The following is a 41,329-nucleotide window of genomic DNA, read 5'->3' as shown; positions in this document are numbered from 1 at the left end:
GTTTCTTCTCTTCTTAATGAACTCTGCCCCGAAGGCGTGATGCGTATTCTACTCATCCTAACTCCCTTGTCAAATACTTTTTTCCTTTTTTTCTCAATTATTTGCTAAAAGAAATTTAAACACCTCAAAATTAAGGTAATTATACGTTTGTCAATTCTTTTTATCTAAATTAAAGGATAAACCAATAGCAATGATAAAAATAACTTCAAGTAAGGTTAATGCCTGTGGGAAGCTATAGTTTAGTGCTAATAGTTTACCAATGACCGGTTGTAACACAGGTGCACTAGCCATAAGCAACATATTAGTTGCAGCTAATGCAGTTGCTCTTAAATTTAATTCAGTATGATCTTTTACAATTGCAAAAACTTGAATATAAATAGAAGAGAAAAAGCCAATTAAAAACAGTAATGCAAAACCGGTAATAATAGATAAGTTGGGTATATAAATTAAGACACCAAATAATATTGTTGTTAGTAAAGCAAATAATGTGGTTGAAAATTGTCGATTCAATAAGCGCCCATTTAACCAACGATCAACAAACCAGGCATTAAAAGGTCCACCAATGGCAGTTCCAATAAATACCATCGACATCATGGAGCTTGCTGTAGGTAAAGATAAATTATGATATTGGGTGAGAAATGGAATTCCCCACAAGCCAACAACTACATTAATAACAGCAAACGTTGCAAAGCCATATAAGCCCGCGAACCAAACTTGCTTATTTTTAATTGTTTTTACTAAAGCAACTTTTAAAGAGATGGTGTGTTTTGCTTTAGTGTGATTTGCTTTACGATCACGAACAAACACATAAATTAAGAAATTCACAAGAAACATAGCGCTACCAGCAATATATAGCATCACACGCCAACCATAGTGAAGGATTACCCAGCCCATAATAATTTCAGCGAGTGCCACACCAATCATAGCTAATGTTTCAGCCAAGCCAACTAATAGAGCAAAGTATCTACTCGAGAACCACGATGATGTGGTATATAACATGCCAACAAAGCCAAAAGAACTCCCAAAACCCATAAGGATTCTTGCTATAATAGCTTGCCCATAAGTATGACTTAAACTAAGTCCAAACGTGCCTAAACAAAGCAAAATAGAGGCTGTTAAAAGGATTTTACGCGCTCCAAAGCGGTCGTAAGCGAGTCCTACGGGAATTTGCATACCAACATAGGCAATGAAAAATACAGAGGAAAGAAATCCTAACTGTGTAGTATTTAAGTGAAAGTCCCTCTGCCATGATGCAGCCATCAATCCTGAAGCAGCTTGTAGAAAAAATTGTGATAGAACAAAACTTACTGCTATACCCCAATTAATCCAAGGCATTAACCTTTTTTTATTAAATGTCATAAAGTTAAATTGATAAAAACGGCTTAGGGAACCATTATTATTAAAAGCGGCAAATTTAGCTCTATTTTTAATCATTGGCAATAAAATTAATAGATGTTAGTGCTTTTCTGGTTAATTTGCATCAATTTAACTCAATAAGACGAGCTCAAGACCTGATGCTATATACCTTTAGAAAAACAATTAAGGCTGATTAGATTATATTTAAATAGTCTTAATTACTATATTATTTTAATAATAAATACCTTTATGTATGCATGCTTAATGTTTTAAAGTTAAAAGAACTTATTCTGAAAAAATTAATTATTTACTGGTAATCCACCTTTTTCTTTGTTAATCTTCATGACTCGATCATGGTGGCTCTATGGGTCCCCTCGCGACGCTAGATTGTGAACCCCGTCAGGCCTGGAAGGGAGCAGCGGTAACAATCGATGCGGGCGCCGAGGTGTGGCTCTTAGAGCTGCCGCCCTAACTGATGAATACCTATGAGCTATCTTGCGTTAGCACGTAAATGGCGACCGCGTACCTTCTTGCAATTGGTTGGCCAAGATCATATTAATAAAGCGTTAATTAATTCGCTTAATCAACAGCGCTTACATCATGCTTATCTTTTTACAGGTACTCGTGGGGTCGGCAAAACTAGTATAGCTCGTCTTATAGCAAAAGCACTTAATTGTGAAAAAGGAGTGAGTGCTGATCCCTGCTTAAAGTGTGAAGCTTGTATAGCCGTTGAACAAGGACGCTTTCTTGATCTAATAGAAATTGATGCTGCCTCTAAAACCCGTGTTGAAGATACACGTGAGTTACTTGAAAATGTTCAATATGCACCTACCATAGGGCGTTATAAGATATATCTTATTGATGAAGTTCATATGTTGTCTCAGCATAGCTTTAATGCGTTGCTTAAAACATTAGAAGAGCCACCAGAGCATGTTAAATTTTTACTAGCAACGACTGATCCACAAAAATTACCTATTACTGTTCTTTCCCGCTGCTTACAATTTAATCTTAAACATCTTTCACCAGAAACGATTGTTAACCAGCTTAAAGTAATTATGGAAGCAGAAAATCATACTTATGAAGAAGAAGCACTTTACCTCTTAGCAAAGTCAGCACAGGGAAGTATGCGAGATGCTTTAAGCTTACTTGATCAAGCTCTAGCAAGTTCTGCTTCTACATTAACTGCTGAAGAAGTTAGAAGTATTTTAGGCTATACTCAACAAGATTACGCATTACAAATTTTACAAGCCTTAACAAAATTAGATGCTTGTCAATTGATTCAAATTAGCCGACAAATAGGTAAAGAAGGTGGCCAGTTCAGTTTTGTTCTCGATGAACTTCTATCTTATTTACATAATATAACGCTTATTCAACATTTACCCGCGAATAATCCCTCAAGTAATTATTCACCTGAACTTAAAGCGCTAGCAGAGCAATTTAACCCAGAAGATATTCAACTTTTCTATCAAATTGGTATTAAAAGTACAGAAGAAATTCATCTAGCACCTACCTTAACTATTGGCTTTGAAATGGCTATTTTACGTATGTGTACTTTTAAACCTGTAGATACCATACCTATACCAACATTAGCTCACGAACTGAGCTATAACAATAAGCAAGATATATCTTCTCCTACAATTAATAAACAAGTATCTGAAGAAGATAATAGGTTAGACCCCATTTCAAAAGAAGATATACCATTTAGTACTAAACCTATAGAAACACCTAAAAAAGTAGTGGCTTCTGACAACACTACTAAACCTGCAGAAATGCCTATAAAGGCAATACCTTCTGATGTAACCGAAGATTGGAGTACAATACTGCAGAAAATTCAATTAACAGGTTTAGCACAAACAGCGACTGAAAATGCTGAAATGGTTGGTAAATCTGCAGGTGAGGTTAAATTACGTGTCAATAAGGGACACCGTTCTCTTTTTACCCCAAATATTATTCAACGTATTGAGCAAGCATTATCGACATATTACCGGCAAACGATTAAACTTAGCTTTGATTTTAGCGAAGTGCAAGCGTCACCAGCGCTTCAAAAAAGCGCAGCTTATACCCAAAGTCTACAAGAAGCAGAGTTAAGTTTAGAACAAGATCCCTTTTTAAAGAGCTTAAAGCAAGAATTTTCAGCAGAATTGGTCAAAAATTCTATTGAACCACGTTAAGATCAATTATAATTATTAAATAACCATAACTGTGAGGTTTTTTACATGGATATGAATCAAAATTTAGCGAATTTAATGAAAGAAGCACAAAAAATGCAACAACGCATGCAAGAAGCTCAAGAGCAACTTACTAAACTACAAGTACGTGGTGAAGCTGGTAGCGGCATGGTCGTTGTGGAAATGAATGGGCGTCATGATGTGCTTAAAGTAACTATTAAACCTTCTTTAGCGGAAGAAGACATAGAGTTAATTGAAGATTTAGTTGCTGCAGCAGTTAATGATGCTGTTCGTAAAGTTGAAAAAGCATCTAAAGAAAAAATTAGTCAACTTACAGCTGGGCTAAACATTCCTACTGATTTTATGCAGGATGATAAGGAATAATTGGTAGAATGGATGCATTAAATCAGCTCATTACTGCTTTGCGCTGCTTACCCGGTATAGGCCCTCGCTCTGCCCAGCGGATGGCCTATCATTTATTACAACGCCAACGCCAACGCCAGCGAGGCTTACATCTTGCTGCTTGTTTGCAATATGCTATGGAAGCAATTAAACATTGCCAGCGTTGTAATAATTATACAGAAGATGAGTTATGTCTTTTATGTCAGGATAAGGAGCGTGATTTATCTGTTCTTTGTATTGTTGAAAATCCGGCAGATGTCTTAGCAATTGAGCAAAGCGATGCATATAGAGGCGGTTATTTTGTATTGATGGGAAAAATATCCCCTTTAGATGGGATTGGCCCAGATGAAATTGGCTTACCACGTTTAGAAAATTTGATTTTGTCTGAAGGAATTAAAGAAGTTATCTTAGCTTTAAGCCCTTCTATTGAAGGTCAAACAACAACTCATTTTATTTCTGAGCTGCTACGTCCCCATTCTATAAAAGTAAGTCAACTAGCGCATGGAATTCCTTCTGGCGGCGAACTAGAATTCATGGATGGAATAACTATTAGTAGTGCCCTTCGAAATCGTGCTGAATTAAATGATTAGACTTCTTTCTTATCGAATCATCACTGTCATGCTATCTTTGCTATTTGTAGCAAATATCACTTTTGCTGCAACTACTAAAAACTTATGGAGTATTTGGCAGGTTTTTAACCCCTTATCAACAGCAACAATTGCACATAATGATTGGCAGACTTTTCTTAATAAAAGAGTCATGACTAATGAAGAAGGGATTAATTTAGTAGACTATCCACATATAACAGATACAGATTTAAATTTACTTAAGCATTACATTAGTGAATTAAGCCATATTGATATCAGTACTTATAATCGCAATGAACAGCTGGCTTATTGGCTTAATCTCTATAATGCACTTATTGTCCAAACAGTTGCAAGCTATTATCCGGTAACTAGTATTGAGGAAATTAATATTTCGCCTGGCTTGTTTAGTATAGGACCCTGGGGAGCAAAATTAATAACTGTTAACAATATACCTTTATCACTCGATGATATTCAAAATCGCATCATACGTCCTATATGGAATGATCCTCGAATTTTATACGCACTGAATAATGGCTCAATTGGCGCAGCAAATTTAAGCAAAAATGCCTATGAAGGTTCATTAATAGATAATCAACTTAATCTAGCCGCCTCTAATTATATTAATTCATTACGTGGTGTGCAGGTTATTGAAGGCGCATTAATTGTATCTAAAATCTATGAATGGTTTGCAGAAGATTTTGGTGGCACTACCCAAGATATACTTAAACATTTAAAGCAGTTTGCTAAAGAGCCTTTATGTAATCAGCTAAAACACATTAATAGCATTGATGGTTACGTTTATAACTGGCATTTAAACACCACAATCACAAATACTCGTGAATAAACCATTTCAATTTAAAAAGCATGTAAGTAATTTTTTTGTTTATAATCTGGTTTTTATTTTTCTACAATTTCTTTTCATTTTTAAAAAGAGCAGTAGTTTTACTCAAGCAGTTATCTACCCTCTTGAAGTTTATATAGAATTATTAGCGGTTATATTTATTCAATTACTTCTTTATATCTTTTTATCATTTCTTCAAACAAGCTTATTGTGGGGCGTTGCGCGATTTGCCTCTAGGAAAAAAATAATTGAAAACTGGGAAATCGTTATTTATACGCTAACCCTTACTGCTTTAATTACCCTTAATTGTTATTTTTTCCCTTTAAGCAAATTTAGTCGTATCTTTTTACCAGAATTTTCAACTATTTTTTTAAATACCTTAATGGTTGGTAGCTTAATTAGTCTTACTATTCTTAGTCTTATCGCTTTAGTTCAGTTTCTCTATAAATATCCTTGGTGGGGAACTCTATTAGCAATCATTGTTTTCTTGCTTGGCATTTCCCAAGTTTCACGAAATAAAACGAATTTAACTCACATAGAACCTAACCTTATTATTATTGGTATAGACTCATTAAATCCAGCTCAAGTTAATAGGCAATCTACGCCAAATTTATATAAATTTTTGCATGAAAGTGTGTATTTTTCTAAAACGATAAGTCCACTAGGTCGTACTTATGCAGCCTGGACTACTATACTAACTGGCCTGTATCCTTTGCATCATCATGCCCGCGAGAACTTATATCCTATCGATGGTATTAAGTATATGGCTAGCTTTGCCTGGAATTTAAAGCAAGCAGGGTATCAAACTCTATTTGCTACCGATGATAGACGATTTAATAATTTAGGAAAAGAGTTTGGCTTTGACAAAATTATTGGCCCCCGTATTGGCGTTAATGAAACCCTAATAGGTTCATTTTATGATATGCCTTTAAGCAATTTATTAATTAACTTTCGTTTAACTAAATGGTTGTTTCCCTATAACTATGCAAATCGCGCTGGTCACTTTTCTTATTATCCTAGAACCTTTAGCTTAGAGCTAGAGCACATTTTAGCTACTAAAAATAATAGTAAGCCAATGTTTTTAGCTGTTCATTTTACGCTACCACATTGGCCATATGCTTGGGCAATTTCGTCACCCAAGATTGTGCAAGATGAGTTTGATATTAATCATCGTGAAGTTTTATATAAAGCAGCTGTAAGCCAAGTTGATCAACAAGTAGGAAGATTACTTAAATTTCTTGCGCAAAATGGGGCTTTAACTAATAGTTTTATCATTTTATTAAGTGATCATGGTGAAGTTTTATATAACCAGGGCTCGCGGGAAACAGACCCACAACGGTATCAGGGCCAAAATGCCAGTCAATTTATTCATTATATTAATAAAAAAACGGATACAGAGTTACAGAAAAGTTCTGGACATGGAACTGATTTATTAAGTCCAGGGCAACATCTATGTATACTGGGGTTTAAAATTTTTGCGAATAATAAGTTAATCACTATTCCTAAAATAATTCCTATACAAGTAGCATTGATTGATATTGCGCCTACTATTGCTAAGTTCTTTAATCTTAATTTAAAGGAAAAAGCAGATGGTATTTCTTTATTAGATACTATTTTAGGTAAGACACTGCCCCCGCCCCACCGAGCTATTATGCTAGAAAGCGGTATGCTACCTAATCTAGCTCCCACACCAGATAAAATAATTAAGTATGTACGCGAGCTTTATCAAGTTAATCCAATGACAACTTATTTAGAAATTCGTAAAGATAAATTTGCTACTATAAATGCCATGAAACAGTATGGAATCATTAAAGATGATTGGCTTTTGGCCCTATATCCAAATGATAATTACTATATACCTGTTATTTTACAGTTAAAAACTGGTTATTGGACAGATGATTTAAATAGTAATTTTGCTAAGCGATCTCCTGCCGCAGTAATGCTAAATGAATTGCGGCAATTTTATCAAATGGATTTAAGTCGTTATCCTTATGTAGCTCATTAATAAAAAAATTTGCTAACTAAAGCAGTAATGTTAAAAAACCACATAGATTGCCAAAAAAATTACCAAACCTCCCTCATGCTATAATTAATTATATAACCTCAGATGGAATGGGGGGCATTATGTATAAATTTAATAGCCAAAATGGATTAATTACTGTTTACGAAACAGCCGCACGTGACCTCACAGTAATACAAGGAAATTCAAGCGTAGTCTATCCATTTTATAAATCTTCAGGTAAAAATAGTGGTATAGAAGGGATTTGGGCACCGTGGATGGGGTATTTTAAAAAACATCCTGAGCATGATAATCAAGTATATATGACAAAACCCGGTGTTTCTAGTTTATCGCCGGCTGTAACCGAAGTGATTAAAAGAAATTGCACAGAAAAGGAAGCAGCAAGCCTTATAGCCCGTATGGGTAATGACGAAGCATTGGCAATCTCATGTTCTATGGGCGGGGGCATATGGGCAGAGCGCCCTGCATTTCGTGCAGAACTGCAAAGTGTGGATTGTCTAAAACCTTATCTGCAAGCAATCGAAATTGGTAATACTAAGAAAGTTCCACTTGTTATAGGTGCAGAAGAAGAAAGGCAATTAGTTGATTTCAAAGGGAAAAGATATAAAGGCAAGGTATTAGGAAACCAAGCTATAATGGCAAAAACGATGGAAGAAATCACCGCACATGAATCAGCTCGCTTTTGTTTATCAAGAACATCAACTTATTTAGTGCAAGATAATAGATCATTTCCTAAAACAGAGCAGCTTGCCCGAATAAATACTCGCTCTAGAGAAGCTTACAAAATAGTCAGTGTCTTAGAAAGTGGTGATCCTGCTGCCAGAATCAGAGTAGATTATTATCATAAGCTTGGTCTATTTGAAAAAGAAAAGAGTATGAGCGACAAGGAAAAAGGAAAATCGCAAGACATTGCTGCACCTAGCAATAAATTCCAAGGATAATTATTAGACTTCTTCGGAAACTCTACTATAGCGGCTCATTGCTTTGTCGATACAGTGCTTGAATCCTTATGTACTCATGTGTACATTCCAGTTCTGAGCCTCGTGTCTTCTCGCACTGCACTCTCTGTAGCGAGTTTCCAAAGAAGTCTATTTACTTACCAATTAATAAAACTAGTAACCTTAAAATAAATAACATGAGTTTGACATAAAAGAGATAAAATCTCCTTGTGTCGCTTAACGAACGTTATCCCGTGAAATGCGAAGCATTTATACAGGATCCAGATTAAATATAACTAAAGAGGCCATTAATTTTCTAATATTGCAAATAGTTCTTCCAAAGCTTCTGAGCTTGCTAATGGTTGTTCACAATAAATCTCAAGTATACGTTGTAGCGCCTGTAAATTACGTCTTCCTGGAGTTAATATTTTATTGTCAATATTGTGTTCATAGGCGGCTGTAACAATATGCCTATTCTTAAGTTCTTCTCGTAGGGTATCCATCACTATATATATGATTGTATAAACGTTAAATACAGCTTCCTTTTCAAAAGTAGATAAAGGCCTAGATAAAAGATTGTGTCCTTTATAAGATGCAAGCAATGTACGCATTAAATAATTAGTATCTTTATTAGAAAAATAACCATACAAATCTAAACATTCTGTAGTAGTCAACTGATGATAGAATAAATTTAATTGTTTCAGAAATAGATTTTTTCCTTCTATATTCGTTTTATTACTAGTAACTTTTGCATAAAAACTCATTATTGAATCAATAAGACTAACTGGATTAAACCAAAATTTATAAGCACGAAATATCTCTCCCAACTGACTTTCAGAGGTATCCATACGTAAGTTTGCGTAATTTAATCGCCAGGATTTAAGTGCTTTTACAATTAAGTCTCGGTCTTTATTATTCACATCTATATTAATACCAGGCGGAATTTCATCACCATGAAATAAATAATCATATTCAGCTTGCAAACCACGTTGTTTTAATAATTGACTAGAAAAAAATTGCAGCAGCTCAATCAAATTATATAAAAATTTTAACCTGGCCTTTATAGAAATTAATTTTTCTGGGTGAATAGCCTCTGTATATAAATAACCAGGATTAATTTTAAAAAAGAAAATACTGTTATTTAAAGCAATAAATTCTTGCTTCATTAATTTTTGATCAAGTATCAATAACTCATCTTTAGTCAAGTTAGCTAGCTGATTTTGGAAACTTATAATGTCTCCTCTTATCTCATTAGCAAATTCAACTAAAGCTAACAACCAATCTTCCGTCGCAGTGGCCTGAATTAATTTTTTTAAATAAATACTTTTAGGTAGATAAGTATCGTTTCCAATTTCTAAGTGTTCTATTAATAATGACTTTAAATTCTTATAAAAAAAGAGTAATTCATTAATAAGGACAGCTTCTTCTTGTAAAGATAAAATTCCTTCAAATAATTTCTGCCTTAATTGCTGAATCCTTAAATAACAATTCAGAGGCTCATTTTCGTAAGTATAAGATGGCGGCGTTACTTCAATTGCTGTATTCGCTTTGAAAATTGCTAATAATTCTGTGTATAGCTTAATTAATGCGATACAGAACTCTAAAGCTGATTGCTTTTGCACAGGTGTATTTTGCCAGTCCTGCATAATTTCTTTTTGAAAGCGGATTTCTGTTTGTTTAATATCATATTTAAGAGAGGCTTTAGCCTGATAAACTTCATCAAACAACCAAGAGAATAATGCTTGTTTATCATTTTTCATCCTTTATCCTCCAAGCATTTATTATGGAAGTCGGACTAGCTATGCAATTTAATAACTACCTAAAATGAGCATACTCTAAGATGATAATAAAGTAACTACAGTCATCTGCGACTAAGTGCTTCTATTACTTTGTAATCATTTACCTAATTATAGTCGTTAATCATACTTTAAATTTGATATATTCCTGTTTATAATCAATATATAAGCAAGGAGATTAATTAATGACCAAACCTTCACCTCAACCTTTTAAAAATTTTTTAACCTCTTTAGTAGCGAAAAAAAAATTATCCATTGAACTATTAACAGAAATTTTAGGTAAAAAAACAGCTAATCGTATCCTTGACAATGCTGATAATGAAATAGGCGCGCCCGTTTTAGGAACGGGTAATATTCCTGTTTTACAGGGGCAGTTACATGAGACATTGGGAGCTATTCCCGATCTGAAAGCACAAATTGCTGAAGATGAAGAAGAAAAAATAACAATGCAAAGAAACTTAAATTTTAAATAAGCAAGATTTTTATTTATTACCTTTAAAACGTATTTATTTGCAAAGATCATTTATTTTAGTATAATTTTTACACTAAAATTGCAATTTTTTACCAAATGTTTGTAGCAAAAGTTATTTAATGGTAATTTAGCTCAAAAATTCTTTTGATAAGCAAAAAATTATAGCGTTTTCCACTAAATTTCAGACAAGAGACAAGAGAGTGAGGCAAAAGATTGTATACAGGAGTACAAGACTGAGCTGAGCGCACTTGTAACGCAGTATGAAGCTTAGTGGAGAACGCTATACTACAATAAAAATGTATTTTTAGTTTATTTTGATTAATGGAGAGGTTCATGTTATTGCATCGAAAATACATCATAATTATTGACGATGCCCCAAAAGATATTCAAGTTGAAGAATATTTTCATAAATATGATTATCAGATTTTGCACTATAATAGTGTGCCCGACTTAAATACTATTATGGAGAAACCTGCTGCTTTTTTAATCCATAGTAGTATGTTAGCGGAAATAAAATTATCAACTATTAATGATTTCTATCAATGGGCTGTTCCTCTTATTGTTTTAAATGATGAAAAAGATGAAACATTGTGTGTTCAAATGCTTGAAGAAGGTGCTGACGATTTCTTAATTAAACCTATACTTGCTCGTGAGCTTCATGCAAGAATTGGCGCAATTAACAGACGTGTACAGCGCTCCCTAACAGAAGATGATCAAGAAAGGGAGGTTTTAGCCTTTGAGAATTGGCGACTATATCCTGCTTCTCGACAGGTTTTTGGCACCAATCACCAGGAGCTACAATTAAGCGCCGGCGAATATGACTTGTTATTAGCTTTTGTTCGGCAACCACAACAAATCCTAGGCAGAGAATTTCTCTTGCAAGTGACTAAAAGTAGTGACTTAAATCCTTTTGATCGACGGATTGATGTGCAGATAAGTCGGTTAAGACAAAAGATTGAAACAGATACAAAAAAACCCGCATTAATTAAGACCATTCGTAATGGTGGATATCTTTTTACAGCACAGGTTTTCACAATGAAAGAAGGACCAAATTCTTATTTCAAAGGTGAGTAAAAATATGACCCTTAATAAAAAAAAGTGGCTAATCATTTTTATCCTCTTAATAGCAATTACAATGGTAATATCTATTTATTCTTACAAGAAAAAGGCAGCTAGTAATTCAGATCAGCCAAAACTCGTAGAAGTAAATCTTTTAGGAAAAGCAGAAATAGAAGAAACTGTACACCTTTTAGGTACTATTAATCCTAAGCATGCTACCCTCTTAATTGCCAAAAATCATGGCACTTTAGATGTACTTATTCCTACTGGCCAGAAAGTACGTAAAGGCGATTTAATTGCTCAAATTAATAATCCAGATATTGAAAATAATTTAGAGCTTACTCAAGGCTCGGTAACTATCGCTAAAAATCAATATGAGCGGCTTCTTGGCCTCTTAAAAACAGGATACGTGAGCTCTAAAGAAGTAGAAGAGAAAAAACAAACTTGGCTAGATGCACAAAAAGAATTATCTAAAGCAAAAATTGAGTTAGATACCTTACGTTTTTATGCACCATTTGATGGTATTGTTGGTGCTTATAAAAAGAAAGAAGGGACCCAAGTTAATACAGGTGATTCGATACTAACTATTTATGATCCCTCTACTCTAGTCGTAGATTTTGATATTCCATGTACAAATATATCTGCTTTTTATGAAGGGCAATTGGTGCGTATCTTTAACATGCCTTATAAGCTTTCACATTTACAAAAAATGATTGATGAAGATAGCCATATGTGCCCAGCTGATGTCACTATTTCGTGTAAAGATTGCCTAATTGGAGCAAGTGCCGAAGTTGAGTTAGTGCTTAAAGAGAAGAAAGATATTATTGTTATTCCTGAACAGGCCATTTTTTTACGTAATAGCAAACCTCATGTTTATATTGTCAAAGATAATGTCATCGAATTAGTTCCAGTAACAACGGGTATTAAAAATAAATCGCAAATTGAAGTCATGTCGGGTTTAAAATTTGGACAACAACTTGTTATTAAAGGGCTAGAACGATTATATCCAGGCTTGAAAGTTGCCATTTACCATGCTTGAGTAAGAATGAAAATAACCGATTATTTTATTAAACATCCTGTCACTACAATCATTTTTAATTGTTTAATTATTGTAGTCGGATTACTTTGCTTTCAGAATCTACCTGTTAGAGAATATCCTAATATTAGTTTTCCCACTATTACAGTAACAGCTACTTATCCTAATGCTAGTCCTAATTTAGTAGAGAATACCGTTACTAATATATTAGAAGACAGACTCGCCGGAATTGAGGGCTTAGAGACGATCACTTCCGAATCTAATGCTGGCTATGCCTATATTACACTAACTTTTCGTAATACTATCCCTATGGATAAAGCCTATAACAGTACCCAAGATGCTGTAAATTTGGCTAAAGCCTTGCTACCTTCTGAAGTTAAAACACCGCTAGTTGAAAGAAAAGTGAAAGCAAATGGTTTACCCTTTATTGGTATAGCACTTGATTCGACTTCCTTAGACTTTGGTCAACTTACTCATTTTGCGCACTTACGTTTAAAAAACGTATTCCGTAGTATTCCTGGTGTAGCTGCCGTTGAAGTATGGGGTCAACCTTATACTTATGAAGTAACGCTTGATCCTAAAAAACTATTTTTATTTGGTATTAATGTTGATGAAGTGCTTAACGCACTTAACAATAGTCAAGTCTCTCTACCCGCCGGAAATTTTCAAAATAGAGTGCCTAGCACCTTAAGTTCTGAATTAAAAACAATTAAAGATTATGAAAATTTATTAATCAAACCTCATAAACAACATCCTGTTTTGTTGAAATCAATTGCTAATGTAAAATTAGCAACTGATACGCATAAAATGCGTGTTCGTGTTAACGGACACAGTGGTTTAGTCCTTTCACTTACACGCGCAAATGACGCAAATCCTCTTGAAGTATCACGTCTAGTGCGCCAAGAATTAAAAGCTTTGCAAGCCAATTTACCTGCTGGCATGGAAGCCAAAATAATAATTGATCAATCGGATTTTATTAAAGCATCTTTACATAATATTAAATCGTCTATTGGTGAAGCGATTATTCTTGTTTTAATGATTGTTTTTCTTTTTTTACGTAATTTACGTGCAACAATTATTCCTTTAATTACTATTCCAATCTCCTTATTAGGCTCATTAATTTTCCTAAAGTTAGTTGGTTTTTCGATTAATTTGATGACCCTTTTAGCTATGGTATTAGCAATTGGTTTAGTTGTTGATGATGCCATTATTGCCTTAGAAAATATTTGGCGGCATATCGAAAATAAGCTAAGCCCACTAGAGGCTGCCTTAAAAGGTGCTAAAGAAATAGGTTTCGCTATTATTGCTATGACGTTTACATTAGCAAGTGTGTATATGCCTATTGCCTTTATTGATGGCTTGTTAGGCCAACTTTTTATAGAATTTGCCGTCGCTTTAGCGGGAAGTGTTGTTGTCTCGGGTATTGTTGCTCTTACCTTAACGCCATTAATGTGTGCAAAATTAATTAATAAAAATAATCAACCTTATTTACCCCAAATTGATATCTTTCTATCCCGCCTAAGTGAAAAATACACGAATCAATTAAGCTGGGTGTTACAGCGAAAATATCTTTCTTTTTTAGCTGCTTTTTTATTTATCAGTCTCTCGATTATATTTTATAATTTACTACCCAGTGAAACTGCCCCACGCGAAGATAGAGGACTAATAGGCGTCTATATTCCTCCAGTAGCAGGCGAAGCAATTGATGATTTAGACAAAAAAATTTCTAATATAGAAAACAAAACAAACTCACTTCCAGAAGCTAATAATAAACTTACCTTTATTGGTGACTGGGGAGCAAATGTTGTCATTCCCTTAAAGCCTCATGATGAACGGCATCGTTCTGCTGAACAAATTACAAGCGAATTAAAACCCAAATTTTCCCAATTTCCTTCTATTGATCCGTCGGTATGGAGCTGGGATACAGGCTTACCTGGTAATGATAATGCTGGCAGTGCTTCTGAGCTTACTTTAGTTATTTCAACAACAGATAGCTATCGCCAATTATTTAATCATTTAGAAAAATTAAAAAAATATTTAGATAGCAACAAAGATTTTGAATCTTCCTATTATGATTTACGACTTGATTCGCCAGGCTATCAAATTGATGTTGATAATAATGCTATTGCTAAGCTTGGCCTGTCTGCCGCACAAATTGCGAAAACAATTGAAGTTTTTTTTAGTGGCGATCAGTCAATTAAATTTCAAAAAGATAGTATTAGTTATAATCTCACTGTACAAGGGTCACAGTCACCATGGGCTTTAGACGAGCTCTACCTTACAACCTCTACAGGTAAGCGTATCTCTTTAGGCGCTATTACCAAAATGACCACTAAAGCACAACCTGCAACACTTGAACACTTTAAACAAATGCGCTCAACTACCTTGCATGTTAGTTTGCGACCAAGTCAATCTATTTCACAATCGATGACTAAACTTTGGGATATAGCTAAACATGAGCTGCCAGCGCAGTATAAATTAACTTGGACAGGTATAGCTAAAACCTATACAGAAACATCACACACAATGCTTTACTTATTACTACTAGCTTTAGTATTTATTTATGCAATTTTAGCAATTCAATTTGAGAATTTTATAGATCCTCTCATTATTTTATTTACAGTGCCTTTAGCTAGTTCGGGTGCCTTATTTTTTGCTTGGTTATTTGGGCAATCTCTTAATATCTATTCGCAAGTAGGATTAATAACGCTCATTGGTTTAATTAGTAAGCATGGTATCTTAATTGTTGAATTTGCTAATCAATTGTGTTTGCAAGGATTTGGTTTAACCGAGGCCATTCAAAAAGCATGTAAGCTGCGTTTTAGACCTATTTTAATGACCACAGGTGCGATGACCTTTGGCACTATTCCTTTAATCTTATCTCATGCTGCAGGCGCTGAATCACGACATGCGATTGGCATTATTTTAATTGGCGGCCTGTTATTCGGCACTTTTTTCACTTTATTTGTGCTACCAGGAATTTATTATTTTGTTAAGTTAAAAATAACTACTACACAAGCAAAAAATTTAAATCTTTTAGTTAAAGCTAATTCATAGTTCTCAATTATTTCTTTATCATCAGATTTAGTAACTTTTCGCTAGGTTTTAAGTAATAAAAGTATTTCTATAAACTTTACAAAGTGCTTTTTATTACTTGCAATAATAATATTTGGAAAAACATCCGAGATTTAGGATTTATCTTTAAATAGGTTTAAAGTTTCGGGCTTGAGACGACGAAAGAGTCATTTTGCTCTTTCCCATTTTTATAATGTGGAATACCTGCAAGGATACTATCTATTACCTGGGCAGAAGCTTCATTCGGAGATAAAATCATAATTCGGCCATGAAACTCACCACTCATATTTTTCCATCGGTCAATAAATATATCTTTTGGAATATGTTCAAATTCAAGAGCGCCTACAAGAGCCGTGCCAGGTTCGGCCAAAATAATATATTCTTCATTTGGGCTCGTTTCAATACCAATAACTACCTCATAATGACCACAACCACCCTTGTCTTGCATATTTAAAATAACAGGAATACCGAGTTTGAGAATTTGACGCATTTTGTCCCATAATAAGCATTTATGAGCGTTTAATATATCGTAATTGTGCTCTTTATCACTCAAACCATTATCATCAAATACAGTAATGCCCATTTGCATTAATCCAGTACGAATATCAGGGATATCCGAACCTTCTGCTTCTGTTGTACTTATCTGTTGTGCAAGTATCATTTCAGGAGCTTGTTTGATTGTCTGCCATACCTTTTGATTTGCTACAGGTGAGTTACAAAAATTTTGTGTTTGCATGGCAGAAAAATAATCTGCTACCATTTTTACCGTTGCCGGCCCGCAGGTGAAATCACTTTGCTGCTGCGCTTCTTGGCTAAAGAAATTTTTTAACACTATTTCCGCTGTGGTTTGTCCGTGTATAGTACCTATATTATTTTGATAAAAGAAAGTAGGAAGCTTTAACCTCGACATTAATAAACTCTTTTTAGATCCCTTTTCTCCAATAAGTGAATCATCTCTAAATGGTTTTAAAAAAATATCTTGATTACTATTTTGATAGGCTATAACACCTTTTAACATGGCAAGACGGGCTTTATCGTGTTTAGAAAGATATTGTTTATCCTGATCATCTATAACAATTTCAAAAGCTAATCGTTCATGGAATTGTTTAAAATGACGATTTTGAAAAGAGTGAATCAATCTGGTGGTAGCATCAGTATATTGCTTCCCTCCAAAAGAACAATTTTCAAATAAAATCTTACTTCTTGAAACAAAAAATATAGGTGTTTTTTCTATCTCTGAACAGATAGCTTGAAAATTTGGAGGTTGACTAAACCCTTCAATAATAATCTGATTATAGACATAATCGGATATATTACTTTTTGCAATTGTAGTATGTATGAGTTTTCTCATTTCCTGACAATATTGTTCATAAGTAAAATCTTCAGGCATTTTTGATTCATCTGATTTTTCATACTCTCTTGTATCGCCTAATTCAGCTTGAATAATCTTATAAGGGCTTTGAATAATAATGATTTTTTCATCTTCAGAAGTTTGAATATGTTTTCCAGGTGGCTCACAAAATATAATTTTAAGTTTCATATTTAATATAAAAAAAATTATTTCCTTAATTATAGTAAATGTGTTTAAAAATTAAATATTTTGTTTTCAGGTAAATCAATCTTACGGTTTTCACGACCAGCATGTGTCAGATCAGAGGCCCGACCTACTATACTTGTTAATAGATCTTTATTTCTATCCTATTATGGGATTTATAGTCTTTTATTAATAATTAGTTAACTTAACTTTGAGCTAAAATAATTAATTTAAAAATTATAGAGTACAAATAGAGGCCGACTGTTTTATAAACTAACCTTAAATGGATTAGATAAATGAAAATAATAGACGCGCATGTTCATTTTTATGATACACAAGTGAATCAACATGATTTTCTGAATTCACCAGATCCTACTTTTACAGAAATTGTCGGAGATTATTCAAAACTACCAAAAAGCTATTTACCACAAAACTATTTCCAAGATACTTCTTCTTACAACATAGAGGGTGTTGTTTGGCATGAGTATCTATCAACAGATCCTCTAAAAGAAGCACAGTGGGCAAACTCATTAGTCAATACAGAAAAATTTAAGCAAGCTATGGTCGTATTAGTAGACTTTTTGGATCTAAATCTAGAATCTAAGTTAGATTTTTATCAAAGCCTTCCGTATGTAGTAGCTGTACGTGAACATTTAGGTTGGGATAATAATAATTCACTTAGACGATTTTCAAAAAGGTCCGATCTGTTGACAGATCCAAAATGGAATAACAATCTTAATTTGCTAAGAAATTATTCGTTTAAGTGTGGCCTTGAAGTTTTTGCTCATCAATTGTCAGATTTAAATAAGGTAATCACACATTATCCTAATCTTGAATTTACAATTGCAGTGATGGGATGGCCTTTAAATATCGCGCCAGTAGGATTTCAACAGTGGAAGAAAGAATTAATCTCTATAGCAAAAAACGCTAATGTTTGTTTTGAAATATCGGCTATAGAGTGCATTTTTGGTATGAATTGGAAGGTTGAACAGATAAAACCTTGGATTTTAACTGCGATTGAAATTTTTGGAATAAATCGCTGCATGTTTGGTAGTCATATGCCCATTGCTAAGCTTTCTCGTAGTTTCGAACAACTTTACACTGCGTATGAAGATATCCTAGTTAATTTTACAATTCATGAAAAAAATGAAATTTTTTATAATGTGGCAGCAAAATGGTTTAAATTCTAAATTTTTGCAATTAATTTAAGCCATCATTAACTCTTGAACCTGAAAATGCTTTTTATTTTTCAGTAAGTATTTTTAGAATCCGCATAAATTGTACTCAATCCGTAGCTGTAAGATAGAGAAGAACCCACCATCATTCTGATCTACTAAAAAAGCAAGTTTTGGAACTAACTAAATGCTTATAGCTTTATTAAGTTAATTCATGTGTTTTTGGGCAAAAGCATTGAATTAGCTGTAATCAACTAATTTAGTTATCTTAAAATCTTTAAATGTAAAAATTAAAACTCCAGCTAGAACTAACTCCTGACCAGCTTTTAATTCAGAAGATAAATCCTGTTTTAAAATGGCACAATAATCAATTTCAACGGCGACCTGTTCGTCATTTTCAATCATATTACGAATATTTTGCGTTCTTTTTGCAAAAAGGTTTGCTGACTGTATAGCCAAATGATGAAATTCTTCTTTTGTCTGACAATAAGCTGTTTGTTTTCCTCCTGAATAATTAATAAAAATAATTTTCTCATCTACATAGCTCAACATGCCATCAATATCGAATTGATTATAAGCTGTTATGTAGCACTTAGTTAGTTTTTGCGCTTTTGACATAGCAGTAAAAAACTCATCTTATAATTGGATAAGTAACGTATACTTAATTATAAATTTAAGCAAGCTTAGATCAGGCCTTGGCCCGACTTTCTATCTAGTACTGACACGTCGGGCCGGAGGCCCGACCTACACGCTGGCTATCTAAAATTTAATTTAAAAATAGTTACATTTAGTCTTAAATAGATGTTTCTTGAAAGTGGATTAATTCATTTTGGGTCTTGCGTCTGATAACGCTCTGGTTGGGCCATCGCCGTACAAATAGGAGTTAAACAAAACTAAGGTGCTTTCAGTTAAAGCAAGTGCCATTCCAGCCATTCCCAAAACCTTCAATAAAGGACCGGCTTCGCCAGAATTGGTATAGGTTTCAAATGCCTCAATTGCCAACAATATAAATCCAGCTGTAAATTGCACTCCTCCTACTATTTGGCCCATATAAGTATAAGCTGAATCATCACCTTTATTTCTAAAATACCGGTTACCAAAAAATCCAAAAGCACCGATAACCATACCTCCAATACCAGTGACTATATTTCCTTTACCCAAAGGTTCACTTGCTTTGCTTAAAGCATAAAGCACGGCAGGTCCTCTAGTAGCAATTTGAGTATTTAGTTTCCTTGCATTTTCATAAACATCGGGACTTATCTTACTTGAATCAACTTGATTAACATCCAACTTTTCTTGCTCCATTGTCTCTTGTGGCATTACTTGCTCCTTGTTGACTTTTAGAAAGTATACAATAGTATTATTTTTGCAACAGCGTATTGAATCCGTCATTCCAAAATTTTAAATAAGTCTAATTCTAAAATTTATGAGACTTAATAATGTTAATTGATAAAACGCTTACTCTTTTGGTAAATACTCCTATGAATTAATCTTGGATATTCCTACAGCGAGTAATAGCCAGCCAATGATAAAGCAGGTTCCACCAAATGGAGTAATTATTCCAATTGCTTTTACTTGCATCACGCTCATTAAATACAAGCTACCTGAGAAGAGCAAGATACCAATAAAAAATAACCATCCGGATACTCGTAGAGTTTTTGTATCAAATTGCAAAAGAATCATCCCAACAAACAACAAGGAAAGACTATGGATAAATTGATATAAAATACCTGTTTGGAAAATCTGCATCTGGTAGTCGCTAAATTGTATTTTCAAGGTATGAGCTGCAAAAGCACCTAAAATTGTGGCAGTCATCGCTGAAAATGCACCTATTAACATAAAAATTTTAAATATTCTCAATTGAGAAGTAGTATGAAGCACTTGCTATCCTTGAAAAATTTTAAATGTAAAATATCAACTGATTAATATCTAAAGATCAAGCGCTATGTAAAGCTTTATTACAATAATTTATTGCATCATAACGCACTATTTTACTACTTAGCTTTGGCTGACGTAATTGATTTATAAGTGTTTCATTGTGGCGGAAACTATCTACCCATTTTCTAACCTTTTTTATACGCCATATATGTTTATAAATTTTCTCACTCTTTAGCTCTTTTATAACAATAAACTTAGGCAACTTAAAAGGAAGTGATTCTTCATTAACAACAAGTATTGCTAGTAGCCAACGTAGTGACAGAAATGAAGGATAAAAATCACCACTGCGATGACTGATGTTTTTTAAAATAGCTCCTTTTTTATTTTTAAATTTGATATTTCCAGCGGTCAAGCAACATGCAATCTCTAAAGGATCTCCAGTCATTTGAAAATGTTTCGGTGCTCTATTATAAGGACGAGTTTCATAAGAGAACCACAACTTACCTGTTCTATCTACTAAAAATCGAAAAACATCATCTTCCTCCTGCGCTAATAGTTCTTTTAAAGTAGATAAAGACTTTATAGAAAAAGAATCAGCCTCACGATTAACAGCTATCTTTCCTGCATAAAAAATAGTTTCTGGGTCTGGTGGACTTGAGAAAAACGTTTGAGCTAATCGAGCACGTCTTAAAAATGTCATTATGTATTTCATTAAAGTAATAGAGCTATAAACGCATAAATCTTAACACAAATAAAAATAACAAAGTTAAAAAATTCGGAGTAAAAAATATTAATACCCTGAATTTTATTAATAGTCTTTTTTCCTACGATTACTTCAACTACATTCAAATTTCAATAGAAATGGATAGCTATATGTATCAAAAACGATACACGGCTGCAACATTGCCCATTTGTGCTTGGAGAGTTTTGCCCCATTTACCAGTATTAGTTGTTGCCATATAACGATATGCTGCATTGATTGCAAACTTTTCTGTAAAACTATAACTCAACCCTCCCATGCCTTGATAAGCAAAAGAGTTTACGTTTGTGTTGAAATGAGGTAGTGCATAGCGGCTTGTGCTGTTTAATGTAGCATGCATAAAGGCATAACCAATACCTACCCCAAGAAAGGGATTAATTGAATTTAACATTTCAGGAAAATCATAATAAAGATTTGTCATCAAGACATTTGCTTTAGTACCGCCATCAATATTCAATTCTTTTTTATGATCTACGCTATAGCGATCATTATCCGCATTTAGGTAAGTATATTGAAATTCATAACGAAGAGGATTGCATTGATATCCAATGCTACCACCAACATCATAGCCATTAAGATAATGCACATCAGAGAACAAGTATCCATAATAGTGAGTTTTTATATTAGAAGGTAAGTAAGTGTAGCCGCCAAAGGCGCTAACATACCAGCTATCAACTACAGTTGAGGCAGAGGTGGCTCCAGTAATAAATAAAGCAGTAGTAAATAGCGCAATTTTTTTCATAACATTCCTTTGTTATTTATTTATAAGATCACGTTATCAATTTGTATTAATTTGCAATCAATAAATTTCAGTTCGAAATTATTGGTCCATAAGTAAATTTCGTTCCTCAATTTTCATAGCTTAGTTTTCTAATTAAAAAATTACGATTCATGCTCATTAAATATCGTAACCTTTTTTGCACTGTCCAGTTAAATTTTAATTAAAATTATCTTTATCAAAACCATAGTAAACATAATAAATCAAAATTAACAATAAAAAAATAAAAGCGCTATTCCTTTTGAAGTTCCTAAGTGTGATACGGTTAACAAAACTATACACAGTTTAAAGAGTAGAGACTCAGTCTCTACCCAAACCTTCATTAATCCTAACAACCAACTATAATCAACTTGTTCCGGTAACTCTTCTAGAAACCAGTCTTTGTCAAATATAAAATAACTATTTCGTAAGAAAGTAAATTAACAGATGATACGCCCAAACAGTTAAATATAGTCCTTACTTTCTTTTTGAATTAATCTTTCTCATTCGGACCGTTTTAATCATGTTATCACTAACTTTTAAAATCTCTATTTGATAGGTTTCTATTTGCAAACAGCAATCAGCCGGTGGAATATAACCTAAATATTCGATAATAAGTCCACTTAATGTGCGTGGGCCAAGCGCAGGTAGTTGCCAACCTAGTAAACGCTTTAATTGTCTAAGTGTAATACTTGCATCAACGATAACTGTGCCATCATCTTGGTCAATAATGTCTTTACCAAGGGTGGCGATATCGGTTGTAAATTCACCTACTACTTCTTCAAGTATGTCTTCTAAGGTAACTAATCCTTGTAAGTCGCCATATTCATCAACGACAAAAGAACTGCGTTTTTTTACCTTTTGAAAATTAAGTATCTGGGTACTTAGAGGCGTCTCTTCGGGAATAAAATATGGTACATCAGCAATTTTCACTAATGTCTCTTTATCTAAGCGCTCTTCCAAACTTAAATTAAGAATACTTCGTACATGAACAATTCCAATGAGCTGATCAATACTTTCTTTATAAAGGGGTAAACGAGTATGTTGCGCTGTTTCAAGCTGATCAAGTATTTCATGCCAAGATTTATTTAAATCAATACCTACAATATCTGCTTTGGGAATCATAATATCTTCTACAGTCGCTTTTTCTAAATCAAGCAAACCAATCAGCATACTTTTATGCTCTAGCGGCAATAAACCTTCGGCTTCATTAACAACAGAGCGTAATTCATCCGCCGTTAAAGCCTCACGTTGTGCCTGATCTAGAGAAAAACCAAATAACTTTAACATACTATTTGTAATCCAACTGACAACATGCACTAAAGGTGACATCAGTTTTTGCAAGTTTACTAGTAAAAAAGATGCAGCAAATGCGACCTGTTGGGGGTATAAAGCAGCAAGTGTTTTAGGGAGCATCTCTGAAATGACTAAAATAATTAACGTTAGTAAGATAGTAGCAATGGCAACACCTACATTGCCATATAACTGTTGTCCAATAAGGGTTGCTACCATGGAAGCAACAATGTTCGCTAAGGTGCTACCAATTAAAATAACACCAAGTAATTTTTCAGGACGTGATAATAACTTACTTACGCGGATTGCTTGCTTGTTCTTGCTTTTAGCTAGGTGACGCAGGCGATAACGATTTAAAGACATCATCCCTATTTCAGAGCCTGAAAAAAAAGCAGAAACACCAATTAAAATAATTAAAATCAAAAATAATATAATTAAGGAGAGATCCACTAACTTCCTTTAGATTAAATTTAATAATTGCATATTAGCTGGAGACCTTAGTCTAAGCCAGATTATTATCTAATTTTTTACTATTAATTATCTTATATATCACATTCTATAAAAATATTTGAAGTAAGTATGTAACTATTGTTTACACGCAATCGTTGCAGACACATTCTAGCGTGCTACAATTATTCTTTTTCGCCTGGATAACATCATGTTTGAAAATTTAACCGAGCGACTGACGCGTACTTTTAAATCACTTAGTGGCCAAAGTCGTTTTACTGATGAAAATACTCAACAAGCGTTACGTGAAATACGTTTATCATTACTTGAAGCTGACGTTGCTTTACCGGTTGTAAAACAATTTATTGAACAAGTAAAAGAGAAAGTACTTGGCCAAGAAGTTGATCTAAATTTAAAGCCTGAGCAAGCGCTGGTTAAAATAGTTAATGATGAGCTAATCCATTTCTTAGGCGATGAACGCGTTGATCTTAATTTTAAAACCCAACCACCAGCTGTATTTCTTATGGCCGGCTTACAAGGTTCCGGTAAAACGACTAGTGCCGCTAAATTAGCCAAATATTTAAAAGAGCAAGCCGATAAAAAAGTGATGCTAGTAAGTCTAGACGTTTATCGTCCAGCAGCCATTGAGCAATTACAATTGTTAGCAAATCAACTTGATGTACCTTTTCATCCTGCCGCTACCCATGAAAACCCGGTAGATATTGCTAAACAGGCTTTAGATAGCGCCAGAAAGCAATATATGGATGTGCTTATTGTAGATACAGCAGGCCGACTACATATTGATGCTGATATGATGAATGAAATTAAATCTATTCATCAAGCAGTTACACCGATTGAAACCTTGTTTGTCGTTGATAGCATGACTGGACAAGATGCAGCAACTACAGCCAAAGCATTTCATGAGGCCCTATCGCTAACAGGCGTCATTCTGACAAAAACAGATGGTGATGCACGTGGCGGCGCTGCCTTATCTGTCAAATCAATTACCGGCCAACCTATTAAATTCTTAGGTAGCGGTGAGAAAATAGATGCTTTGGAACCTTTTCATCCTGACCGTATTGCCTCTCGTATTCTTGGCATGGGTGATATTTTAACTTTAATTGAAGAAGTTGAGCGGAAAGCTGATAAAAAGACAAGCGAAAAATTAGCTAAAAAAATCAAAAAAGGAAAAGGATTTGACTTAGAAGATTTTAGAGAGCAGCTCTTACAAATGAATAATATGGGCGGTATAGCTGGTATGATGAGTAAATTACCAGGTATTGGGCAGCTCCCGCAACAAGCAATTAGCCAAGTAAATGATAAGGCAATGAAGCAGACAATTGCGATTATTAATTCTATGACACCTAAAGAACGCCGCATACCAAAAATTATTGTAGGTTCAAGGAAAAAAAGAATTGCCCTAGGTTCAGGTACCCAAATTCAAGACGTTAATCGGCTCTTAAAGCAATATGAACAAATGCAAAAAATGATGAAAAAGTTTACTAAGCCTGGCGGCATTAAACAAATGATGCGTGGAATAAAGGGGTTCCCAGGCTTAAAAGGGATGCTACCGGATGAATTTAAATAATTATCTAGAGGACTTCCCTTACTGAGTTAATTTTCGTACAATACACGGCATTTTTACCGTAACACTCTTAAAGAGGAATATAATGGTCGTTATACGTTTATCAAGAGCAGGTGCCAAAAAGCGCCCTTTTTATCACATGGTTGTTACAGATAGCCGTAAACGTAGGGATGGAAGCTACATTGAGCGCGTTGGGTATTTTAACCCTGTAGCACGTGGTCAGGAAGCTCGCTTACATTTAGATATGGAAAAAGTGACCCATTGGCAAAGCCAAGGTGCGCAATTATCTGATCGAGTACGTGCTTTAATTAAAGAATATAAAAAGACTGGCACAACTGAATAAAGTGGCTGATGACTGGGTTATTGTAGGACGCTTCGGTAGGGTTCATGGAATTAAGGGCTTTATTTCAGTTAATTCTTATACTGAGCCCCTCACTAATATTCTTAATTATCAAGGGTGGCATGCTTACATTAATAAAGTATGGCAGCCTATAAAGCTATTAGACGCCGAAGTTACCACTAAATACGTTCTTGTTAAAGTAGAGGGATTTAGTGAGCGTGAATTAGCGATGAACTTAACTAATTGTGATATTAGAGTTCATAAAGAGCAGCTACCAAAACTTGAGTCAGGCGAATTTTACTGGCATGAACTTTTAGGGCTAGAGGTTGTTAATCAGCAAGGTAATAATTTTGGCAAGGTTGTGGGCATATTACCTACAGGCTCTAATGATGTCTTAGTAGTACAAGGAAATGAAAATAAGCAGTATTTAATTCCTTACCTACTTGGCCGGTTTATAGTAGATATTAATCTCAAAGAGCAGCGTATTATAACCGATTGGGATATTGATTTTTAGGATTTAAAATCCACTAATTAGCTTAATTAATATGATTTTGGATAAAATTACTACCTAAATCATGATAAAATACACCTTATTTGCTAACGCTTTATAAGGTTAACATTAAGTAATTAACTAAATATTGAGTATAAAAGTGTAAATAACATGGTTGACACATTGCATTTAGGCATCATTACTTTAATGCCTGAGATATTTGCAGGATTAGACTATGGAATACCAGGAAGAACAATAACACAAGGATTAGCGAAGATTGAGTGCTTTAATCCTCGTGACTGGTCTTCTAGACCTTATCGTCAAATAGATGATAAACCTTATGGTGGTGGTCCTGGCATGGTGATGATGTATGAGCCTTTAAATGCGGCTATCTTGCATGCAAAGGCAAAGATGCCTGCGGCATGTAAAACAATTTATTTAAGTCCGCAGGGTAAAAAAATCTGTCAATCTGAGTTGAACGATATTGCTCAATATAAAACGCCGCTTCTCTTTATTGCAGGACGGTATGAAGGAATAGACGAACGAATCATTCAACATCATGTTGATGAAGAATGGTCAATTGGTGACTTTGTTTTAAGCGGTGGCGAATTAGCTGCCATGGTATTTATTGATGCTATCTTGCGTCTCCTTCCGGGAAGCCTTGGTCATCCGGAATCAGCTGTGCAAGATTCATTTATGAATGGGTTACTTGATTATCCTCATTATACAAGACCTGCTACGGTAGATGGAATGAATGTTCCTGCAGTCTTACTTAGTGGAAATCATTATGAAATTGAACGTTGGCGCAGAAAACAAGCGCTAGGAAAAACTTGGCTAAAGCGGCCAGAATTATTAGATTCGATTGAATTAAGTAAACTCGACAAGCAGCTGCTTGTCGAGTTTAAAAGCGAACACGGCGATTCCTGTTAGAAGAGCCATTTTGAGGAGTTACTTCATGACTAATATTATTGACCAACTAAATACTGAGCAAATGCAAGGTAAAAATATTCCGGATTTTAGTCCAGGTGATACCGTTTTAGTTCAGGTAAGAGTGAAAGAAGGTTCACGTGAGCGTTTACAAGCATTTGAAGGGGTTGTCATAGCTAAACGTAATCGTGGTTTAAATTCTGCTTTTACTGTCAGAAAAATTTCTCATAACGTTGGTGTTGAACGAGTTTTCCAAACTTATAGTCCTGTCGTGGATAGCATTATTGTTAAACGCCGGGGTGACGTACGTCGTGCTAAATTATATTATTTACGTGACTTAGCTGGTCGTGCAGCTCGTATTAAAGAAAAATTAGCTACTAAAAAAGATAGTTAATTTATATGCTCATTACTACTTCTTTTGAAACCCCTGTAGGCTGGCTTCAATTGGAGTTTGATGAGCATTATATCTATCAAGCTACTTTTACTAATGAACCTACTATAAGTTCAGCGGTTAATAAATTGTCTTCATTAATTGAAACTGAGCTTAACGCTTATTTTCATAATTGCCAGCACCGCTTTCAATTACCTTTAAAACCACAAGGAACAACTTATCAACAACGCGTATGGGGTGCACTGTTAGTTATTCCTGTAGGTCGAACAATCACTTATGGTGAATTAGCTAAAATTTTGCAAACAAGCCCACGCGCAATAGGTCAAGCGTGTAAAACCAATCCTTTAGCCCTGTTTATTCCCTGCCATCGTGTTGTAGGTAAAACAACCCATGGTGGATATATGGGCAGCCTTAAAGCGATTACTTATAAGCTAGGATTATTAAAACATGAATGCCCTAATTTTAATTTAATTAATCTCATAGATTAATGGTTAAAGCGTTGAGTTGCTATTAGGCTGCTGTTTACTTTTTTTATCCATATTAAAATCAAATATCGTTGTGATAACATTTTTTGTAAAAAAACCCAAGAAGTATTTAGAGTTATCATATAAGCGACTAAAAGCATTTTTATCATCTATTTTCTTAAGATAAGCCTCTTCTCGCTTCAATATTAAACTTGGTTCCTGTTCAGCTCGAATCTTAGCTAAATAAAGCGAAATTTCTTTCTTTATGACTGGCTTAAAAATCAGCTGCTGACAAAGATAATCATACATCGATTGCGCAATACCTATACGCATACCGACTTTTACCGTTTTTTCTTCTTCAGGAAGATTGGATAACAGCTGAATATACTTTAAGCAAATTCCTTGATAGTAATCAATAAGTAAAATACCTTGCTCTACCTCCTTCATTAACTTAGCGTGTTCTAGTAGCTTTTGCTCGAAAAATAATGTTTTATCAGCTAAATAAACATTATTTGCTTCGATATTAAAAAGGGGGTTCTCGCGACTCATCCAAGCTTCAATGATTTCTGCATCCGCTGAGTGTGTATCCTTAAAAAACATTCTTAAATCATCTAAACTACCCTTAAAAAAATCCAGTAAGCCTTTTTCTGCATAAACATAGTATTGGATTGCTGCACCAATTATAACTGTACCTGCATAAGCTTTTTCAGCAGGTAAAATAAAAGAGTTTAGAAAAGCATATAAAATTTCTATATGTTTTAGATCACTTTGAGCAAATGGCGAGTTAATAAGTTCATAAATAGCTAAGTTTAATAGGCCATCACCATCTAGCGTCCTATTGGGGCTGTATTTGTTACGCAAAAAACCAGGCCAATCCAATGTACCTACATAATCACTTTGGCGAAGCGCATTTAAGAAGTGCTCTGTAGACAAGCTATTCCTCCTTTAATCCTTGCTTTAAGCATAGGGGATTAACCCAAACATCCTGTCTGTTATTTCTTTAATTAAAGCAAGTATTACTTAATAAGAACAGAATTATCTTAAAAATTTATACGTTTTAATTCAGTCATGAGGATAAGGGAAAATATGTTAAAGATTTTCTAAATTAAGCCGACACTTCGTATTAGCAAGAGGATACTATGCATAAAATAAAAATTTTTCTTCTACTCATTTTTCTTCCTTTACAGTTAGTTTTCGCTAATTGCGACTTAACACGTTTTCGTTGGGAGTGTGATATTCCCATTTATGCTAAACCAACTAGAGGCGCAACATCACTGGTTTATTGTGGTAGTAGTTATGGGTATGTTACACCTGCTAATTTTGATATTCTTTCCCGATACCATCGTCGTAGTATAAACATGGTCTTAAAAATCAATGGTGAGTTTGTAGAAGCGCCTTGTATTCCTGGTCGACGATAAATCTTTTATTAGTTAATACTTGTAAAGTAATTATGATTGCTTAAAATGTGAACTTTTATTAGTCCTCAATTATAATGATTGATCTTAGCCTTTTAGTAAATGAACTCTGCGATCAGGGATTTCATATATGCGACCACTTTTTGGATGAAGAAAAGGCTCATTCATTAAAAGATGCAGCCTTAGAAATAATGAGGCAAAAGGAATTTCAAGCAGCTAAAATAGGTAACCTAACCAATACAAGTCTTAATGATGCAATTCGGACAGATAAAATCTACTGGCTAGAATCAAATTCACCTGATGTTCAGCACTTTTGGCAGATGATCACTCAGATTAAAATAACTTTAAATAAAACTCTTTATTTAGGATTAGAAGAATTTGAAGTTCATTTTGCTTTTTACCAAGCAGGGGCTTTTTATCGCAAGCACATTGATCAATTCAAAAATAAAAAAAGCAGGAAAGTCTCCTTTGTTTATTACCTTAATCCTCATTGGCAAGCTAATTGTGGTGGTCAATTACTTCTTTATAACGAACAAAATAAATTAATGACTTCAGTTTCTCCCACTTGGAATCGTTTGATCTGCTTTTTAAGTCACCTACCTCATGAAGTACTTACAACAACTACGGATAGACTGAGCATTACAGGCTGGCTAAAAACTAAAGAAGAGCTAGTGATATAGCTATTTAAATTGCAAAATATATTAGTAATTTCCATAATGTATAATTGACGCCCGCTCAAGGTTAGTATTAAATGCAATAAGGGAGTTTCTTAGGAGCTAGGAATGCCACTTTCACCAACCTTCATTAAATTGTTTAGCGAATTGAATACCGACTACCAGCAAAAAGGTAAAGGCGGCCTTCTTTCTTATGGAAAGGATAGCCATTTTGATAACCTTAAAATTAATATAGAAAGTATCTTCACTAGTATTGAACACAGCAATAAAGATGATAGTTCATTTGATGATATGAGCTTACTCTCAGTTCTATCCATTACAGCGACTCGTTTTTCAACCACCGATCCAATCTTTGCGAGTTTAGTTAGCTCCTTAATAGATAAGTACTATAAATCGTTTAATTATAATAATTATCTTACAGAGCAAGGTATGCTAATTAAAGTCAATCCTGAGGCTCGTTATTCTATTAACGCATTAAGTGAATTACAACGTGCTTTTGGCAATTTGCAAAACGCGCATCAAAGTGAAAAAACAATGCTCTTAGATCAAATACAAGATTTGCAAAAAGAGAAGAATTTATTAAAAGATCAAAATAATCACTTAAGAGAGCAGGTTTCTAAGTTAGAATCTTCCAAAAAACAATGGGAAAAATTATCATCAGCGATACCTATCATTGAAAAAATAAAAGGTGACCTCGCAAGTTTAAATTCACTCGTTGAACCTACTTCTCCAACTCCCGATATTCCTTCTCCTCAAGAGATGAAAAGAGAAGAGCAATATTCTTTAGTTCACCCATCTAATCTACCCAATAATGATACTTTAGAACTTAACAGCAGCTCAGTAAAAATGATTGAAAGCTTAATACCTCCTCCGCCTGAGCCACCTGAAACATCTAAAGCTAAACAAAAAGATCATACTAAACTAACTACGACCAAAGACACATTAGAGCTTAAAAAACCTTCAAAGCCTGCTCCTAGGTTAACATTTCAAGCAGATCTTGCGAACGCGATTAAGAAACGGGAAGAGAATAAAAAAAATCAGCAACATACATCACCGCGCCAAGAAAAAAAAAATATTCAAGCGATCTAGGATTACTTGCTGATCCAAAAGTATTAGCAAGAATTGCCGCTATTCGAGAAGCGACTAAAGAAGAATCTGAAGATGAAAGTGATTCTTCTAATGAATTTAATTTTTAGCAGCAAAGTAAGTAATGTTTATATAATACATTTGAAGTATTATTAAATGCTTAAATTATGATATTTTTAAGACCTGTTTATAATTACGATTGTAAAAATTAGTGATAATGAGAATTTATGTATGATCTTGAAATTAAAGAATTGCGTAAGGTTTATAAAAGTGGTGTTGAGGCATTAAAAGGAATTAATTTAGCAGTAAAGTCAGGTGATTTTTTTGCTCTCTTAGGTGCTAATGGCGCTGGTAAATCAACAACTATTGGTGTAATTACCACCCTTCTTACTAAAACATCTGGGAAAGTTAATATCTGCGGCTATGATCTAGATAAAAACCCAGCACAAGCCAAATCTTGTTTAGGTTTAGTTCCGCAGGAATTTAACTTAAATATTTTTGAAACATGTGAACAAATTCTAATTAATGAAGCAGGATTCTATGGTATTACCCGTACTGAAGCAAAACCGCGTGTTAATGAATTACTTAAGCAGCTAGGTCTATGGGAGAAACGACAAACAATTGCGCGTCACTTGTCGGGTGGGATGAAGCGCCGTCTTATGATAGCGCGAGCACTTATTCATAAACCCAAAGTTTTAATTCTCGATGAGCCAACAGCCGGTGTGGATATAGAAATTAGACGCAGCATGTGGGACTTTTTTATTAAAACAAATGGCGAAGGAACAACAATTATCTTAACGACTCACTACTTAGAAGAGGCTGAACAACTTTGCAAAAGTATTGCCATTATTGATAGAGGCGAGATTGTTAAAAATACGTCTATGAAAAAATTACTAACTAGTTTACATCATCAAACATTAGTATTTACAACCCAAGCGCCGATCGAAGTGTTACCACCTCTTCCCCCTTTCGAGCCTGAATTAATTGATACCCACACTTTTGAGCTACGCATTGATAATAGTGTGAGCTTAAACGATGTCTTTGAGCAATTAAGCAAGCAAGGGATAAAAATTCATAGTTTAAGAAATAAGACTAACCGTTTAGAAGAGCTTTTCCTGGATTTAATTAATAATGACCATTAAACAGCAATTCATTGGCTTATATACCATTGTTAGACGTGAAATCGTTAGAATGTTTCGTATATCAAGCCAAGTATTTTTACCGCCTGTTATTACTACCGCACTTTATTTTTTAATATTTGGTAGTTTAATTGGTAAGCGTATTGGTCCTATTGAAGGCATAGATTATATCACTTTTATTGCACCAGGCTTAGTGATGATGTCCATTATTACTAATGCGTATAGCAATGTTTCAACTTCTTTATTTAGTTTGCGTTTTCAAAAAAGTATTGAAGAAATTCTTGTAAGCCCAGTCCACGATAGTTTGCTTTTACTCGGTTATATATTAGGTGGTATTATTCGTGGCTTCCTTGTTGCCTTATTAGTAATTCTAGTAGCAAGCTTTTTTGTAACGATGCGAATTAATAACATACCACTAACAATACTCGTTATCTTACTTGTATCAGCACTTTTTTCCCTAGCCGGGTTTACTAATGCAATGATTGCTCGCAATTTTGATGATGTTATGATTATTCCTACCTTCGTCTTAACACCACTAACCTATCTTGGTGGCATATTTTACTCAACAAAGATGTTATCTCCCATATGGGAAAAACTTTCCCATTTCAATCCTATTTTGTATAAAGTTAATGCATTACGGCATGCAATGATTGGCTATGATGAAGTAGATATTCATCTTTCAATGAGTATTATTTTTTCGATGATTATTGCTTTAACTTTTCTTAATTTATTTCTACTAAAGAAGGGAGTTGGCTTGCGAGATTAATAGATTAATCCATCGTTATTACTTCAAACTAACATTTAATTTTTCAAATTCCGCCTATATATCGCACCTTATTCCCGCGTACGCTCCCAGCCTACCTACTGCTACTTGTTCGCGGTATCCAACAGCAAAGATTGGCAAAAATAAACCAGGTTTAGCGCATCCTTCAGTTGCTTAATTAAGACTAGACTCAGAATTTATTAAAATTAAATTAAGTGTTAATTGATTTATTCATGTTTATGACCAACAATAAATAATAATTACTTCGTACTATAGTACTATAGCCACCCACTGAGTTTAAGACAAGACACAAGTGAAGTGAGGCGAAGGATTGTACATAGAGTAAATGACTGAGACGAGCGAACTTGCAACACAGTATAAAGCTTAGTAGGTGATGCTGTAATTGCTATTAACATTAAGATGGACCTTAATTATGGCAAAACTGTGCTTAAAAAATTTAATACTTCTAATAGTTGTTATTATACCAATAAGATTATTTGCATATACGCCTGCTCAAGTTAGCGAATGGACCGAACAAACTTTAATGCATACTCTTATAGCCGGCCATCATGAAAAAATTTCTGAAGCCGCGAATGTACGTAGATTTTATAAGCATAGGGCGTGGCGTACTATGGATATTTTTTTAAATCAGTATTTAGGCAATAATGTAGAAAATAATTTGCGTGGACGTCCACCTATCACTTTTCAACCGGAGCCTATTTTATCTGCTGAAATAGTTGCACCAGAAGAATGTGGTGAAGCCAGTTGCTGGCGAGTTCATCAAGCTTTTATCGTGCCAGAAATTGAAAGGCATCTTGAATTTACGGCTGTAGTATCTACAGCAAATCCCACGCATTCTTCACCTTTAATTATAAATACGTTAGATATTATTGTTAGCCCTTATTAAATTAATAAGGACTAATATAAATATTATGACTCTTTTCAAGTGAATTTAACTGCATATTCTTTATTATTCACTTACTGTTATCTTATTGTAAACAATTTGCTTAACTAATTTTACAAACAGTATAAGTAACTTAAGCTAAACTGAAGTTGATGTGTATAAACATTAGATAATTTAGGTGGTGGAAAAGCCCATGTTAAATAAGTAGGTTTCTCAAGCTGGCTTCGGCCCCAATCAGCTAATTCATAGCCAAGGCCAACTTCCCAATTTTTCGTAATATTGGCTTTAAAGCCCAAGCCAACTGTATAGACAAAAGAACCTTTTGTTGTTGAATTAAATTTTAAAAGAGTGAGGCTACCGTCATTAACGTTATAAATATTAAGTGGTGGATTGGTTTTAAATGCATCAGAAGAGTTAAAGCTGTAGCCAACACTAGCACTAATATAAGGTTGCGCCCAAAAAGTTGGGCAAGCAGCTAACAAACCTCTTATTGCAGCATGGCCATGGCTTATTTTATATTTATAAGCTGCGCGCGGTATATTATTTATTACCAAAGTACCATATAAATCAGCTTCTGTAGCTCCAGCAAAAGCAATACCTAAGCGTTGTGTCAACCAAGGTGTTACAGGCCTTTGTAGTGCAAAAAATAGCTCTCCTGTGCTTATAGTCTCAGTTGTTTCACGAGCCAGATATTGAACATACCGGGTAAATGGTGAAATGCCGGGTGGAATATAATATGTTTGACTACGGCCTGGGCTTGTCCAAGCAGGTCCACCACTTAAAGTTATTACCTTGGTCCAGTCGACAGTAAAATCACCAAAATCTTCTGCAAAAACTGTTGTGGCTAAACAGATATTAGCTATAACTATCAAAAACCTTTTGAAAATCACAATGCATCCTTGTATTTAAATTCATTTAATTTAAGCAGGCTAATTGCCACTAATGAGAAGTAGATAATATATAATCAGGTAATTACGTTGCAACCAAAATTTAAGAAAATTTTTTATCTAAACTATCAATGTTAGTTTGAAAGAGGTCTAATGAACATTTTTATTCACTCTTTCTACGCCTAAAACCTATTGCAGCCAGACGCTGTTCGATTTGAGGATGAGAAGAAAAAGCATTAGCTAAGGATTTGATAGGATCAATACTTGATGGATCAAATAAATAAGATGCTTGCCTTAGTTGTTCATGCCGTGTTTGACCATATTCATGGGTGTATTCATCCGCATGACTTGCATGATCTTCACTTATTTTTAATAATGCGCGTGCCATGGGCTCATTATCACGCATAAGCTCAACGGAACCTGAGTCGGCCATATATTCCCGTGTACGACTTAAAAAGAGCGTTAATAAGACCGTTATCAAGGGTAATACATATCTTAACAAGATAACAACCAACACTAAAGCATTACCCGCATTATTGCCTTGGCGACGGTTATCATTATTAGGACGATAAATTAATGAATAAAACAGCATATCAATGACAATAAGCATAATATTGCTTAGCACGGTAACTGTTAAGGTTAATTTAATATCATGATGGCGTATATGACTAAGCTCATGAGCCATAACCGCTTGTAACTCAGCCCGATCAAGTTTTTCAATTAAACCACGAGTAATAGCAACCATGGCAGATTTTTCGCTGTACCCACTAGCAAAGGCATTCATATAATTTGCTTCAATAAGATATACCTTAGGCATGTATTGGAGACCAGCCGCTACTTTCATTTCTTCTACTACATTATACAGCTGCTTTTCCTGCAAATTTTGGATATTTTCTGGCGTGATTTCTCGATATTCCGTACCTAATAACATAATACGGTCATACATAGAATAGGTAATTAACAAAGATAGCGCGGCAACGATAACCATAGTAATAGTGGCCCAAGGAACAATTTGAAAAGTCACCAGAGCCATAAGAATTTGCGATAACATCGCATTAGGATAAGCTGAAAGATTAATTGCACAATCGGCAAGTAATCCAACAACTAAATAGATTAAAATAAATGTAGCAATAACAAAGCGGGTTTTACGTTCATTACGCTGTAATTGCGCCCGCCAGTTACCGACGCTTGCTTCATAATCATGAAGTGACATGGCTGCTACTTAATCAAAATTTAACAGTATAATTTTCATTAGCCTTAATTTGTTCTTCAGGCAATGACCAATACTCAAATTCCTTATCTAGCTTGTCAGGAAAGAAATTTACTATCATTGACTCAACAAATGATTTTTTCTTGGCATAATAACGTTCAACACTGTCGTTATAAGCTTGCTTTGCATAAGCAAGTTTATTTTCAGTATTAACGATTTCTTCTTGCAACTGAATAACATTTTGATTCGCTTTTAAATCTGGATATTGTTCGAAAACCACATTTAAACCCGATGCAATTTGCGAAATTCCATTTTCAGCCGCAATCCTTGATTTTTCATCACCAGCTGCTCTTGCAGCTTGTGCTTGATTACGTAATGCAACAACATCTTTTAGCGTTGTCTGTTCGTAATCCATATACTTTTTCACTGTTTCAATCAACGATTGAAATACTTTAAAACGGCGATCTAATTGAATATCAATTTGGCGTTTATTATTGTTAATCGCCTCAATTAAGCCAATTAGACTGTTAAATATCCCAATAGCCCAAAAAAACAATAGGGCTAAGATGATTAACACAACTATTAAAAACTTAGTCATCCGTGCTTCCTAATGGTTTAATTATTACTAATTATGGCTCTAACAAGCTAAAAATCAACATAATTAAATAATAAAATATACTGTTATAAATTTATTAAGCTAGTTGAAGGTAAAAAATAACTAAACATTGACTAATTAACCTCTTATATACCGCACTGCTGAGAGGGTTGCAAATCATTATCTAACGCTTCAATTTTTTGTAAAGATTTACTGGGCTTAACACCACAAGCACCATTAAATAAGCTAAAACGAGACCTAAGACGAGGTATATTAATTGCTTGATAAAGTTCCGTGTTTTTATTATCTAGTTCATCAGCTAAAGACTCAGCCGGACTTAAATTATTAAGTGCATCTAATATTTTCTCTAATTTGTCGCTACTATTTTTCCAATAAGGATTCCAACGATGTCGTGCCCCATTATGTAAACGAGCTAATACTTGGCCTAGTCTTTCACCTATTGTTCCCTGAGAGTTTAGCCAAGCAAGCATTTCTTCATAATTTGCTTTTTCTGGTTTTGCCGTATTTTGCTCTATAGTCTTAGACTGATTAAAGCCTATATTAAGCGCTAAATTTTTGATGTTAGCAATTTGAAGTAGTGATGCAGCATTTTTTTCTATATTTTCATCATTTTCATAATAATTAGCTGCTATGTCTGGCTCATTTTGTATGATAGCATCAGGCTCTACATTTAAAACCTCTGTTTTAGTTAGCTCTGATGATGCTAAAGTAGGCTTTTCTTCTGTAACTATACTAGGTGCTAGTGTTTCCTGCTCAATAGAAATACCAAATTCTTTTGCTTTACTCTCTTTTAATTTCTGAAGAATAAAGTCTAAGCTCTGTACTTTAATTAAATTTTCTTGATTTAGTTGATCCTGTCCAATTCTCTTAACTACTTTAGTGTGTTGTTTTAACAGTGCCTTCATACTGCGTTCACTTTTACAACGCGTAAGATTATCCATTAAATTAAGATATTGTTGAGTTAACTTTTTAAATTGTTTCTCAGGACTATTAGTATGTATTTTTTTCTTAGACATAAAGTACTTCATGTGGTTATTATTTGAGCGCAGTATAACAAATAAAGCCATCATGTCTGTAGTAAATCAAAAAATTTATGTGAAAGGTTTACAATATTTAATGTCTTTCCGCCTAGCAAAGAGGTAGCAACTGTCCTGAGTTTTTAGATCAAGACAGTTGCTACCACTTTACCGAATCCATGTCTCTAACCTGCTTGCGCATCTTTAGATTCTCATCTCTAAAAATATTAAAGAATTAGCTTAGCTTATGGTAATAAGCAGAAAGGCTTAATAATGCATATTTAGCTGCCTTAACCTGTACAGCAGCACGAGTTCCTCGAAAGCGTTTCGTTGTACTGACAAATTTTAGACCATCTTTGGTTTTGACACCCCAAGCGAAACAAACAGTACCCGGCGCAATACCATCCATAGGTTCATCGCCTGTAATACCAGTAGTTGCAATAACAATATTAGCTCTACTATCTTTTAGGGCCCCTTTAGCCATTTCAAGTGCGACTGCTTCGCTGGTTAATGTATATTTCTTAATAGTTGTTTGTTTAACCCCTAAAAGCCTCTTTTTTGCTTGCGAAGAATAAACAACAAAGCCAGCTTCAAGGCAGCTACCACATCCTTCAATTTTCCCTAATAAAGCAAGGATTTGGCCTGCCGTACATGATTCTGCAGTTATCAGAGTAAGATCTTTTTCTTTGAGAAAATCAACAACTTCTTTTATAGTTTTCATAAAATCTGATCCTAACTTAAAAAGCTAAGAATTATTTAATCCTTAAACTATATTAAGTATTTCACTAAAATTTTCATTTAGCGCTCATCTAAATGAAAGAGTAATTAATCAAGTTTAGCTAATCTTCTATGAATTGCTGTGGCAGCTATTGCTGCTTGACTTTCGGCAACACAAATCTGATATAAATCAGAAACCAAGTCACCTATAGCAAATAGTCCTTTAACGGAGGTTTCATAATTACGATTAACTACTAAAGTACCTTTTTTTTCTTTTGCATTTAGCATACTAGCTAGCTCTGTATGCTTAATACAACCAAGAGCTGAGTAAAGACAGTCATAATGCTCTTTCTTCCCATCCGCAAAATAAAGTGTTGCGCCTGTATTTAGAGTAAGTTCAATTTTAACTAGCGGCAATGGATTGATAATTAAATTAGCCTCTTTAAGAGCTTTAATTTCCTTTCTACTCCATTTCGGCACTCGGCCTAAAGTAAGTAAAGTAATATAAGGTGTATAGTGGCGCAGAAAGCGAGCCTCTCCTAATCCTGCTTTTCCCTCGCCAATGACAGCAACTTTCTGGTTAATCACTTCATAGGCGTCACATATAGGGCAATGTCTAATTAATCCCTGCTGTATTGCATTGTTAATAAAAGGTAATTGCGGCTCTATATCCTTAACCCCCGTTGCAAGTATGACATAGCTACTAAAAATTTCATGATTGACGCTCTTTGCTATAAAGCCACCTTCTGCTTGTTTTATGGACTCGATTTTCTCTCTTATTACTGAAACGTTATAAACTTGTAATTGCTGTTTTAAGCGTTCTAATAGATCCTTGCCAGAAATACCTTTGACGAAGCCCGGATAATTATGAGAGGTAGGGATTAAGGAAGCCCTGCTATAGTTAAAATCAAAAATAGCAATGTTTCGACAAAAACGGGCTAGATAAATAGCAGCTGTTAATCCGGCAGGGCCAGCGCCAACTATTAAACAATCCCTTATCCTTAATCTATTTTCCATTATTTAAATCCTATTAATTAGAATTTATAGTGCTCTTAATAAGCGTAGACTAAAGAAATTGAAAATATACTAAAGTAATGCTTGCTAGCAACATTAAGACAAAAGTAATGAAACCTAATAGATTTGAAAGCCACTTATTTACAAACTGACCCATTATCTTCTTATTATTAGCCATATGAAGAACAATTAAGATAGGTGCAGTAATTCCATAAAACATAGCTGTATAAATTAAGGCATCAATTGCAGATATATCTATAAAATTAATACTTAACCCTAACAGTAATGAAATGAAAATAGCACCATAAAAAGCTTTAGCTTGATGATATTTTTTATCTAAGCTACCTTGTCAATTAAACGTTGCAGAAAGCGAATAAGAAAGACAACCTGTTAACACAGGAATTGCCAAAAACCCAGTGCCAATAACACCTAAAGCAAATAACAGATACGCAAATCTTCCAGCAAGCGGTTCTAATGCTTTAGCAGCTTGTTCTACGGTATCTATATGATGAATACCAGCATTAAACAACGTTGCCCCGGTAGTTAATATGATAAAGTACATAATCAAGTTTGAAAATAACATGCCGATGTGGATATCAAACTTAACTTCATTAATCATGCGTATATTAACAACAATTTTTTTAAGATGTTTTTTATCCTCAGCAACCATAGTTGCTTGCCAGAAGAATAAATAAGGCGAGATTGTTGTACCTAAAATAGCAACTAAAATACTAATAAATTCCTTATTGAAATGGATTTTAGGAATAAAGGTGGATTTAAGTACATGAAGCAAATTAGGTTTAACTAAGAACGGGATAATTAAATAAAGTAGAAGCGTTAAACATAAATATTTTAAGACGGCAGCAATTTTTCGATAGGGCAAAAAAACAATCGCTACTGTTAAAATAAGAGTAAATAGAATAGAGAAAATATAGGCTGGAACTTGCGGAAAGAGTAAATGCGTCACTGCGCCCATGCCAGCAATATCTGCCCCAATATTTAAAATAATTCCAGGAATGCAAAAGAACAAGACAATATATAAAATGGTTAATGAATAATGTTTTCGAATATTACTCACTAACCCTTCGCCAGTAACAAAACCAATACGTGCACACATTTCTTGAATTGCTACCATTAAAGGAAAAGTGATTAGAGCAGTCCTAAGCGTTGCAAAACCAAATTTGGCACCTGCCTGGGAATAAGTCGCTATTCCCGATGGATCATCATCGCTAGCGCCTGTAATAAGCCCTGGCCCTAGTAGTCTTAATGCTTAGCTGCCGCCACTTAGCCGCAGGCTCCAGTAACCTAGCTCGAACCTGGATTTTGCGAACAAGTCGCGGAACGTAGGCGAGAGCTTAAATGGCTTTTAATTTTTTTATTAGACCTCTTTCCAAACTTTTAGTGATGAGGCAATTAGCTTCTTAAAACATCTAAGTTTAATGATTGTTTAATCTTCCTAACCTCTTGCCACGGGTCAGTTTTTAATTCTTGCAAGCGCTTAGGCAAAGTACGTATTGTATAAAAGGTATCATTAAAGTTATCTGTTAATTCATCCCAATCAAGCGGTGTTGCAACTGGCGCATGTAAGCGAGCTCGGGTTGAATAAGCACTAATAGCTGTGGCACTACGCTGATTACGTAAATAATCAATAAATATTTTTCCTTTACGCTTGGTTTTAGACATTTTACTAACATAGGCTTCTGGTTTTAACTTTTCTAAAAATTGCACAAAAATCTCAGTAAATTGTTTTACATCTTCCCAATCATATTCAGGCAAAATTGGCACAACAACATGTAGACCTTTACCACCTGTTGTTTTAACAAAGCAGGTTAATTGAATTTGCTCTAAATATTTTTTTATTTCAAAAGCAGCTTGTACCACTTCTTGCCAGAGTACATCTGGAGCAGGATCAAGATCAATGGTTATAGTATCGGGGTATTCAAGGCTCTTTATTTGACTTCCCCAAGGATGAATTTCTAAAACGCCCATTTGAATTAAGTTTAATAATCCTTTTTTATCTTTTAAGTAAAGATATTGCTCAACCTCGGTTTTGCCTTGCACTGCTAAAGAGTAAAGTGATGGAGAGTTATTAGCATA

The 41,329-nt window shown here is 34.3% G+C and carries 41 protein-coding genes and 1 other RNA gene (1 of these 42 running past the window's edge); 24 read left to right on the top strand and 18 right to left on the bottom strand.

Annotated features, from left to right (window positions below):
- Window positions 1–150 precede the first annotated feature (150 nt).
- Window positions 151–1,434, bottom strand: coding sequence for an MFS transporter (locus E1P04_RS14495; protein WP_131783617.1), 1,284 nt, complete (start codon window positions 1,432–1,434; stop codon window positions 151–153).
- Window positions 1,435–1,719: 285 nt separating this feature from the next.
- Here E1P04_RS14495 and ffs point away from each other — a divergent pair.
- The 7 genes from ffs (at window position 1,720) to E1P04_RS14460 (ending at window position 8,315) form a co-directional block, all read left to right on the top strand.
- Window positions 1,720–1,816: signal recognition particle sRNA small type (gene ffs, locus E1P04_RS14490), an RNA gene on the top strand.
- Window positions 1,817–1,841: 25 nt separating this feature from the next.
- Window positions 1,842–3,527, top strand: coding sequence for a DNA polymerase III subunit gamma/tau (gene dnaX, locus E1P04_RS14485; protein WP_131783616.1), 1,686 nt, complete (start codon window positions 1,842–1,844; stop codon window positions 3,525–3,527).
- 45 nt (window positions 3,528–3,572) lie between these two features.
- Window positions 3,573–3,908: a YbaB/EbfC family nucleoid-associated protein gene (locus E1P04_RS14480; RefSeq protein WP_131783615.1), complete on the top strand. Its 336-nt coding sequence runs from the start codon at window positions 3,573–3,575 to the stop codon at window positions 3,906–3,908.
- An 8-nt stretch (window positions 3,909–3,916) separates the two neighbouring features.
- Complete coding sequence (gene recR / locus E1P04_RS14475) at window positions 3,917–4,516, top strand: recombination mediator RecR (RefSeq protein WP_131783614.1); 600 nt, start codon at window positions 3,917–3,919, stop codon at window positions 4,514–4,516.
- Window positions 4,509–5,357, top strand: coding sequence for a DUF547 domain-containing protein (locus E1P04_RS14470; RefSeq protein ID WP_131783613.1), 849 nt, complete (start codon window positions 4,509–4,511; stop codon window positions 5,355–5,357). The genes recR and E1P04_RS14470 overlap by 8 nt, the downstream gene beginning before the upstream one ends.
- Window positions 5,350–7,359 carry a sulfatase-like hydrolase/transferase gene (locus E1P04_RS14465; RefSeq protein ID WP_131783612.1) on the top strand — a complete coding sequence of 670 codons (2,010 nt, stop codon included), beginning with the start codon at window positions 5,350–5,352 and terminating at the stop codon, window positions 7,357–7,359. The genes E1P04_RS14470 and E1P04_RS14465 overlap by 8 nt, the downstream gene beginning before the upstream one ends.
- A gap of 119 nt (window positions 7,360–7,478) precedes the next feature.
- Window positions 7,479–8,315 carry a hypothetical protein gene (locus E1P04_RS14460; RefSeq protein WP_131783611.1) on the top strand — a complete coding sequence of 279 codons (837 nt, stop codon included), beginning with the start codon at window positions 7,479–7,481 and terminating at the stop codon, window positions 8,313–8,315.
- Window positions 8,316–8,620: 305 nt separating this feature from the next.
- On the opposite strand, the gene E1P04_RS14455 is transcribed toward E1P04_RS14460, so the two are convergent.
- Entirely contained in the window at window positions 8,621–10,072 is a 1,452-nt protein-coding gene (locus E1P04_RS14455; protein ID WP_131783610.1) for a hypothetical protein, read from the bottom strand.
- A 221-nt stretch (window positions 10,073–10,293) separates the two neighbouring features.
- Between E1P04_RS14455 and E1P04_RS14450 the strand changes: the two genes are divergently transcribed.
- From E1P04_RS14450 to E1P04_RS14435, 4 genes are all read left to right on the top strand, one after another.
- Window positions 10,294–10,581 (top strand): hypothetical protein, encoded by a 288-nt coding sequence (locus tag E1P04_RS14450; protein ID WP_131783609.1) that lies wholly within the window; start codon window positions 10,294–10,296, stop codon window positions 10,579–10,581.
- Window positions 10,582–10,913: 332 nt separating this feature from the next.
- Complete coding sequence (locus E1P04_RS14445; RefSeq protein ID WP_131783608.1) at window positions 10,914–11,654, top strand: winged helix-turn-helix domain-containing protein; 741 nt, start codon at window positions 10,914–10,916, stop codon at window positions 11,652–11,654.
- A 4-nt stretch (window positions 11,655–11,658) separates the two neighbouring features.
- Entirely contained in the window at window positions 11,659–12,678 is a 1,020-nt protein-coding gene (locus E1P04_RS14440) for an efflux RND transporter periplasmic adaptor subunit (RefSeq protein WP_131783607.1), read from the top strand.
- 6 nt (window positions 12,679–12,684) lie between these two features.
- Entirely contained in the window at window positions 12,685–15,732 is a 3,048-nt protein-coding gene (locus E1P04_RS14435; RefSeq protein WP_131783606.1) for an efflux RND transporter permease subunit, read from the top strand.
- A 154-nt stretch (window positions 15,733–15,886) separates the two neighbouring features.
- Here the strand turns inward: E1P04_RS14435 and E1P04_RS14430 are convergent, their stop codons facing one another.
- On the bottom strand, window positions 15,887–17,290 hold the full coding sequence (locus tag E1P04_RS14430) for a papain-like cysteine protease family protein (RefSeq protein WP_131783605.1): 1,404 nt from the start codon (window positions 17,288–17,290) through the stop codon (window positions 15,887–15,889).
- 290 nt (window positions 17,291–17,580) lie between these two features.
- Between E1P04_RS14430 and E1P04_RS14425 the strand changes: the two genes are divergently transcribed.
- Window positions 17,581–18,474, top strand: coding sequence for an amidohydrolase family protein (locus tag E1P04_RS14425; protein ID WP_131783604.1), 894 nt, complete (start codon window positions 17,581–17,583; stop codon window positions 18,472–18,474).
- 225 nt (window positions 18,475–18,699) lie between these two features.
- On the opposite strand, the gene E1P04_RS14420 is transcribed toward E1P04_RS14425, so the two are convergent.
- The 6 genes from E1P04_RS14420 to E1P04_RS14395 all read right to left on the bottom strand — a co-directional run bounded on the left by E1P04_RS14420 (window position 18,700) and on the right by E1P04_RS14395 (window position 23,597).
- Window positions 18,700–19,077 carry a nuclear transport factor 2 family protein gene (locus tag E1P04_RS14420; RefSeq protein WP_131783603.1) on the bottom strand — a complete coding sequence of 126 codons (378 nt, stop codon included), beginning with the start codon at window positions 19,075–19,077 and terminating at the stop codon, window positions 18,700–18,702.
- A gap of 201 nt (window positions 19,078–19,278) precedes the next feature.
- Window positions 19,279–19,779: a hypothetical protein gene (locus tag E1P04_RS14415; protein ID WP_242604476.1), complete on the bottom strand. Its 501-nt coding sequence runs from the start codon at window positions 19,777–19,779 to the stop codon at window positions 19,279–19,281.
- A gap of 159 nt (window positions 19,780–19,938) precedes the next feature.
- Window positions 19,939–20,340, bottom strand: a complete 402-nt coding sequence (locus tag E1P04_RS14410; protein WP_131783602.1) for a DUF423 domain-containing protein — start codon at window positions 20,338–20,340, stop codon at window positions 19,939–19,941.
- 55 nt (window positions 20,341–20,395) lie between these two features.
- On the bottom strand, window positions 20,396–21,037 hold the full coding sequence (locus E1P04_RS14405; RefSeq protein WP_242604475.1) for a hypothetical protein: 642 nt from the start codon (window positions 21,035–21,037) through the stop codon (window positions 20,396–20,398).
- Window positions 21,038–21,215: 178 nt separating this feature from the next.
- Window positions 21,216–21,839, bottom strand: a complete 624-nt coding sequence (locus tag E1P04_RS14400; RefSeq protein ID WP_131783600.1) for an outer membrane protein — start codon at window positions 21,837–21,839, stop codon at window positions 21,216–21,218.
- A gap of 492 nt (window positions 21,840–22,331) precedes the next feature.
- A complete protein-coding gene (locus E1P04_RS14395) occupies window positions 22,332–23,597 on the bottom strand; it encodes an HlyC/CorC family transporter (protein WP_131783599.1) in 1,266 nt (421 codons plus the stop codon).
- A gap of 208 nt (window positions 23,598–23,805) precedes the next feature.
- Between E1P04_RS14395 and ffh the strand changes: the two genes are divergently transcribed.
- The 6 genes from ffh to E1P04_RS14365 all read left to right on the top strand — a co-directional run bounded on the left by ffh (window position 23,806) and on the right by E1P04_RS14365 (window position 27,815).
- Window positions 23,806–25,182, top strand: a complete 1,377-nt coding sequence (ffh, locus tag E1P04_RS14390) for a signal recognition particle protein (RefSeq protein ID WP_131783598.1) — start codon at window positions 23,806–23,808, stop codon at window positions 25,180–25,182.
- An 82-nt stretch (window positions 25,183–25,264) separates the two neighbouring features.
- Entirely contained in the window at window positions 25,265–25,522 is a 258-nt protein-coding gene (gene rpsP, locus E1P04_RS14385; RefSeq protein WP_131783597.1) for a 30S ribosomal protein S16, read from the top strand.
- Complete coding sequence (rimM, locus tag E1P04_RS14380; protein WP_131783596.1) at window positions 25,515–26,033, top strand: ribosome maturation factor RimM; 519 nt, start codon at window positions 25,515–25,517, stop codon at window positions 26,031–26,033. Before rpsP ends, rimM begins: the two co-directional genes overlap by 8 nt.
- Window positions 26,034–26,180: 147 nt before the next feature.
- Window positions 26,181–26,939, top strand: a complete 759-nt coding sequence (gene trmD, locus E1P04_RS14375; RefSeq protein ID WP_131783595.1) for a tRNA (guanosine(37)-N1)-methyltransferase TrmD — start codon at window positions 26,181–26,183, stop codon at window positions 26,937–26,939.
- A 25-nt stretch (window positions 26,940–26,964) separates the two neighbouring features.
- Window positions 26,965–27,330 (top strand): 50S ribosomal protein L19, encoded by a 366-nt coding sequence (gene rplS, locus E1P04_RS14370; RefSeq protein ID WP_131783594.1) that lies wholly within the window; start codon window positions 26,965–26,967, stop codon window positions 27,328–27,330.
- A 5-nt stretch (window positions 27,331–27,335) separates the two neighbouring features.
- Window positions 27,336–27,815 (top strand): methylated-DNA--[protein]-cysteine S-methyltransferase, encoded by a 480-nt coding sequence (locus E1P04_RS14365; protein WP_131783593.1) that lies wholly within the window; start codon window positions 27,336–27,338, stop codon window positions 27,813–27,815.
- Between the two features lie 3 nt (window positions 27,816–27,818).
- Here the strand turns inward: E1P04_RS14365 and E1P04_RS14360 are convergent, their stop codons facing one another.
- Window positions 27,819–28,724, bottom strand: coding sequence for a hypothetical protein (locus E1P04_RS14360; protein WP_131783592.1), 906 nt, complete (start codon window positions 28,722–28,724; stop codon window positions 27,819–27,821).
- A 206-nt stretch (window positions 28,725–28,930) separates the two neighbouring features.
- On the opposite strand from E1P04_RS14360, the gene E1P04_RS14355 reads away from it, so the two are divergent.
- The 6 genes from E1P04_RS14355 to E1P04_RS14330 all read left to right on the top strand — a co-directional run bounded on the left by E1P04_RS14355 (window position 28,931) and on the right by E1P04_RS14330 (window position 33,775).
- Window positions 28,931–29,209, top strand: coding sequence for a hypothetical protein (locus E1P04_RS14355; RefSeq protein WP_131783591.1), 279 nt, complete (start codon window positions 28,931–28,933; stop codon window positions 29,207–29,209).
- A gap of 140 nt (window positions 29,210–29,349) precedes the next feature.
- Window positions 29,350–29,886 carry a 2OG-Fe(II) oxygenase gene (locus E1P04_RS14350; RefSeq protein ID WP_242604474.1) on the top strand — a complete coding sequence of 179 codons (537 nt, stop codon included), beginning with the start codon at window positions 29,350–29,352 and terminating at the stop codon, window positions 29,884–29,886.
- Between the two features lie 102 nt (window positions 29,887–29,988).
- A complete protein-coding gene (locus tag E1P04_RS14345) occupies window positions 29,989–30,969 on the top strand; it encodes a hypothetical protein (protein ID WP_131783589.1) in 981 nt (326 codons plus the stop codon).
- A gap of 224 nt (window positions 30,970–31,193) precedes the next feature.
- Complete coding sequence (locus E1P04_RS14340; RefSeq protein WP_131783588.1) at window positions 31,194–32,108, top strand: ABC transporter ATP-binding protein; 915 nt, start codon at window positions 31,194–31,196, stop codon at window positions 32,106–32,108.
- Window positions 32,098–32,871 carry an ABC transporter permease gene (locus E1P04_RS14335; protein ID WP_131783587.1) on the top strand — a complete coding sequence of 258 codons (774 nt, stop codon included), beginning with the start codon at window positions 32,098–32,100 and terminating at the stop codon, window positions 32,869–32,871. The genes E1P04_RS14340 and E1P04_RS14335 overlap by 11 nt, the downstream gene beginning before the upstream one ends.
- Window positions 32,872–33,301: 430 nt before the next feature.
- The gene (locus tag E1P04_RS14330; RefSeq protein WP_131783586.1) at window positions 33,302–33,775 is read left to right on the top strand and encodes a hypothetical protein; all 474 of its coding nucleotides are present in this window, start codon (window positions 33,302–33,304) and stop codon (window positions 33,773–33,775) included.
- Window positions 33,776–33,885: 110 nt separating this feature from the next.
- Here E1P04_RS14330 and E1P04_RS14325 read toward each other — a convergent pair whose 3' ends face one another.
- From E1P04_RS14325 to ligD, 8 genes are all read right to left on the bottom strand, one after another.
- On the bottom strand, window positions 33,886–34,662 hold the full coding sequence (locus tag E1P04_RS14325; RefSeq protein WP_165482797.1) for an outer membrane protein: 777 nt from the start codon (window positions 34,660–34,662) through the stop codon (window positions 33,886–33,888).
- A 160-nt stretch (window positions 34,663–34,822) separates the two neighbouring features.
- Entirely contained in the window at window positions 34,823–35,872 is a 1,050-nt protein-coding gene (gene htpX, locus E1P04_RS14320) for a zinc metalloprotease HtpX (RefSeq protein WP_131783584.1), read from the bottom strand.
- A 13-nt stretch (window positions 35,873–35,885) separates the two neighbouring features.
- Window positions 35,886–36,467, bottom strand: coding sequence for a LemA family protein (locus tag E1P04_RS14315; protein WP_131783583.1), 582 nt, complete (start codon window positions 36,465–36,467; stop codon window positions 35,886–35,888).
- Window positions 36,468–36,610: 143 nt separating this feature from the next.
- On the bottom strand, window positions 36,611–37,501 hold the full coding sequence (locus E1P04_RS14310) for a hypothetical protein (RefSeq protein ID WP_131783582.1): 891 nt from the start codon (window positions 37,499–37,501) through the stop codon (window positions 36,611–36,613).
- Between the two features lie 235 nt (window positions 37,502–37,736).
- The gene (locus E1P04_RS14305; RefSeq protein WP_131783581.1) at window positions 37,737–38,222 is read right to left on the bottom strand and encodes a CinA family protein; all 486 of its coding nucleotides are present in this window, start codon (window positions 38,220–38,222) and stop codon (window positions 37,737–37,739) included.
- 104 nt (window positions 38,223–38,326) lie between these two features.
- Window positions 38,327–39,235, bottom strand: a complete 909-nt coding sequence (locus tag E1P04_RS14300) for an NAD(P)/FAD-dependent oxidoreductase (protein WP_131783580.1) — start codon at window positions 39,233–39,235, stop codon at window positions 38,327–38,329.
- A gap of 346 nt (window positions 39,236–39,581) precedes the next feature.
- A complete protein-coding gene (locus tag E1P04_RS14295; protein WP_282433128.1) occupies window positions 39,582–40,442 on the bottom strand; it encodes an NRAMP family divalent metal transporter in 861 nt (286 codons plus the stop codon).
- Window positions 40,443–40,645: 203 nt separating this feature from the next.
- Window positions 40,646–41,329, bottom strand: the 3' end of a protein-coding gene (gene ligD / locus E1P04_RS14290) for a DNA ligase D (protein ID WP_131783579.1). 1,842 nt of this gene lie beyond the right edge of the window; 684 of the gene's 2,526 nt are visible here — the last part of the coding sequence; the start codon falls outside the window, past its right edge — the gene reads right to left on this strand; it ends in the stop codon at window positions 40,646–40,648.

The sequence above is a fragment of the Legionella gresilensis genome, from assembly GCF_900639865.1.
GTDB lineage: Bacteria > Pseudomonadota > Gammaproteobacteria > Legionellales > Legionellaceae > Legionella_C > Legionella_C gresilensis.
This window is presented reverse-complemented; position numbering and strand designations above follow the sequence as displayed.

What these genes read in the sequence shown, in the direction of transcription:
- E1P04_RS14495 (WP_131783617.1), bottom strand. Translation starts at nt 1,434, where the DNA reads ATGATTAAAAATAGAGCTAAATTTGCCGCTTTTAATAATAATGGTTCC.
- dnaX (WP_131783616.1), top strand. Translation starts at nt 1,842, where the DNA reads ATGAGCTATCTTGCGTTAGCACGTAAATGGCGACCGCGTACCTTCTTG.
- E1P04_RS14480 (WP_131783615.1), top strand. Translation starts at nt 3,573, where the DNA reads ATGGATATGAATCAAAATTTAGCGAATTTAATGAAAGAAGCACAAAAA.
- recR (WP_131783614.1), top strand. Translation starts at nt 3,917, where the DNA reads ATGGATGCATTAAATCAGCTCATTACTGCTTTGCGCTGCTTACCCGGT.
- E1P04_RS14470 (WP_131783613.1), top strand. Translation starts at nt 4,509, where the DNA reads ATGATTAGACTTCTTTCTTATCGAATCATCACTGTCATGCTATCTTTG.
- E1P04_RS14460 (WP_131783611.1), top strand. Translation starts at nt 7,479, where the DNA reads ATGTATAAATTTAATAGCCAAAATGGATTAATTACTGTTTACGAAACA.
- E1P04_RS14455 (WP_131783610.1), bottom strand. Translation starts at nt 10,072, where the DNA reads ATGAAAAATGATAAACAAGCATTATTCTCTTGGTTGTTTGATGAAGTT.
- E1P04_RS14450 (WP_131783609.1), top strand. Translation starts at nt 10,294, where the DNA reads ATGACCAAACCTTCACCTCAACCTTTTAAAAATTTTTTAACCTCTTTA.
- E1P04_RS14445 (WP_131783608.1), top strand. Translation starts at nt 10,914, where the DNA reads ATGTTATTGCATCGAAAATACATCATAATTATTGACGATGCCCCAAAA.
- E1P04_RS14440 (WP_131783607.1), top strand. Translation starts at nt 11,659, where the DNA reads ATGACCCTTAATAAAAAAAAGTGGCTAATCATTTTTATCCTCTTAATA.
- E1P04_RS14435 (WP_131783606.1), top strand. Translation starts at nt 12,685, where the DNA reads ATGAAAATAACCGATTATTTTATTAAACATCCTGTCACTACAATCATT.
- E1P04_RS14430 (WP_131783605.1), bottom strand. Translation starts at nt 17,290, where the DNA reads ATGAAACTTAAAATTATATTTTGTGAGCCACCTGGAAAACATATTCAA.
- E1P04_RS14425 (WP_131783604.1), top strand. Translation starts at nt 17,581, where the DNA reads ATGAAAATAATAGACGCGCATGTTCATTTTTATGATACACAAGTGAAT.
- E1P04_RS14420 (WP_131783603.1), bottom strand. Translation starts at nt 19,077, where the DNA reads ATGTCAAAAGCGCAAAAACTAACTAAGTGCTACATAACAGCTTATAAT.
- E1P04_RS14415 (WP_242604476.1), bottom strand. Translation starts at nt 19,779, where the DNA reads ATGCCACAAGAGACAATGGAGCAAGAAAAGTTGGATGTTAATCAAGTT.
- E1P04_RS14405 (WP_242604475.1), bottom strand. Translation starts at nt 21,037, where the DNA reads ATGACATTTTTAAGACGTGCTCGATTAGCTCAAACGTTTTTCTCAAGT.
- E1P04_RS14400 (WP_131783600.1), bottom strand. Translation starts at nt 21,839, where the DNA reads ATGAAAAAAATTGCGCTATTTACTACTGCTTTATTTATTACTGGAGCC.
- ffh (WP_131783598.1), top strand. Translation starts at nt 23,806, where the DNA reads ATGTTTGAAAATTTAACCGAGCGACTGACGCGTACTTTTAAATCACTT.
- rpsP (WP_131783597.1), top strand. Translation starts at nt 25,265, where the DNA reads ATGGTCGTTATACGTTTATCAAGAGCAGGTGCCAAAAAGCGCCCTTTT.
- trmD (WP_131783595.1), top strand. Translation starts at nt 26,181, where the DNA reads ATGGTTGACACATTGCATTTAGGCATCATTACTTTAATGCCTGAGATA.
- rplS (WP_131783594.1), top strand. Translation starts at nt 26,965, where the DNA reads ATGACTAATATTATTGACCAACTAAATACTGAGCAAATGCAAGGTAAA.
- E1P04_RS14365 (WP_131783593.1), top strand. Translation starts at nt 27,336, where the DNA reads ATGCTCATTACTACTTCTTTTGAAACCCCTGTAGGCTGGCTTCAATTG.
- E1P04_RS14355 (WP_131783591.1), top strand. Translation starts at nt 28,931, where the DNA reads ATGCATAAAATAAAAATTTTTCTTCTACTCATTTTTCTTCCTTTACAG.
- E1P04_RS14345 (WP_131783589.1), top strand. Translation starts at nt 29,989, where the DNA reads ATGCCACTTTCACCAACCTTCATTAAATTGTTTAGCGAATTGAATACC.
- E1P04_RS14340 (WP_131783588.1), top strand. Translation starts at nt 31,194, where the DNA reads ATGTATGATCTTGAAATTAAAGAATTGCGTAAGGTTTATAAAAGTGGT.
- E1P04_RS14335 (WP_131783587.1), top strand. Translation starts at nt 32,098, where the DNA reads ATGACCATTAAACAGCAATTCATTGGCTTATATACCATTGTTAGACGT.
- E1P04_RS14330 (WP_131783586.1), top strand. Translation starts at nt 33,302, where the DNA reads ATGGCAAAACTGTGCTTAAAAAATTTAATACTTCTAATAGTTGTTATT.
- htpX (WP_131783584.1), bottom strand. Translation starts at nt 35,872, where the DNA reads ATGTCACTTCATGATTATGAAGCAAGCGTCGGTAACTGGCGGGCGCAA.
- E1P04_RS14315 (WP_131783583.1), bottom strand. Translation starts at nt 36,467, where the DNA reads ATGACTAAGTTTTTAATAGTTGTGTTAATCATCTTAGCCCTATTGTTT.
- E1P04_RS14310 (WP_131783582.1), bottom strand. Translation starts at nt 37,501, where the DNA reads ATGTCTAAGAAAAAAATACATACTAATAGTCCTGAGAAACAATTTAAA.
- E1P04_RS14305 (WP_131783581.1), bottom strand. Translation starts at nt 38,222, where the DNA reads ATGAAAACTATAAAAGAAGTTGTTGATTTTCTCAAAGAAAAAGATCTT.
- E1P04_RS14300 (WP_131783580.1), bottom strand. Translation starts at nt 39,235, where the DNA reads ATGGAAAATAGATTAAGGATAAGGGATTGTTTAATAGTTGGCGCTGGC.